Annotated in this window: 53 protein-coding genes and 3 pseudogenes (1 of these 56 running past the window's edge); 36 read left to right on the top strand and 20 right to left on the bottom strand. The window is 46.3% G+C overall.

Going from position 1 to position 57,671, the window contains the following annotated elements:
- Together ABU165_RS19110 and ABU165_RS19105 are read right to left on the bottom strand one after the other, a co-directional pair.
- Nucleotides 1–79, bottom strand: partial view of a coiled-coil domain-containing protein gene (locus ABU165_RS19110; protein ID WP_318060585.1) — the 5' end (the start) only. It extends 773 nt beyond the left edge of the window; the window shows 79 of its 852 coding nt (coding positions 1–79); its start codon is at nt 77–79; its stop codon lies beyond the left edge, outside the window.
- A gap of 97 nt (nt 80–176) precedes the next feature.
- Nucleotides 177–1,391, bottom strand: a complete 1,215-nt coding sequence (locus ABU165_RS19105; RefSeq protein ID WP_318060584.1) for a hypothetical protein — start codon at nt 1,389–1,391, stop codon at nt 177–179.
- Between the two features lie 159 nt (nt 1,392–1,550).
- On the opposite strand from ABU165_RS19105, the gene ABU165_RS19100 reads away from it, so the two are divergent.
- Nucleotides 1,551–2,786, top strand: coding sequence for a BMQ_0737 family morphogenetic spore coat protein (locus ABU165_RS19100; protein WP_224951904.1), 1,236 nt, complete (start codon nt 1,551–1,553; stop codon nt 2,784–2,786).
- A 53-nt stretch (nt 2,787–2,839) separates the two neighbouring features.
- On the opposite strand, the gene ABU165_RS19095 is transcribed toward ABU165_RS19100, so the two are convergent.
- Nucleotides 2,840–3,937 (bottom strand): glycosyltransferase family 4 protein, encoded by a 1,098-nt coding sequence (locus ABU165_RS19095; protein WP_318060583.1) that lies wholly within the window; start codon nt 3,935–3,937, stop codon nt 2,840–2,842.
- A gap of 146 nt (nt 3,938–4,083) precedes the next feature.
- On the opposite strand from ABU165_RS19095, the gene ABU165_RS19090 reads away from it, so the two are divergent.
- A complete protein-coding gene (locus ABU165_RS19090) occupies nt 4,084–4,827 on the top strand; it encodes a glycosyltransferase (RefSeq protein WP_318060582.1) in 744 nt (247 codons plus the stop codon).
- Between the two features lie 162 nt (nt 4,828–4,989).
- Here the strand turns inward: ABU165_RS19090 and ABU165_RS19085 are convergent, their stop codons facing one another.
- From ABU165_RS19085 to ABU165_RS19065, 5 genes and pseudogenes are all read right to left on the bottom strand, one after another.
- The gene (locus ABU165_RS19085; RefSeq protein WP_318060625.1) at nt 4,990–5,745 is read right to left on the bottom strand and encodes a hypothetical protein; all 756 of its coding nucleotides are present in this window, start codon (nt 5,743–5,745) and stop codon (nt 4,990–4,992) included.
- Between the two features lie 129 nt (nt 5,746–5,874).
- Nucleotides 5,875–7,092: pseudogene (locus tag ABU165_RS19080) on the bottom strand (collagen-like triple helix repeat-containing protein); the annotation flags it as partial.
- A gap of 286 nt (nt 7,093–7,378) precedes the next feature.
- Nucleotides 7,379–8,017 (bottom strand): annotated as a pseudogene (locus ABU165_RS19075) (collagen-like domain-containing protein); the annotation flags it as partial.
- A gap of 556 nt (nt 8,018–8,573) precedes the next feature.
- Nucleotides 8,574–9,467: a glycosyltransferase gene (locus ABU165_RS19070; protein ID WP_148949529.1), complete on the bottom strand. Its 894-nt coding sequence runs from the start codon at nt 9,465–9,467 to the stop codon at nt 8,574–8,576.
- A gap of 37 nt (nt 9,468–9,504) precedes the next feature.
- On the bottom strand, nt 9,505–10,122 hold the full coding sequence (locus tag ABU165_RS19065; RefSeq protein WP_148949528.1) for a hypothetical protein: 618 nt from the start codon (nt 10,120–10,122) through the stop codon (nt 9,505–9,507).
- 119 nt (nt 10,123–10,241) lie between these two features.
- Between ABU165_RS19065 and ABU165_RS19060 the strand changes: the two genes are divergently transcribed.
- The 17 genes from ABU165_RS19060 to ABU165_RS18980 all read left to right on the top strand — a co-directional run bounded on the left by ABU165_RS19060 (nt 10,242) and on the right by ABU165_RS18980 (nt 27,957).
- Entirely contained in the window at nt 10,242–11,735 is a 1,494-nt protein-coding gene (locus ABU165_RS19060) for a hypothetical protein (protein WP_318060581.1), read from the top strand.
- A 36-nt stretch (nt 11,736–11,771) separates the two neighbouring features.
- Nucleotides 11,772–11,969 carry a hypothetical protein gene (locus tag ABU165_RS19055; RefSeq protein WP_094769206.1) on the top strand — a complete coding sequence of 66 codons (198 nt, stop codon included), beginning with the start codon at nt 11,772–11,774 and terminating at the stop codon, nt 11,967–11,969.
- Between the two features lie 493 nt (nt 11,970–12,462).
- A complete protein-coding gene (locus ABU165_RS19050) occupies nt 12,463–13,431 on the top strand; it encodes an NAD(P)H-dependent flavin oxidoreductase (protein WP_318060580.1) in 969 nt (322 codons plus the stop codon).
- 193 nt (nt 13,432–13,624) lie between these two features.
- Entirely contained in the window at nt 13,625–14,632 is a 1,008-nt protein-coding gene (locus tag ABU165_RS19045; protein ID WP_148949525.1) for an ABC transporter substrate-binding protein, read from the top strand.
- A gap of 19 nt (nt 14,633–14,651) precedes the next feature.
- Complete coding sequence (locus ABU165_RS19040; protein ID WP_009790874.1) at nt 14,652–15,674, top strand: ABC transporter permease; 1,023 nt, start codon at nt 14,652–14,654, stop codon at nt 15,672–15,674.
- Nucleotides 15,658–16,452 (top strand): ABC transporter ATP-binding protein, encoded by a 795-nt coding sequence (locus ABU165_RS19035; RefSeq protein ID WP_318060579.1) that lies wholly within the window; start codon nt 15,658–15,660, stop codon nt 16,450–16,452. The genes ABU165_RS19040 and ABU165_RS19035 overlap by 17 nt, the downstream gene beginning before the upstream one ends.
- A gap of 162 nt (nt 16,453–16,614) precedes the next feature.
- A complete protein-coding gene (locus ABU165_RS19030) occupies nt 16,615–17,013 on the top strand; it encodes a thioesterase family protein (protein ID WP_318060578.1) in 399 nt (132 codons plus the stop codon).
- 56 nt (nt 17,014–17,069) lie between these two features.
- Nucleotides 17,070–18,176 (top strand): Leu/Phe/Val dehydrogenase, encoded by a 1,107-nt coding sequence (locus ABU165_RS19025; RefSeq protein WP_009790877.1) that lies wholly within the window; start codon nt 17,070–17,072, stop codon nt 18,174–18,176.
- A 36-nt stretch (nt 18,177–18,212) separates the two neighbouring features.
- Nucleotides 18,213–19,271: a pyruvate dehydrogenase (acetyl-transferring) E1 component subunit alpha gene (gene pdhA, locus ABU165_RS19020; protein ID WP_022543818.1), complete on the top strand. Its 1,059-nt coding sequence runs from the start codon at nt 18,213–18,215 to the stop codon at nt 19,269–19,271.
- Nucleotides 19,272–20,267 carry an alpha-ketoacid dehydrogenase subunit beta gene (locus ABU165_RS19015; protein ID WP_009790879.1) on the top strand — a complete coding sequence of 332 codons (996 nt, stop codon included), beginning with the start codon at nt 19,272–19,274 and terminating at the stop codon, nt 20,265–20,267.
- A gap of 36 nt (nt 20,268–20,303) precedes the next feature.
- Nucleotides 20,304–21,479 carry a dihydrolipoamide acetyltransferase family protein gene (locus ABU165_RS19010; protein ID WP_148949520.1) on the top strand — a complete coding sequence of 392 codons (1,176 nt, stop codon included), beginning with the start codon at nt 20,304–20,306 and terminating at the stop codon, nt 21,477–21,479.
- Nucleotides 21,479–22,909: a dihydrolipoyl dehydrogenase family protein gene (locus tag ABU165_RS19005; protein ID WP_009790881.1), complete on the top strand. Its 1,431-nt coding sequence runs from the start codon at nt 21,479–21,481 to the stop codon at nt 22,907–22,909. Before ABU165_RS19010 ends, ABU165_RS19005 begins: the two co-directional genes overlap by 1 nt.
- Nucleotides 22,910–23,010: 101 nt before the next feature.
- Nucleotides 23,011–24,126 (top strand): 4-hydroxyphenylpyruvate dioxygenase, encoded by a 1,116-nt coding sequence (hppD, locus tag ABU165_RS19000; protein WP_009790882.1) that lies wholly within the window; start codon nt 23,011–23,013, stop codon nt 24,124–24,126.
- Nucleotides 24,127–24,154: 28 nt separating this feature from the next.
- Nucleotides 24,155–25,246, top strand: coding sequence for a histidinol-phosphate transaminase (hisC, locus tag ABU165_RS18995; protein ID WP_224951922.1), 1,092 nt, complete (start codon nt 24,155–24,157; stop codon nt 25,244–25,246).
- A gap of 2 nt (nt 25,247–25,248) precedes the next feature.
- Nucleotides 25,249–25,869 (top strand): flavin reductase family protein, encoded by a 621-nt coding sequence (locus tag ABU165_RS18990; RefSeq protein WP_318060577.1) that lies wholly within the window; start codon nt 25,249–25,251, stop codon nt 25,867–25,869.
- Between the two features lie 4 nt (nt 25,870–25,873).
- Nucleotides 25,874–26,791: a fumarylacetoacetate hydrolase family protein gene (locus ABU165_RS18985; RefSeq protein WP_318060576.1), complete on the top strand. Its 918-nt coding sequence runs from the start codon at nt 25,874–25,876 to the stop codon at nt 26,789–26,791.
- 29 nt (nt 26,792–26,820) lie between these two features.
- A complete protein-coding gene (locus tag ABU165_RS18980) occupies nt 26,821–27,957 on the top strand; it encodes a homogentisate 1,2-dioxygenase (protein ID WP_306010247.1) in 1,137 nt (378 codons plus the stop codon).
- Between the two features lie 427 nt (nt 27,958–28,384).
- Here ABU165_RS18980 and ABU165_RS18975 read toward each other — a convergent pair whose 3' ends face one another.
- Together ABU165_RS18975 and ABU165_RS18970 are read right to left on the bottom strand one after the other, a co-directional pair.
- On the bottom strand, nt 28,385–29,131 hold the full coding sequence (locus ABU165_RS18975; RefSeq protein WP_318060575.1) for a metallophosphoesterase family protein: 747 nt from the start codon (nt 29,129–29,131) through the stop codon (nt 28,385–28,387).
- 102 nt (nt 29,132–29,233) lie between these two features.
- Nucleotides 29,234–30,085, bottom strand: coding sequence for a DegV family protein (locus tag ABU165_RS18970; RefSeq protein ID WP_318060574.1), 852 nt, complete (start codon nt 30,083–30,085; stop codon nt 29,234–29,236).
- A gap of 209 nt (nt 30,086–30,294) precedes the next feature.
- On the opposite strand from ABU165_RS18970, the gene ABU165_RS18965 reads away from it, so the two are divergent.
- The 4 genes from ABU165_RS18965 to ABU165_RS18950 are packed head-to-tail and all read left to right on the top strand — an operon-like array spanning nt 30,295 to nt 35,036.
- The gene (locus ABU165_RS18965; RefSeq protein ID WP_009790890.1) at nt 30,295–31,062 is read left to right on the top strand and encodes a 3-hydroxyacyl-CoA dehydrogenase; all 768 of its coding nucleotides are present in this window, start codon (nt 30,295–30,297) and stop codon (nt 31,060–31,062) included.
- 42 nt (nt 31,063–31,104) lie between these two features.
- Complete coding sequence (locus tag ABU165_RS18960) at nt 31,105–32,256, top strand: acyl-CoA dehydrogenase family protein (RefSeq protein ID WP_276537406.1); 1,152 nt, start codon at nt 31,105–31,107, stop codon at nt 32,254–32,256.
- Between the two features lie 29 nt (nt 32,257–32,285).
- Nucleotides 32,286–33,434: a thiolase family protein gene (locus tag ABU165_RS18955; RefSeq protein ID WP_318060573.1), complete on the top strand. Its 1,149-nt coding sequence runs from the start codon at nt 32,286–32,288 to the stop codon at nt 33,432–33,434.
- A gap of 42 nt (nt 33,435–33,476) precedes the next feature.
- On the top strand, nt 33,477–35,036 hold the full coding sequence (locus ABU165_RS18950) for a fatty acid--CoA ligase (RefSeq protein ID WP_224951930.1): 1,560 nt from the start codon (nt 33,477–33,479) through the stop codon (nt 35,034–35,036).
- A gap of 30 nt (nt 35,037–35,066) precedes the next feature.
- On the opposite strand, the gene ABU165_RS18945 is transcribed toward ABU165_RS18950, so the two are convergent.
- From ABU165_RS18945 to ABU165_RS18930, 4 genes are all read right to left on the bottom strand, one after another.
- Entirely contained in the window at nt 35,067–35,768 is a 702-nt protein-coding gene (locus ABU165_RS18945; protein ID WP_318060572.1) for a DUF421 domain-containing protein, read from the bottom strand.
- A 68-nt stretch (nt 35,769–35,836) separates the two neighbouring features.
- On the bottom strand, nt 35,837–36,727 hold the full coding sequence (locus ABU165_RS18940; protein WP_009790895.1) for a manganese catalase family protein: 891 nt from the start codon (nt 36,725–36,727) through the stop codon (nt 35,837–35,839).
- A gap of 21 nt (nt 36,728–36,748) precedes the next feature.
- Complete coding sequence (locus ABU165_RS18935; protein WP_094769227.1) at nt 36,749–36,964, bottom strand: YuzF family protein; 216 nt, start codon at nt 36,962–36,964, stop codon at nt 36,749–36,751.
- Between the two features lie 183 nt (nt 36,965–37,147).
- Nucleotides 37,148–38,707, bottom strand: a complete 1,560-nt coding sequence (locus ABU165_RS18930) for an ABC-F family ATP-binding cassette domain-containing protein (protein WP_318060571.1) — start codon at nt 38,705–38,707, stop codon at nt 37,148–37,150.
- Nucleotides 38,708–38,951: 244 nt separating this feature from the next.
- Here ABU165_RS18930 and trhO point away from each other — a divergent pair, with 244 nt between their 5' ends.
- Nucleotides 38,952–39,917 carry an oxygen-dependent tRNA uridine(34) hydroxylase TrhO gene (gene trhO / locus ABU165_RS18925; RefSeq protein WP_224951934.1) on the top strand — a complete coding sequence of 322 codons (966 nt, stop codon included), beginning with the start codon at nt 38,952–38,954 and terminating at the stop codon, nt 39,915–39,917.
- A 61-nt stretch (nt 39,918–39,978) separates the two neighbouring features.
- Here the strand turns inward: trhO and ABU165_RS18920 are convergent, their stop codons facing one another.
- A complete protein-coding gene (locus ABU165_RS18920) occupies nt 39,979–40,527 on the bottom strand; it encodes a pyridoxamine 5'-phosphate oxidase family protein (RefSeq protein WP_306010235.1) in 549 nt (182 codons plus the stop codon).
- 106 nt (nt 40,528–40,633) lie between these two features.
- Between ABU165_RS18920 and pdxR the strand changes: the two genes are divergently transcribed.
- A complete protein-coding gene (gene pdxR / locus ABU165_RS18915; RefSeq protein WP_318060570.1) occupies nt 40,634–42,010 on the top strand; it encodes a MocR-like pyridoxine biosynthesis transcription factor PdxR in 1,377 nt (458 codons plus the stop codon).
- Between the two features lie 31 nt (nt 42,011–42,041).
- On the opposite strand, the gene arcA is transcribed toward pdxR, so the two are convergent.
- Nucleotides 42,042–43,271 (bottom strand): arginine deiminase, encoded by a 1,230-nt coding sequence (arcA, locus tag ABU165_RS18910; RefSeq protein WP_306010233.1) that lies wholly within the window; start codon nt 43,269–43,271, stop codon nt 42,042–42,044.
- 388 nt (nt 43,272–43,659) lie between these two features.
- Here arcA and ABU165_RS18905 point away from each other — a divergent pair, with 388 nt between their 5' ends.
- From ABU165_RS18905 to ABU165_RS18890, 4 genes are all read left to right on the top strand, one after another.
- On the top strand, nt 43,660–44,556 hold the full coding sequence (locus tag ABU165_RS18905; protein ID WP_318060569.1) for an HD-GYP domain-containing protein: 897 nt from the start codon (nt 43,660–43,662) through the stop codon (nt 44,554–44,556).
- A 15-nt stretch (nt 44,557–44,571) separates the two neighbouring features.
- The gene (locus tag ABU165_RS18900) at nt 44,572–44,892 is read left to right on the top strand and encodes an 8-amino-7-oxononanoate synthase (protein ID WP_248138286.1); all 321 of its coding nucleotides are present in this window, start codon (nt 44,572–44,574) and stop codon (nt 44,890–44,892) included.
- A 619-nt stretch (nt 44,893–45,511) separates the two neighbouring features.
- The gene (locus tag ABU165_RS18895) at nt 45,512–46,702 is read left to right on the top strand and encodes a glycine C-acetyltransferase (RefSeq protein ID WP_009790906.1); all 1,191 of its coding nucleotides are present in this window, start codon (nt 45,512–45,514) and stop codon (nt 46,700–46,702) included.
- Between the two features lie 47 nt (nt 46,703–46,749).
- Nucleotides 46,750–47,700: an L-threonine 3-dehydrogenase gene (locus tag ABU165_RS18890; protein WP_009790907.1), complete on the top strand. Its 951-nt coding sequence runs from the start codon at nt 46,750–46,752 to the stop codon at nt 47,698–47,700.
- Between the two features lie 49 nt (nt 47,701–47,749).
- Here ABU165_RS18890 and ABU165_RS18885 read toward each other — a convergent pair whose 3' ends face one another.
- On the bottom strand, nt 47,750–48,490 hold the full coding sequence (locus ABU165_RS18885) for an arylamine N-acetyltransferase family protein (protein WP_318060568.1): 741 nt from the start codon (nt 48,488–48,490) through the stop codon (nt 47,750–47,752).
- 344 nt (nt 48,491–48,834) lie between these two features.
- Between ABU165_RS18885 and ABU165_RS18880 the strand changes: the two are divergent.
- Nucleotides 48,835–49,014: pseudogene (locus tag ABU165_RS18880) on the top strand (Rdx family protein); the annotation flags it as partial.
- A 66-nt stretch (nt 49,015–49,080) separates the two neighbouring features.
- On the opposite strand, the gene ABU165_RS18875 reads toward ABU165_RS18880, so the two are convergent.
- Nucleotides 49,081–49,452 (bottom strand): Hsp20/alpha crystallin family protein, encoded by a 372-nt coding sequence (locus ABU165_RS18875; RefSeq protein WP_318060567.1) that lies wholly within the window; start codon nt 49,450–49,452, stop codon nt 49,081–49,083.
- Between the two features lie 96 nt (nt 49,453–49,548).
- Here ABU165_RS18875 and selA point away from each other — a divergent pair, with 96 nt between their 5' ends.
- Nucleotides 49,549–50,973, top strand: coding sequence for an L-seryl-tRNA(Sec) selenium transferase (selA, locus tag ABU165_RS18870; RefSeq protein WP_318060566.1), 1,425 nt, complete (start codon nt 49,549–49,551; stop codon nt 50,971–50,973).
- A 25-nt stretch (nt 50,974–50,998) separates the two neighbouring features.
- Here selA and ABU165_RS18865 read toward each other — a convergent pair whose 3' ends face one another.
- A complete protein-coding gene (locus ABU165_RS18865; protein ID WP_009790913.1) occupies nt 50,999–51,142 on the bottom strand; it encodes a small acid-soluble spore protein P in 144 nt (47 codons plus the stop codon).
- Between the two features lie 110 nt (nt 51,143–51,252).
- On the opposite strand from ABU165_RS18865, the gene ABU165_RS18860 reads away from it, so the two are divergent.
- Nucleotides 51,253–51,513: a hypothetical protein gene (locus ABU165_RS18860; protein ID WP_009790914.1), complete on the top strand. Its 261-nt coding sequence runs from the start codon at nt 51,253–51,255 to the stop codon at nt 51,511–51,513.
- A gap of 75 nt (nt 51,514–51,588) precedes the next feature.
- Here ABU165_RS18860 and sspO read toward each other — a convergent pair whose 3' ends face one another.
- A complete protein-coding gene (sspO, locus tag ABU165_RS18855) occupies nt 51,589–51,738 on the bottom strand; it encodes a small acid-soluble spore protein O (RefSeq protein WP_035400962.1) in 150 nt (49 codons plus the stop codon).
- A 331-nt stretch (nt 51,739–52,069) separates the two neighbouring features.
- Between sspO and acnA the strand changes: the two genes are divergently transcribed.
- The 4 genes from acnA to ABU165_RS18835 all read left to right on the top strand — a co-directional run bounded on the left by acnA (nt 52,070) and on the right by ABU165_RS18835 (nt 56,995).
- Complete coding sequence (acnA, locus tag ABU165_RS18850) at nt 52,070–54,778, top strand: aconitate hydratase AcnA (protein WP_148949501.1); 2,709 nt, start codon at nt 52,070–52,072, stop codon at nt 54,776–54,778.
- 136 nt (nt 54,779–54,914) lie between these two features.
- A complete protein-coding gene (mtnA, locus tag ABU165_RS18845) occupies nt 54,915–55,964 on the top strand; it encodes an S-methyl-5-thioribose-1-phosphate isomerase (RefSeq protein WP_094769236.1) in 1,050 nt (349 codons plus the stop codon).
- A gap of 83 nt (nt 55,965–56,047) precedes the next feature.
- A complete protein-coding gene (locus ABU165_RS18840; RefSeq protein ID WP_141195056.1) occupies nt 56,048–56,464 on the top strand; it encodes a hypothetical protein in 417 nt (138 codons plus the stop codon).
- Between the two features lie 24 nt (nt 56,465–56,488).
- Nucleotides 56,489–56,995, top strand: coding sequence for a peroxiredoxin family protein (locus tag ABU165_RS18835; protein WP_148949499.1), 507 nt, complete (start codon nt 56,489–56,491; stop codon nt 56,993–56,995).
- Nucleotides 56,996–57,671: the final 676 nt, after the last annotated feature.

Raw genomic sequence — 57,671 nt, 5'->3', positions numbered from 1 at the left:
AAAGTTCGGAGTTGAGGTGAATGATTTTCTGCTGAAGCATTCGGTAATCATCTTCTCTATACACGCTTGATCGAAGCATTGATGCCACCTCTTCTTTCTGGGCTGTGATGGTATTGCCATCTTATGCTGACACACATCAGGTGTGACAAAAAACAAAACCTGGCCGGTGGCAGGTTTTAAAAAGAGAGCGATATGCTGTTGCTTGATGAGAATCTGTATTTTCCTTCATTAAAATAGACAAACGCCTGTATCAGTATTGAAGAGTTCTCTTCGGGCTCTTTAATAGACAAGTTTAGGGCGTTGAAAGCATTTGTTTCCCCAGGCAAAATTTCTAGCTGAGGGATGGAAGTGATCCAATATTCGCCTTTTGCTTTCACTCTATCCCGCCAATCGTCATAAACATATTTCCAGCCTTTATCCCCCCCTGTCCCTTTGACGGCCAACCCTTCGACCATCTTTGGAGGGAGGATCTGGCCTTGTAATGAGATTCCTTTTTGCGGCGGTATTTTAATACATATTACAGGATCAATGAGAGCGGAGTTCCCCGTATTCTTCATAAACAATGCACCGTTTATCATGACTTCACGTACAGTTTCTTCTGTTCGCGGAAGGAGGACGGTGTAATTCATTACTATATCGGCATCGGCCCTGGATTCCTTCTGTTTAAAGATCTGGCCGGATTGCGCTTGCTGCACAGCTGGCTTTTCAGCAGCCGGCCGCTGCACAGATGGCTGCTGCTCGGCTGTCTGAGTGTCCGGCAATAAAAATCCCCTGATCATGTTCTTCATGACAGGGAGCGGCAGGAAGGCCCCTCTTTGTTTTTGGCCTTGCCGGCTGGAGTTGGAATAGCAGACTATCGCACGTACCATTATAGAAGCAAGATCCCTGTTGGAGTTTTCTCCTTTCGGCAGCTTGCATACCATTTTAAAGCGCAGGGGAGAATGTGCTTTTAAATACTTCAATTCTTTAATCTGATAAGGAAGAGATCTTCTATTAAGCTCCGATAAAAGAGCATTCTTCACCCGGTCATCCAGGTGGCTGGGATGCTCAAGACTAAGCTGCGGCAGTGAGAACTGATCCGATTCGGCTATTTCCAGCAGGATATGCGGTTTAAGCTTTGCTTCTTCAATCTGGCTGCCTGTAATAGCAAGGAAGCCTTCCCCCTCCAGGTAACCTTTTAGGGCTTCCAGGAAAGCATTATCCACACCTGATGAAGGAGGTGCTAAAAGAATGGATTCCAGCTTTCTTCCTGAAGCGATGTGAAGCTTTCTCTCAGTCTCCTCCCATTTAGCGGTATACCCATGTTCTTCACAAAAAAGCGTGATGCTCATCAATGAAGACAGCAAAGCATCTCCCATTGGCTTCTCTTCCAAAAAAACAGATAGGTTCATGGCGCATACTCCTTTATATCGGCTTTAGTCCAAAATATGAAAATATGAAATCAACCCAAGATCATCATACTGAAAAAACAGGCTCGTTGATTAGAACCATTTATCCCAAATATCCATATGATGAATTGAATACACAACCTATTAGAAAGGATGATTTAGTTGAAGCGTCATAAGAGACCGCAACTGACCCCTAATAACGTTCAAGAAGAATGTATTCGGGTTTCCAAGGTATATGACTGGGTATTTGATGCTATTACTACTGATACAGGAATTACCTTGCCGCCCGAATGTGCAGCCGCAGTTGCACTGGCAGTAGCAGAAGGGAGAACCCCGCTTGATGTAACATGCTGCGTTCCCGATGTAGGAGGATTTTTCCCGCTTGATCCTCCAGATACAGATGGAAATGCAACCTGTACAGTGTCTTCCAGAATTGAAAGGCGCAAAATTCCGGTAAACGGAGTCATGACAGACCTGGCTATTGTGAAGGTCATCTTCACAATCAGGCCGCTTGTTACAATCTATGATAGCACTGGCGCTGTCATTTGCAGCTTCCGTCCAACTATCAGCGAATCGCGCCGCCTCGTTGTCTGTGCTCCTGAGCCATTTACAAGCGACAACGTATTCTGCCGCCTGATTTCATTGAACTGTGAAACAAACTTCATTGAAACTGGTATTCCTGATCTTGGCCTGCAAATCATGCTTGATATCTGCTTTGAGATTCAGGTTGAGGCTGATGTAAAGCTGGAAGTCCTGGCGAAATTCTGCTTCCCGCGTCCAAACGATATTGTCATTCCTCCTGGTGGGGTTTGCCCGCCGTTTGAATGGCCGGAGCAATGCGACTTCTTCCCTCGCGACAATTGTGACTGCCAGGCGTTTGTGGATACAGACCCTATTACAGGCCCTGTACCAATCGCATTTGACCCGATTATTTTTGCAGAAGCCCTTGCTGCAGGAACTTATACGACAGAATTGAGAGCTGAAATCTGCGACAACTGCCAACTGACAGGAAGCACCCTGCAATGGATTGTCGAAGATTTTGTTGTACCGACTGGTACGGGGACTCTTGCTGTCGACCAAAGCTTTGTCTTCACTGCAGAAGAATTCAATATGCCAACATGCACGACTGTCCTTGGCATTACTACACTGACAGTTACTGGGGCGGGCACAATTGTATTTGCTGACCCGAGCGTGCCTGACCGCACCGTATTGTTTACATTGACACTGGTTGAAAATATCGGTACGGATCTGGATGGATATTCCATTGTTCTTACTGATGTAGCGGGACTTCCGTTAGTGACCTTTGCTGGCGCAGGAGCTGCGTTCGTGCCGGATGAAGACCTCATTATTCAGGATTGCGTAACATTCCCGAATCTATTGAATGGTCAGCCGCTATAAAAAGCATTGTTTAAAAGAAGGGGAAACCCTTCTTTTTTTCTTTTCCAGGCAGCTTATTTCTTTATTTGCTTTAATTCAGTAATCATATTAATGAAGTTGGCAGCATAATCTCCGGGAGAAAAATTCTGCTGTATATGCTGAGCTGCCCTTTGCCTGATTGCTTCCCGTAAAGGAGCATTTGTCAAAAGATCCTGCCCCTCCTTGACGGCATGCTGGATATTGCCTAAAGTAAAAAACTTGCCAGTAGTATTATGGATGATAAAATGCCGCACCCCATCTGAATCTGTTGAAAGGACGGGGCATTTGCAGACCATTGCCTCCAGGACGGCATAGCCGAAGCCTTCTACCTTAGAGGTAGAACAGAGAAACCCGCCTGAATCCCCGATCATGGAATAGTGGTCTGCCATCCGGTCATGTGGAAGATTGGCAAATACAGTCAGGTGGGATTGGAGATTAAGCTGTTTAATAACTGTTTCAAACGCTGTCCTTTGATCCGCCGGAGCAAGGGTACTGTCCTCAAACATCCATAATTTGATCGAAGGGTTCTGCCTGATCAGTTTGGCTCCGATCATGAGGAAGTCTTTCCAATTCTTATTTTCTTCAAGCCTTCCGACCCAGCCTATAATTGGATGTGGCCTTTTCGGCAAATGCCGGTAATGGAAATCTTTTGTGTTAAAGCAATTGTGAAAAGAGTATTTTTTCTTAGATGGAAAATAAGTTTCAAACGCTTTAATAAGATGAGGTGCCTTGGGATAGAGAATTGCATCACAATACGGATTGATAATAGGCAGGGCATTGGCTTTCAAGAACTTTTCAGCATAATCTTTATCCTGTCCAAGGCCCTGGCTTTCAAAAATCAGAATTCCCTGATATCCCAGGGACCTGAGACGCTGAAGCATGGCAAGATCGGAGCCGACAACAATCGCTTCATAGCTCCCTTTTTGAAGGATTTCCTTGATGCCTAAATCGGTATTGGTCACATATAATGTGGCATCCGTTTTGTTCTGAAGCCCTGTACCGCTCTGTGTATAAAGGAAATGGCAGTTGATGCCAACCTGGCTGAGTGCCTGTAATCTCTGCCGGTTCAATGTTTCGACACCACCGCTTGGGACATAAAAGGTAAAAAGTATATTCAGATTGCGGTCATTCATTCTTCATTTCACCTCATTCCTTTTATAAAAATCAGTTCAAATCAGGCACCATTGCAGGCTCAGCAATCTATAATATCAGGAGGCCTTACGGACACCTCTTTAAATAAGGGGAAAATTCACTTTAAGTACAGGAAGGGGAATACGTGATGCTGCTCCCGGACTCCATTTCAAATCAACAGGATCTTGTAACAATCATTATCCCATTCTATAACTGCAGCTATGTTGGCAAGAGCATCTCAAGTGCATTGCAGCAAACCTATAAAAATATCGAAATCATTCTAGTGGATGACGGCTCAACACTTCATGATCAGCTTCTTAAGCCTTTCTTAAACCGGATTGTTTATATGAAAAAATCAAATGGAGGGACAGCCTCCGCTTTAAATAAAGGCTTCAAAAGGGCAAAAGGCGAGTATATAGTCTGGCTGAGTTCTGATGACATCATGCTGCCAGAAAAAATTGAAAAGCAGCTCAGTTTTATGAAAAGGGAGAATGCAAAATTCTCTTTTACTGATTACAAGCTTATCAATGACAAGAACGAAATTCTGACAGGATCTGGTGTTCTCTCAAACTACAGCAAGGAATCTCTGCTTGATGGGTTGAAAACAAGCTGCACGATTAATGGATCTACAATCATGATGAAAAGAGAACTGCTTGCCAGTGCAGGGATTTTTGATCTTTCTTATCGGTATGCGCATGATTATGAATACTGGATAAGGGTGTGCTTAAAACATAACCCTGCTTTTCTTCAAGAGCCGCTGACTCTTTATAGAATCCACAATAAAATGGGGACGAAAAAGCATTTAAGAGAAATTAGTGAGGAAACGGATCGTATAAAGAAAAAATATGGTCCGGCCCTTAATAATTTTCAAGGATGGAAAGGGGCGAAATGAACGCCCCTCATTCATTTTATGGCCGGCAGCGCCTGGCCTATTCCTAAAACATGCCTTGATATCTTTCTTCTAAAATAATGGACAAGTAAAAGTAAATACTAGGGACTGTGCCAGACTGCAGCTGCGAGACTGGCTGCAGTGTATTCCTTGGCTTAAATTTAATCAGGATCCATTGAATAGTACAATTTTCGTACCAGTCACCGATGAATCTGAGTTTCCAAAATAGTAATTGGATGCCCCGTCAAGTGTCAGGTTTCCAGTCCAGGTAATTGTGCCAAACTGGGTGCCGAAAATTCCAATTGGCGGTACATCAGTTGCCGGATTTGCAGTAACATTTCCGCCAATAAAAGAGTTTAGGATGTTACTGTACACAGCTATCTGCATTGTGCTGTCTGAGCGGCTGTCCACCATCCGCTGCAGCCTTAGTCCATTGTGGATTACTGTTCCTGCGAACCAGCTGTTGTAAGCATATGTGTTCAGCTGGCCCATGTGGCCAGATTGAACGACATTCCCATTGATTTTTGCATTGTGAAGCTGGAATTCGATTGTAGTAAATTGATCGCCAAGTGATACATTCTGGAATATCACATTGCCGCTGATAATGGCGCCATTCGTATAATTGGTATGGGTACTGACGGATGTACCATTATCAAATGTTCCGATTACCGTTACTGGACGGGCATCAAAGGCAGGGCCTTGGATGAGGTATACATTCTCTGCTGCCTGGCTTGTTTGAATGGTTACATTTCTCGGAGTCGAAGATCCAAAGTTTGCAAGGTCTGCATTTCCAAGAACCCACGGGCCAAGACCCAGCAGCTGGACATGCCTTGCAGGCGGTATGACAATATCCTCATCGAATACTGAATTGGCTGCAATCAGGATTACCAGCCTTGCCCGCATCCCGAATGTAACAGCCAATGGGCTGTTTACAGCAACGGTAACAGCGGCCTGCAGGGAGTTGAACGGGTTGAGAGGAGAGCCGTCACCAGGTCCGGGAGCACTTGAATCTGCCCAGAATATCGTTTCTTGTCCCCATAGGAAATCGCTTGGGCCTTGTTCTCCCTGAGGGCCTTGTTCACCTTGGGGACCCTCTGCACCAGGAGAACCAGTTGCTCCCTGCGGACCCTGGCTTCCAGCAGCCCCAGTTACACCCTGAGGACCTTGAGGGCCCTGAGCTCCAGTAACGCCGGTAGAGCCTTGAGGACCTTGAGTGCCCTGTGCACCGGCAGAACCTGTGGTTCCCTGTGGACCCTGAGGGCCTTGAGCACCTGAAACGCCGGTCGGCCCTTGAGGACCTTGAGCTCCCGCAGAGCCAGTGACTCCTTGAGGACCTTGTCCTCCTTGGGCACCAGTGTTGCCTTGAGGACCCTGAGAGCCTGTGTTGCCTTGAGGACCCTGTGCTCCTGTATTGCCTTGAGGACCCTGAGGGCCTTGAGCACCCGATCCTTGAGGCCCTTGCTCACCTTGCGGACCCTGAACGCCAGTATTGCCTTGAGGACCCTGAGGGCCCTGAGCACCCGATCCTTGAGGACCCTGCTCTCCCTGCGATCCTGTATTGCCTTGAGGACCTTGTGGCCCCTGAACACCGGTACCTTGAGGGCCCTGAGGACCTTGAGCGCCAGTGGCGCCAGTATTGCCTTGAGGGCCTTGAGCACCAGTGGCGCCAGTGCTCCCTTGAGGACCTTGAGAACCAGTGGCGCCGGTACTGCCTTGAGGACCTTGAGCGCCAGTGGCGCCGGTACTGCCTTGAGGACCTTGAGCACCAGTGGCACCGGTACTGCCTTGAGGACCTTGAGCGCCAGTGGCGCCAGTATTGCCTTGAGGACCTTGAACACCAGTGGCACCGGTACTGCCTTGAGGACCTTGAACACCTGTGCTGCCTTGAGGACCCTGCGGACCTTGAGCACCCTGATTAGATCCGAGAAGCTCGTCAGATACTACCCGGTGTGCAGCAACTAGCTGGCCGGAGACATCTCTGCCCCAAACTGATATTTGTGTGCTGGCTTCGGCAGGGCCGCCTGTAGTAAAAACAAATTCAAAAGCATCGAAATTAGCAGTCAGGTTCCTGGTAATAACCTGGTTTGGCCCGACGTTAATGGTTTCAAGGGCAAATAAAATCCTGGAGCCATTCAATCTATATCCCTGCAGCTGTATGGTTGAAGAATTCACTGAATCTCTGTTGTCAATTTTAATATTGACGGTCCTGGTTATCCTGTTTCCTCCTACAGGCGGATTGGAAATAGGTCCAGTAGATAAAACTGCCATAGTTATCCTCCTAACACTTTGGTCTGAAACTAAAGTCTCATAAACTACTCGTTCTCTTATTTATTTTATTTATTGATCTTAAGATTGATTGTGAGTTTGTCCATTTATGGGAGCGGATTTTAAGATTGCAATCTTTATAGAATAGTAGACGGTATGAGGAGGGATGCGGATATTAAACCAATAATTGAATAGCTTTATATATAAAAAGCCTGCAGTCTCAGAAACTGAGTCTGCAGGCAGTTTTTTTAAAGTAGCTGTTAAGCAGCAGGATGAAGGCCTATGGAGCCGCAGGACCCTGTTCGCCCTGAGGACCCTGAGGACCCTGAGCGCCGGCTGCCCCAGTTGAACCTTGAGGACCTTGGGCGCCCTGTGCACCAGTAACCCCTGTAGGACCTTGAGGACCTTGAACACCAAATGGACCTTGAGGGCCTTGAGAACCAGTAGCCCCTTGAGCACCGGTAGAACCTTGAGGACCTTGAACGCCTTGAGAACCAGTAACCCCTTGAGGTCCTTGTGCGCCTTGGGAACCAGTAGCACCTTGAGGGCCTTGAGCTCCTTGCTCACCTGTAGCTCCTTGGGAACCAGTAACCCCTTGAGGACCCTGGGCGCCTTGAGCGCCAGTTACTCCGGTAGGACCTTGAGGCCCCTGAGCACCGGTACCGCCAGTAACTCCTTGAGGTCCTTGAATTCCTTGAGGACCTTGTTCTCCAGTACCCTGAGGACCTTGTGCGCCTTGAGAACCAGTAGCCCCCTGAGCCCCGGTAGGACCCTGAGGACCTTGTGCACCAGTGCCCTGTGGCCCCTGAGCCCCAGTATTGCCCTGAGGACCTTCGCTGCCTTGAGGACCCTGAGCTCCAGTACCTTGGGGACCTTGGGACCCTTGAGCCCCAGTATTGCCTTGAGGACCTTGCTGGCCTTGAGGGCCACGATCTGAACCCAGCAGTTCATCCGAAACGATGCGGTGTGCTGCTACCAATCCTCCGGCTGCATCACGGCCCCAAACAGAAACCTGGATATCCGCTTCAGCAGCTCCGCCAGTTGTAAAGTCAAATTCGAAGCTATCGAAATTCGCAAAGTAGTTTCTTGTAAGGACAGCGTTTGCCGGAACGTTCACCAGCTCAGACACATATATAGTGCGCGAACCATTCAGCTGATAACCTTGAATCACTACTGTTCCTGGGCTTGCTCCATTTCTATTGTCCACTTTAATTGTGACCGTTCTCGTTGGTCTTGAACCGCCTACCGCAGGATTCAGGATCGGGCCGGTTGACAATAGTGCCATATAATTACCTCCTTCCAGCATATAGTTAAATCAATACGGTTAAAGTGAAGCTGCCGTATTTCAATATATAGTATTTCAGAGTAGTATGTTTGCCAGTAAGTTTGTCCCGGCACAGCAGGAAATTTAAAAAAATAGATAAACTGCCTTCTTACAATGAAAAGGCCGCTCCCGGAACTCAATCCGGAAAGCGGCTGGCAGATTAAAAGAAAATATTAAACTTGGTGAAAAACCAATCATCATCATATTTGCGCCTTGCAAGATAACTTTTCTTTTTTTCCAATGCCCCGTTTGCAAGCACTCTATTTTCGATTTCCTTCTGGTTTCCATTTATAAGCATTTTCCGGACTTTATAAATCCTCGCAGAATTGAAATGGAGGTAAGACAGCCTGAGCAGATTATAGAAATAATCGTCAAGTTCAACTCTATAAGGCTGTACCTTCCTGAATAAGTGAAGCACTTTAGCTTTTGGCTGGACATGGCATTTATATCCGAACAGCCAAAGCTTGATTGAAATCTCCACATCCTCATATCCCCAAACTGGAAACCCAGTCTCAAAACCTCCCGCATCCTCAAAGACCGATCGATTGATGGCAAAGCAGCCTCCCGGCAGAATGGCAGTCTCAAAAAGATCGTCCTGTTTGACATTCCAGTGTGTCCGGATCTTTGAAGATCTCTCATTTACCCATAATGTCTGGCCATAGCCGGTGAAATGGGGGTTGCCGATGGCCCCGATGGCAGGTGTGACGGCATCGGTCAGGCCTTTTAGAAGAGGCTCGATCAGAAGGTCCAGCCAATAGTCTTCAAACTCCAGATGGGCATCACAGAAGACAAGCACTTCTCCTCTTGCTAGCTTGGCTCCTTCATTCCTCGCGTTGGCGGCTCCCACACCGTCTGTAGTGACGAGAATAATGTTTTTATCCAAGTACTCAGTTTTTAAAAATTCACAGCATTGATCATTTGATTGATCATCAACAATAATCAATTCATAGGGCTGGCCAATTGATGCCGAGAAGAATGATTCCAGAGTTTTTTTAACATTTTCGCCTTCGTTTTTCACTGGGAAGATAATAGAAGCGATTGCGGATTCTGCCATTTTACTCACTCTCCTTAAAGCCTGATTGCGTAATTATTCAAAAGACCGGGAAGATCCTTTTTTCAGCTTCTTCAAGCGTTATCTGTCCAGCCAAATAGCTGCAAATGAGCGAATAATTGAAGTGAATGCAGAATAAGTTCCTGTCACGCGAATCGGCAGCAGCTTTAAGATGGATATAAGGCGGGAGGATATAGGCGGTGATTGTCTTCGTGTCTTCAGCCAATTTCTTCATATCGCCCTGGGCGATGATGAATTTCCTTGAAATAGGGGGATAGGATAGCAGAATGATATCTTTGTTTTCAGCATCTGCGGGGAATTTTTCTATATCTGATTTCCGGCTGAGCTTTTCTGCCAGATCCTCAGGCAAGGCGGTCTTCTGTATCTGCTCTCTTTCTATCAAGTACAGGAGTTTCGGGATATTCCATTTGATCTGATAATATTCCGCATTATTTAACGGAATTTCTGCCATTACTATTTCATCCTCATTTACTATATAAGGGGCTTCATTCCCGGAATCGAGTTTATTCTTATAATACAGCAGTGTTTTTTTTAGATCTTTCGGAGGCTTGTTGACAAGGCTGAACCCGTTTCTTACTACAAGCTGTTCCATATAATCCACAGTCAGAAAGCGGTCAAGCAGAAAGCTTTTTTTCAATTAGATCACCCCTGCATATACATATTGCCGATCCATCTTTTCGTGCCTGTATAGTGTAACGGAGAAGTAAAATTCACATATAGATAAATAAGATAAATGCCTCAGAAGGAGGGGATGCAATGAAAAAGGATGCACATCATTCAACACCGGAGGAACTTGAAGGATTAGAGTCATGGGAGCCGGGAAGCATTATCAATTTTTTGGATACCTCCAGGCATAATTTAAACAGCATAAAGAAAACGCTGCTTTTATACAATGGGCAAACAAAAGAGCTTCTGTCAGATATCGCATTGATAGAGCAGGAGACACCAGCGGTCCCGGCCCCGGCAATTGACCGGCCAGAACAAGAAGAAAAGGAAGCAGTTTCCGGCCATGAGAATGACTTCAGGGCAGATGAGCTGCTAAAGGACATTTTAACAAAAATTAATCAGATCCAGGCGGAAGATCAAGAACTCAGGCGGGATATACAAAAGAAAGATCAAACCATTAATGAATATGCCCGGCAGAGAATGAATATGTACAATCAAATTACCAATCTTGAGTTTTTATTGACTTCCTCCGCAAAGAGAAGCCAAGAGCTGGAGAAAGAGCTAAGCCGAAGGAAAATGGAGTACAAAAGGAAGCTGAAGGATAACCGAAAACTCGCTGAAGAAATGGCCATTAAGCTGGATGAAGAAAGCCAAAAACTTTCCAGCCTTGTCTCGAAGGCGGGTGAACTCAGCAGCAATAAATATCATGATGACAGAAGAATTATCCTCGTGCATCTCCAGTCCAGCCTGGCAGGGATGATGACTATAAGGGAAGAACAAACCAAATGGTTCGGAGAAATGAAAGGCACCTTTCAAAATATTACAGAAAAATGGGTGACTGATGGATTCACATTGCCTACTCCAGAAGAGCAAGACGTGAATACTATAAAAAGAGGGAGCTGGATACATTTGCTAAGGTCTTGGTGGAATAATGAAAGTCAGACGCAAAGTTTAGCAAAGCTTGAGGAGCTTCAGGATAAAATCAAGGAACTGCATTCTCTTTTAAGCTCATATGAAAATCTGCTAAGCGATATGAACGGGCATTTTGAGCGTTATGAAGAAAATGAACTGCAATATACAAGCGAAATGAAAGAGCTGAAAGAACAGATCCGCAATTTCATCAAAAGGGATGAGGAATACCTCCAGAAAACGAAAGAACTGGAGGCTGAACTTGCCGATTATAAAGAACAGAATTTGAAGCTTGGCGGCAAAGTGAAAGAAATGGAGCAGCGTGATAAAGAACTCAAGACCAAAGTGGAAACCATGAAAAAGAGATCTGCAGGCAAAATCCAGCAGGCAAAAAATGCCGCTTCCCACAGGCAGGACCAGGATAAAATGCAACCGCGGCAAAACCAGGATTTAATGGGAAATTCCCAGAGAAGCGCAGCAATGATGATGCCGCCAAGAAAGCCCGAATCCGCAAGAGATCAGACAGCAGAAATGGCTGAGGCACTTATCAGAAGGGCCAGGGACAAAGCAAGGAATGATAAAAACCAGAACCAGGACAACAAGATGGAGCTGATTCAGAAATATTATCCCCAAGCAAAATCCCAATCAAGTGTTTTCAATCCATTTAAGAATTGATCGCCAACCGGGTAAAATAATCAGGGAGTGAGAGAAATGGAACAGGCCAGAAAATTCTATGAAAGCTTCAAAAAAGGAAAGAAGTTTCCTGCCGGAAAGATTACCGGCGAAGCCAAAAAGAAAAATTTGCTGGAAAATAAAAACCAGCTGCTTCCCAGCGGGGACAGCACAACATATGTCTCAGGCGCTGCCGGCGGTACACGCCCCCGCCGCAGAACCTGCTGCGGCCGTTAAACAGAATAATCATTTGTCCTTCCTGCTTCACGCATTAACATCAAAGCCACAGGAATAGTAAGCCGGCTGCACAGCAGATGATGCAGCATTATCGGATAGACTGCAGACAAAGCGTACCCGCTTCTGGTCTTTCTATCTGCCATAAGCATATAAGCATACATCCCTGTTGGCTCAAACTTTGCGCTGACCAGCACACTAGTACAGTTATAGCCAAAAATAAAGTTTCACATAATATAGAGTTAGTGACAGATCCTTTCTAATATAAGAATAAGTTGTGTAAAAGAGCGTATAAGAAAGGCTCCTGGATACGGGAAATCCAGGAGTCTTTTTCGTGTCTTGATTCAGGAGACAGTACCGATATGCTTTACCTTTCAAAACAGAGCCCCTTAAGCGTACAGATTATATGAGTTTATGGAACGTACCTTGCGGTTTTGTTTATATTATGTTAATTTTCAAAATAGTGTAACACTATTTTTACGGAAGGGGTAATCTATTGAATAGGTTGACGGAGATTTTACAAATCAAGTATCCGATCATACAAGGAGGCATGGGAAATATCAGCAGCAGCCGGCTTGCAGCCGCGGTTTCCAATGCCGGAGGGCTTGGCACCATAGGGATAGGGACTATGCTCCCTAAAGAAATTGAAGCTAAGCTGCTTGCGCTGAGGAACCTGACAAGCAGGCCATTCGCTGTCAATATTCCCATCACCGTGTCCCCTTTTGCGGAAGAGGCAATGGAGCTTGCTGAAAAATACGGCGCAGCAGCTGTATCGCTTTCAGCTGGAAATCCCGCACCATATATAAGCCGGCTGAAGTCTAAAGGAATCAAAACCATTGCTGTCACTGCATCGGTCAGACAGGCTGAAAAGGTGGAAGCTTCAGGAGCGGACATTATTTCTGCTGAAGGCTATGAAGCAGCAGGCATCAATTCCAGGCTGGAAACGACAACGCTTTCTCTTATCCCCCAGATCTGCAGCAGGGTCAACATTCCGGTGGCGGCAGCAGGCGGGATCAGCGATGGAAGAGGAATGGCTTCTGTATTCATGCTAGGTGCAAGCGGCGTGCAGATCGGCACGCGCCTCATCGCAGTCAAAGAGGCACCTTTCCACGAAAATTACAAAAATGCTCTGCTTGATGCCAGCGATGCAAGCACGATCATAGTCGGCAGAAGTGCAGGGCAGATCCGAAGAATACTGCATACAGAGTATGCTGATTTTCTGCTTCAGAAAGAAACAGAAAATCCTTCTGAATACAGCTTATTTACTAATGAAGATTATCATAAAAAAGGAGCTCTTGAAGGAGATGGGGTGAGAGGGTTCATGAATGCCGGGCAGACCGCCGGGCTTATTGCAGATATTCCGGCGGTTGCCGATCTGTTCAAGCGGATGATGGAAGAGGCGGAAGAAGCTATCGAAAAAACAGCAGGCCAGTTTAGAGTTTTCAGTAAAGCCCGGCAGCAATAAGCAAGTTGAAGATTAATAGTTTTAATTAACTAAATCTTTAGAATATTATTGACATATTTTAAAACCAGGTGATAATATAACGGTGTAAAAACGCTGATGAGATAATTTATCATATTTTATGTAAGCGATTACATAAATGCAGCAGAAGAGAGAGTCAGTGTGAGATGCCAATAATTTTGCAAGGGGGATTGTCATGAAAAAATCGATCAAAGCTGCTTCTTTACTGTTGGCAGGAAGCCTGCTCCTGTCTGGCTGCGGGAGCGATGAGGCTACAGGCGGTAATAGCAAAAATGGGGACAAGAAGATTTATCAGATCGGATTGACTCAATTTGCCGAGCATCCTTCACTGGATGCAGCAACTGAAGGCTTCAAAAAGGCGCTAGAGGAAGCAGGCTTCAAAGAAGGCGATAATGTTGAATATGACTTCCAGAATGCCCAGGCAGATATGAATAACACACAGACCATTGCCAATAATTTCGCGGGTGACCAGGTGGACCTCATTTTTGCCAATGCCACGCCAAGTGCGGTCAGTGCATTGAATGCGACAAAGGATATTCCCATCGTATTTACCTCAGTAACAGATCCTGTCGGTGCCGGGCTTGTGAAGTCATTTGATGAACCGGGCGATAATATCACCGGCACGACAGATAATCATCCTGATGCTACAGGCAAAACGATTGATTTCATGACAAAGGAAGCAGGTGCCAGGAAGATTGGCGTCATCTTTAACGCCGGAGAGCAGAACTCTGAAGTACAGGTCGAGAAAGTCAAAGAACTGGCAGAAAAAAATGGGGCCGAGGTGGTAGAGGCGTCCGTCTCCACTTCCGCAGAAGTCAAGCAGGCTGCAGAGTCTTTAGTAGGAAGGGCAGATGCCATCTATGTCCCGACAGACAATACGGTCGTTTCCGCACTTGAATCGGTCATAGCTGTAGCACAAAGCAAAAAAATCCCTCTTTTTGTGGGTGAGCTCGATTCCCTTAAGCGGGGCGGGGTAGCGGCAAGCGGGTTTGATTATTTCGAGATTGGCTATCAGACTGGCAAAATGGCCGCAGACATCCTCAAGGGAGATAAGAAGCCAAGTGAAATCCCGGTAGGACTGCCTGAAAATATCAAACTCGTGTTCAATCCAAAAGCTGCGGAAGAACAAGGACTTGAGATCAAGGAAGAATGGAAGGATCTAGCCGAGTTTTATGAAGAATAGCGAAGGGCGTGGTCTTTAGATGTTTACAGCAATCTTCGGAGCATTTGAGTCAGGCATCATCTATAGTATCATGGCGCTCGGTGTCTATCTTTCTTTCAGGGTGCTGGATTTTCCGGATCTTACAGTGGACGGCAGCTTTGTGACGGGTGCTGCCGTTGCAGCAACCCTGATCGTAAGCGGCGTCAATCCTTTTATCGCTACAGCTGCTGCCCTTATAGCAGGGTTTGCCGCCGGCTGCCTTACCGGAATCCTGCACGCTTATGGAAAAATAAACAGCCTGCTGTCCGGCATCCTGATGATGATCGCTTTGTATTCCATTAATTTAAGGATCATGGGAAAGTCCAATGTACCTCTTCTCAATACAGAGACAGCCATGACTGGCATCAGGGATGCATGGGATAAAACAGGGATCGATCCCATGCTGAATGGCATTCTTGCAGCCGTAGGGCTGGGGGACAGCCTTCCAAGGACATGGGGGATCCTCATAATGATGCTGTTAACTGCATTTGCCATTAAGCTTCTGGCGGATCAGTTCCTGAAAACGGAGATAGGCCTTGCTTTAAGGGCAACCGGCGACAATAAAAGGATGATCAGAAGCCTCTCAGCAGATACAAATCTGATGGTCATACTCGGCCTGGGGCTGTCTAACAGCCTTGTCGCTTTCTCTGGCGCATTGATTGCCCAGCAGGGTGGATTTGCTGATGTCGGGATGGGCATCGGGATGATCATAATCGGATTGGCATCGGTCATCATCGGGGAAGCTATATTTGGCACAAAAACCATAGCAAGGACAACTCTTGCCGTAATTGGCGGAGCAATCATCTACAGGATCGTCGTCACACTTGCCCTGCGTGTAGATTTCCTTGAACCGGGGGACATGAAGCTCATTACAGCGGTCATTGTCATCATTGCTCTGATCATGCCTAAAACACTTGATCGGATAAGGGAAGGAAGAAGAAAGGCCAAGAGGCTTCGCACTCAGCCCGGTGAAGGCTATCTTTCCGGAGAAAGGGAGGAGGATCAGCGTGCTGCAGCTAAATAATATCAGCAAAATCTTCAATGAAGGGACGCCTGATGAGAAAAATGCTCTTGACAGTGTGAGCCTTTCTTTAACTGCGGGCGATTTTGTCACTGTCATCGGTTCAAATGGGGCGGGGAAGTCGACACTGATGAATATCATTTCAGGCGTCATGATTCCAGATGCAGGAAGCGTGCTGATTAATGGTAAAAATGTGGCGATGATGCCTGAGCATAAAAGGTCATTTCTGATCGGGAGGGTTTTTCAGGATCCAATGGCAGGAACGGCCCCAAGCATGACGATAGAAGAAAATCTGGCTATGGCCTATTCCCGCAATAAAGGCAGGACTTTTAAAAGGGGCGTCACTAAAAAGCGGAGGGAAAATTTCAGGGAAGTCCTTGAGGCCCTTCATCTCGGTCTTGAAAATAGGCTGAATGCCAAGGTTGGACTGTTATCCGGAGGTGAAAGGCAGGCTTTATCCCTGCTTATGGCCACCTTCACAGAGCCTTCCATCCTCCTGCTTGATGAACACACTGCGGCCCTTGATCCTGCCAGGGCCGAGCTGATCACCCGCCTCACAAAGGAAATTGTCAGCAATTACAAACTGACCACCATCATGGTCACCCATAACATGCAGCAGGCCCTGGATCTCGGGAACCGGCTTATCATGATGGACAAAGGACAGATCATCCTGGAAGTTGAAGAAGATAAAAAGAATAAATTAGGGATTGAAGATTTGCTCAACGAGTTCCAGCGGATCCGCGGCCGGCAGCTGGCAAGCGACAGGGCTCTTCTCTCGTAGCTGAATGAAGGAAAAGGATTAAGTAGGCGGGATTTTGCCTTATGTTAATCCTTTTTCTTTTGCTGGATGATTTAAGAAAATTTGCAATTGATTGACTATTCGTTTGTCATAATGTTATTATAACGTTAAAAATACGTCATACATATTTGAGGGTGTTCTTCAGTGAAGCCGGGTTTAAAAGAAGGGGCGGCTGCAACCATCCAGCTGAAAGTTTGCCGGGAGATGTTCGCGCAGTTTGGCGGTGAGATTGTACACCCGCTCTTTTCCACAGCCAGCATGGTCTATTATATGGAATGGGCATCAAGAAAAGTAATCCTCCCATTTTTAGAAGAGAGCGAAGAAGGGATGGGGTACGCAGTCACAGTCAAGCATCTTGCTCCTGCTGCTGAGGGGAGCATATTGAATGTCACTGCGGAAGTCGTCAGGCTTGAACGAAATCTGATTTTTACATCAGTCAAGGCTTTCCATGGGGATACAGTGATCGGCAAAGGGGAAGTCACCCAGGCGATCCTTCCGCGGAGCAAGATTAAAAGATTTACAGAGAAGATCCGGTTGGACTAAAGCTTTTATGCATCATTAAATGAAAGCGCTAACATATAGAGGGGGATTGAGAGACGATGGATATGTTTGATACGATCCGTGAGCATGAACAGGTGGTGTTCTGCAACGACGAAGCAACAGGCCTTAAGGCGATCATTGCGATCCACAGCACAAGGCTTGGCCCGGCGCTGGGCGGCTGCAGGATGTTTCCCTATCCTTCTGCAGACGCAGCACTTGAAGATGTCCTGCGTCTGTCCAAGGGGATGACTTATAAGTGCGCTGCAGCAGATGTAGATTTTGGCGGAGGGAAAGCGGTGATCATCGGCGATCCTTCAAAGGATAAGACACCCGAGCTTTTCAGGGCATTCGGCCAATTCGTTGAATCGTTGAATGGAAGGTTCTACACAGGCACAGATATGGGAACCACTCCTGAAGACTTTGTCCACGCCATGAAGGAAACCAATTGCATTGTAGGTGCTGACGAAGAATATGGGGGAAGCGGGGACTCTTCTGTTCCGACTGCCCAAGGGGTGATTTATGGGCTTAAAGCCACAAACCAGGTTCTTTATGGGACATCGGACCTTGGCGGACGGTCCTACAGCATCCAGGGGCTCGGCAAGGTAGGGTTCAAAGTGGCTGAAAAGCTGCTGGAGGAAGGCGCTGATCTTTATGTTGCTGATATCAATGAAGAAGCCATCAATGAGCTGATGGCAAAGGCGGGAAAAATGGGAGCGGGCCTCAAAGCGGTCAGCAGTGAAGAAATTTACCGTGCAGATGCGGATGTCTTTGTCCCCTGTGCTCTGGGAGGCATCCTCAACGATGAAAGTATAGAACAGCTCCGGGTCAGGGCGGTTGCCGGGTCGGCGAATAATCAGCTGCTTGAATTCAGGCATGGCGGCATGCTCCAGCAAAAAGGAATTCTTTATGCACCGGACTATATTGTGAATGCCGGCGGACTTATCCAGGTGGCAGATGAACTGTATTCCCCTAATAAAGAAAGGGTCCTCCGGAAAACGAAGGCGATATATAGTGCGCTGCTTAATGTGTACGACTATTCGGCAGCTGAAGGGATCACAACCATTGAGGCTGCCAACCAGTTCTGCGAGCAGAGGATTGAAGCGAGAACCAGGAGGAACAGCTTTTTTTCCCATATGAAACGGCCGAAATGGGCAGTCCGGACATAACTGTATGCCAATGACTTTACTGAAAAGGGTGATAGGATGGAGAGCCAATTTCCAGTCAATAGGATGATTGATGAAAACGGAAACGAGGTATCGGGTACCTCAGGGTTTGACACAGAGCTGGCTCTGGAGTTCTACAGGCAGCTTGTCCGGATCAGGGTCTTTGACCGGAAAGCGGTCAGCCTGCAGCGCCAGGGAAGGATAGGGACGTATGCTCCGTTTGAAGGCCAGGAAGCTGCCCAGATAGGGAGCGCGATGGCGCTCGAAGAATCGGATTGGATGTTCCCTACCTATCGGGACCATGGAGCAGCTTTGGCTTTCGGGCATTCAATGAGAAACGTGCTGCTATTCTGGAACGGACGAAATGAAGGATGCATTCCCCCTGAAGGAAAGAATATCTTTCCTCCTGGAATTCCGATCGCCACCCAGATCCCACATGCAGCCGGGGCGGCATATGCGGAAAAACGCAAAGGAACGAAAAAAGCTGCCATTGTCTATTTTGGAGACGGGGCCACTTCTGAAGGGGATTTTCATGAGGGCCTCAATTTTGCCAGCATCGTTAAGGCACCTGTGGTGTTTTTCAATCAAAACAACCAATATGCGATTTCCGTCCCGCTGTCAAAGCAAATGAATACCAAAACTATTGCGCAAAAAAGCCTTGCCTATGACATTCCTGGTGTCCGGGTTGATGGGAACGATGTATTTGCTGTATATCGTGAGACCAAAAAGGCGCTGGAGAGGGCAAGGGAAGGCGGCGGTCCGACCTTAATCGAGGCGGTGACATGGAGATATGGTGCCCATACGACCGCCGATGATCCCGCCAAATACAGGGATCAGCAGGAAAGCAGCGTTCTAAGAGGAAAAATCGATCCGATTCTTAGAATGGAACGCTGGCTGAAGAATAAAGATCTGTACGATGAGAACTGGGCAAAGAGAGCAGAATCGGAAGCAGCTGCAGAAATTGATTTGGCTATTGCAGAGATGGAAGCATACCCGCCTGCCGATCCGGCTGATATTTTTGATCATGTGTTTGCAGAGCTGATATGGCCGCTAAAAGAGCAAAAGGAAAAATACCTTAGCCAGCTTGGGGGTGCTTAGATGGAAACAGCAGTCAAGACCAGCACCATGACGCTTGTACAGTCAGTAAATGAAGCATTGGACATCATGCTGGCGGAAAATGATGAAGTTCTGGTGCTCGGGGAGGATATCGGGAAAAATGGAGGGGTGTTCCGCGCGACCGAAGGCCTGCAGGAAAAATACGGTGAAGAGCGGGTCATGGATACCCCGCTGAGTGAAGCGGGATTCATCGGTGCAAGCATCGGGATGGCCGTCAATGGATTCAGGCCTGTGGCGGAAATCCAGTTTCTTGGCTTTATTTATCCTGCCTTTGAGCAGATCATGACACATGCCTCCCGGCTCCGAATGAGGACGATGGGACATTATACCGTCCCGCTTGTGATAAGGGCCCCATATGGTGCAGGAGTAAGAGCACCGGAAATCCATTGTGACAGTACTGAAGCCCTTTTTACCCATATGCCGGGCATTAAGGTAGTCTGCCCGTCCAATCCGGCTGATGCAAAAGGGCTCTTGATTGCCGCCATTGAGGATCCTGACCCTGTCCTGTTTCTAGAACCGATGAAAAGCTATCGGTCACTGCGGGCAGAGGTGCCGGAGGGAAAGTATGCCGTAGAGATAGGCAAAGGGAGTAAATTAATGGATGGAGATGATGTGACGGTCATCGCCTGGGGCGCTATGGTGCCGATTGCCATGAAGGCTGCTGAGGAAATGAAGAGAAAAGGTATTTCATGTGATGTTCTAGACCTCCGCACCTTGTATCCTCTGGATAAGGATATCATCTCTGCCTCGGTGCAGAAAACGGGGCGCACCGTCATTGTCCAGGAGGCTCATGCATCAACCTCTGTTGGCAATGATGTTCTGGCCATTATCAATGATACCTCCTTCTTATATCAGAAAGCACCGGCTGAACTGGTTGCAGGCTTTGATGCACCTGTTCCCTATTTCGGTTTTGAAGACCATTATCTGCCGACGGCTGAACGAGTCTGCCGTGCGATTGAAAAGGTCTGGACGTTCTAAGCAATCAACTGAGCTTTTATCAGGAGGTGTTTTAATATGGAAGTAAAGCTCCATGATATCGGGGAAGGGATGTCAGAAGCAGAAATCAATTGTTTCCTTGTCAAACAAGGTGATTTTGTGCGGGCGGATGAGCCCCTGGTCGAGGTTCAGACCGATAAAATGACAGCAGAAATACCTGCGCCAAGAGCGGGCATAGTCCGTGAGTTTGCGGTAAAGCCAGGGGAGACGGTAGAAGTTGGGGCAGTACTGCTTCTGCTGGAGCCGGAAAACAGCCGCCAAGCAGCAATTGAAGAGGGATCACATGCTGGCAAACAAGCGAAGAGAATCCTCGCATCACCTTACACAAGGAAGCTTGCAAGAGAAAATGATATAAACATAGATGATATTGAAGGATCAGGTCCTGGCGGAAGAGTGGTGGACACCGATATTTTCAGGATGGCCGGACAAGGTGATGTGTCTGCAAGGGAAAAAGAGTCCGGGAAGATAAAAAAAGATGCAGAGAGACCGGTAGCCGCTCATGATTCTGCCATCTCTTACTCCGGACGGCGGAAAATGACTGCCGAGAAGATGGTTCAGTCGCTTTCCCTTATTCCTCATTGCACCCATTTTGAGGATGTGGATGTCACAGAGCTTTCCGTATTCCGGGAAGAGCTCAAAAAGCAGGAAAAGCAAGTGACGATGACAGCTTTTTATATAAAAGCTTTATCAATGGCTCTCAAACGCTTCCCTGTGTTTAACAGCAGGCTTGATGAGAAGGCTGGACTGATCCATTTGCTGCCGGAGCACCATATTGGGGTGGCCGTCAATGCGGAGGATGGCCTTATCGTGCCGGTCATCCGGAATGCGGAGGAAAAGACGATTGCCGAAATCGCAGAGGATCTGCAGAATTTGACCAGGAAGGCGCTGGATGGCAGGCTGTTGGCAAAGGAAACGGCCGGAGGCACTTTCACGGTAAGCAATGTGGGGCCATTGAACGGCAGCACCGGCGCCACCCCGATCATCCTGCACCCGCAGACAAGCATTATTTCCTTGCATAAGACGAAAAAAATGCCGGTGGTCGATAAGGACGATCAGATTGTCATCCGCTCCATCATGAAGCTTTCCATGTCATTTGACCACAGGATAGCAGATGGCGCTGCTGCTGTCGGTTTTACTAACCGTTTTGCGGAACTGATCGAGAATCCCAAACTGATGCTATTGGAGCTGGTGTGATGGTAGTAGGGGAACTGGCTTATGAAAAGGATGTTGTGATCATTGGAGGGGGACCCGGCGGCTACCAGGCAGCCATCAGGGCGGCACAGCTAGGCAGAAAGGTCACGCTGATTGAAAAAGCGGATCTTGGCGGTGTGTGCCTCCATAAGGGGTGCATTCCTTCTAAGCTTTTTGCCGAAGCTGCAGACCGGATCAGGAAGATAAAGGCTGCGGGTGAATACGGCATTGAACTGTCTTTTTCCGCTTTCCAGCTGGAAAAGCTCATGAATGAAAAAGACCGGAAAACAGCACAGCTGAAAAAAGGAGTTGAAGAGCTGTGCAAAAGCAATGAGATTGAGCTGGTGAAAGGCAATGCCTTTTTTCTCTCAGCTGACCGGATGGGCATTGAAAATGGCGAAGCATATCAGGTATTCCGCTTCAAACACTGCCTCATAGCAACCGGAAGCACACCAATTTGGCCACACGATAATTCCCCGCGTTCCGAAAAGCTTTTGGACTGCTGGTCTGTATTTTCCCTGAAAAAGCTTCCTGATGAGCTCATTATTTACGGGAGCGGCTATATCGCCCTGGAAATGGCCATGAGCTTTCAGGCTTTCGGGGCCAGGACATCAATTATGCTGGATCAGGAAAAAGATGATTTTGGATTTGATGCGGCTGTGAATAGGGAGATCGGCAGAATCTTGAAGAAAAATAGAATCAAAGTTTATCGCGGGGCAAAGCTCCTGTCTGTAGAAGAAAGCGGTTCGGGTGTCGAGATTAATTATGAACTGGGCGGAGAAAATAAGCAGCTGAAAGGAAGCTGTTTCTTAACTGCAGCCGGCTTCCGGCCCAATACTGCCAATCTGGGGCTTGATAGAGCGGGAGTGGAAATAGACACAGCGGGATTTATTAAGATAGACCAGCAAGGGAAAACCTCTGTCAGCCATATTTTTGCAGCTGGGGACGTGGCAGACGGACCGCCGCTCGCATCAAAGGCAATCAGACAGGGAAAGGCTGCAGCCGAAACGATTGCCGGTTTGAAAACGGAGGCTGACTTGCGTTTTGCCCCTGTTGTCATCCATACCCAGCCGCCTATTGCTTATGCAGGTCTGACGGAGCAAGAGGCACTGGAAGCGGGTTATAAAATAGACACGGGAATCTTTCCTTTTTCTTCCTTGGGCTATGCAAGTGTGAAGGGGAGCAGGGAAGGAATGGCCAAAGTGATTTTTGAAAAGGAAACAGGCTTTCTTTTAGGCGTTCATATGATAGGAGATGGCGCACAGGAACTGATTTGTGCTGGTGTCTCTTTGCTTGAAATGGCTGCCAGGGAAGAAGATATGCTGTTTCCTGTGTATGCTCATCCAAGTTCAGCAGAAGCCCTGCTGGAAGCGGTAGAATCTCTTAAAGCGAGAAGCATCCATCTGCCTGCTAGGGAAAAAGTGAAAACATAAGAAATGCTTTACAGCAGCAGAGCTTCACACTGCGCTCTTGCCTGAAGGAAAAGAAATATTTTAAGATAAATCTGAAAATTAAAACAGTTGGAGGGATTAGGATGGAACAAAGAACGGTTTCGCCATTACAAAAGGCAGAAGAAATTTTTCCGGTCAAGGAAGTCGACTATCTTGAAATTTATACAGGCAATGCCAAACAGGCCAGCCATTACCTCTGCACATGCTTTGGCTTCAAGCCTGTCGCTTATTCAGGGCTTGAGACAGGAAACAGGGAGACAGTGTCATATGTACTGCAGCAGCGAAAAATCAGGCTGGTAGTGACAGGCTCGCTCACAGAGGAAACAAAGGTGGCTGCTTTTGTGAAGAAGCACGGTGACGGGGTCAAAGATATCGCCCTTGCTGTTGATGATGTTGAAAGTGCTTACAAAGGTGCGGTAGAGCGCGGCGCAATTGAACTGGTTCCGCCATTTGAGCTGGAGGATGACCATGGCAAGCTCAAAAAGGCGGTGATCGGTACATATGGAGATACCATACACACTTTGGTGGAACGGAATCATTATAAGGGTGCCTTTATGCCGGGTTATGAGCCATATGAAACGAAGGCCCCATTCGAGGATGCCGGCTTCATCGGCATCGATCATGTGGTCGGAAATGTGGAAGAAATGGAAGAATGGGTGAACTATTACGCCAATGTCATGGGATTCAAGGAAATGAAGCATTTCACCGATTCTGACATCAGCACAGAATATTCCGCACTCATGTCCAAAGTGATGCATAACGGCGGAAGAATCAAGTTCCCGATTAATGAACCGGCAGAAGGGAAAAGGAAATCGCAAATCCAGGAGTTCCTGGAATTCTATAATGGGGCAGGCGTACAGCATTTGGCCATCCTAACAGAGGATATTGTCCAGACGGTATCTGTCCTCAGAAAAAATGGGGTTGAATTCCTTGATACTCCTTCTTCCTATTATGAGATGCTGTCTGAGAGGGTCGGCCAAATAGACGAAGAGATTGATAAGCTGAAAGAGCTCAGCATTCTGGTAGACAGGGATGATGAAGGCTACCTCTTGCAGATCTTTACAAAGCCGGTCGTCGACAGGCCTACTTTATTCATCGAAATCATCCAGCGCAAAGGAGCAAGAGGGTTTGGCGAAGGCAATTTCAAGGCGCTGTTCGAGTCGATTGAAAGAGAGCAGGAAAGACGCGGAAACCTGTAATTCTTATAAACAGAAAGGGGGTTCTCCTATGGATCGGATTTTAACGAAGGAAAGCATCAGGGGAATCACCCCTTATCCTTTAGGGATAGCTGCAGAAGAATTAAAAGAAAAATACAAGCTTTCCCGCATCAGAAGCCTTGCAGACAATGAAAATGCATACGGCTGCTCAAAGCTAGTCAGTTTAGCCATGAGCAAACAGGCCGGAAACCTCTCCCGCTACCCTGATGGGGCATGTTCAGCGCTCAAACGGACATTGGGCAATTTCCTCAATCTGCCTTCTGAGTATATTTCAATCGGCAACGGTTCCGAGGAACTCATCAGGCTCCTGGCAAGAGCCTATATCAGTGAAGGTGATGAAGCAATCATGGCAGACCTTACCTTTCCCAGGTACAAGGCAAATGTCGTGATTGAAGGCGGAAAGGCTGTCGAAGTCCCGCTTAAAGATGGCTTACACGATCTAGTAGAGATGGGCAGCCGCATTAGCTCCAGAACAAAGATGATCTTTATCTGCAATCCAAACAACCCGACAGGTACAGCTTTATGTAAAGAGGCTATTCAGCAATTCATCGCTGCTGTACCGGCACATATACTTATCGTTCTGGATGAAGCCTATTATGAATATATGAACCATGAAAAAAGGACTGAGGCAGAAAAACTGCTTACCTTCCACGATAATGTTGCAGTATTGCGGACATTTTCAAAAGCATACGGGCTTGCAGGGCTCCGGGCAGGATATGGAATGATGCATCCATCCATCATAGCAGAGCTGGATAAGGTAAGGGAGGTATTCAATGTGAATGCCCTCTCACAGGCCGCAGCCATAGCAGCGCTGGAGGATCAGTATTTTGTCAGGATGAGTGGAGAAAAGAACAGAACGGAAAGAGAAAGAATGCGCGGCCGTATTCAAGAGCTTGGATTCATGTGTTATGCCTCAGAAGCTAACTTTCTTTTCATTCAAGGGGCACTTGCTGAAAAGCTCATGGAATCAGGCATCATCGTCAGGAAATTTACTCATGCAAGCTTTCAGGGAGAGGCTGTCAGATTAACAATCGGTACAGAGGAAGATAATGATGCAGTTCTTGAAGCTATTGGCCAGGCCGTGAGGGGGAGGAGAGTGTAAAAGTGGAAATCCCGGTGTCTTCCCTATCCTGGCAGGAGGGGTACAAAATCCTGTCAGGATCCATTCTTCCCCGTCCCATCGCCTTTGTGACGACCATGGACAACAGCGGCAACGTCAATGCAGCACCATTCAGCTTTTTTACAGCCGTCTGTGCGAACCCCCTGCTTGTATGCTTTTCCCCTATGCGAAAGGGAACAGACGGAAAGAAAAAAGATACACTTCTTAATATTGAAGAAACCGGGGAGTTTGTCATCAATATCGTCAGCAGAAGTATGGCAGAGAAAATGAATATATGTTCAGCGGATTATGCACGTGAAGTAAATGAACTGGAAATGGCGGGGCTGGAGCAGGAAAGAAGCGCTAGTGTGAAGCCGCCGAGAATTAAGCGTTCCCAAGTCCAGCTTGAATGCACTCTCCATCAGCTCCTGCACTTTGGAGACGGTCCAGGGTCTGGAAGCCTGGTGATTGGCATGGTTAGGCATGTGCAGGTGAATGATGACCTGTATCATAATGGGAAAATCGACACTGAAAAGCTGGATCCGGTTGGAAGGCTGGCGGGACATATGTATACTGGCCCGCTTGCAGATGTTTTCGAGATTATCAGAAAATCAGATCCGGGGTGATGGAATGAAGTTCATAACCTTTCAAAAACAGGATGGATCGGTCAGGTCCGGCTGGCTGGAGGGCACTGCTGCTGTTGATATGCATGAAGCTTCGAAGGGAATCCTCCCAAAAACATTATTGGCCTTTTTAGAAAATCATCCATTTTTCATGGAGCAGATTGAGTCACATCCTGAATGGAAAGAATCGGGCAGCGGTGCTTACCCTTTGGAGGAAGTAACACTGAAGGCTCCGCTTCCATGCCCAAAAAGCTTCCGTGACTTTTATGCTTTTGAGGAGCATGTCAAAACAGCCCGGGAAAACAGGGGCCTGGAAATGGTTAAAGAATGGTATGAGCTGCCGGTATTTTATTTTTCCAACCATCTATCCATAAAAGGGACAGGTGAGCCTATTACTCTGCCTGCCGGCTGCAGCAAGCTGGACTATGAATTGGAAATTGCCTGCATCATCGGCAAAGAAGGCCAAAATATCTCTGCCAAAGAGGCGGACGGATATATTTTTGGATACTGCATCTTAAATGACTGGAGTGCCAGGGATATTCAAAGAAAAGAAATGAAGGTCGGTCTTGGACCGGCAAAAGGAAAGGATTTTGCCACTTCGATCGGCCCTTATATTGTGACAAAAGATGAGCTGGAGAGCTATCGGATGGACAATGGGTATGATTTGGATATGACAGCGAAAGTGAACGGGATCCTGCTGTCAGAAGGAAATCTTAAGGATATCTATTATTCATTCAGTGAAATGATAGAGAGGGCTTCAGAGAATACCACACTTTACCCTGGGGAGCTGATTGGTTCTGGTACAGTAGGGACCGGCTGCATCCTTGAGCTCGGGGAAGATGTTCACCGCTGGCTTAAGCCCGGCGATACGGTAGAGCTGGAAATCACGGGTCTTGGCAAGCTGTTCAATACGATTTCAGACTGAAAGGGGGAGAAGGCTTGTACTACAGGCAAATGGGGAGGATCCCGCACAAACGCCACACGATGTTTAAAAAAGAAGATGGGTCCCTTTTCAGGGAGCAGGTCATGGGAACAAAGGGCTTTTCGGGGACTCAGTCAATTTTGTATCATCATTTTATGCCGACAGAAACAGAAGAGGTATCCCTCTCAGGCAGCTATCTTCCAGAATATGAGGAAATGGCGGCACTTAAACACCGGCATCTGCTGACGGAGAACATCAAGCATGGAGGAAATGCCCTTCAAGCAAGGGAATATCTGCTTGGAAACGATGATCTGCTGATCGCTTCGGCTAATATCTCAGAAAATATGCAGGATTATTACCGGAACAGCGATGGAGATGAGATGTACTATATCCATTATGGAAACGGCATGTTTGAAACGATGTTCGGGACAATCAGCTATGGGCCGGGGGACTATATTGTCATTCCGATCGGCACGATTTTCAGGATCATTCCGGAAAAAGACACAAAGGCACTTATTGTTGAATCATTCAGCCAGATTACGACTCCAAAAAGGTACAGAAATGAGTACGGACAGCTGCTTGAGCACAGCCCATTCTGCGAGCGTGATATCCGCGGCCCTGAAAAACTGGAGACCCATACAGAAAGAGGGCCTCATAAGGTAGTCACAAAAACGAGGGGCCATCTTCATGAACATATTCTTGCCCATCATCCTCTTGATGTCGAGGGGTGGGACGGGTATCTATATCCATGGGCCTTCAATATTTCCGATTTTGAGCCGATTACAGGCCGTGTCCACCAGCCGCCGCCAGTCCACCAGACATTTGAAGGGCATAATTTTGTTGTCTGCTCATTCGTCCCGCGATTATATGATTATCATCCGGAAAGCATCCCGGCACCCTATTACCACAGCAATGTGAACAGTGATGAGCTTTTATATTATGTCGAAGGGAATTTCATGAGCCGAAAAGGGATCAAGGAAGGCTCCATCACCCTTCATCCCGGAGGAATCCCGCACGGCCCTCACCCGGGAAAGACAGAGGCAAGCATTGGCAAAAAGGAAACACTGGAGCTGGCTGTTATGATAGATACTTTTAAGCCTTTAAAGGTTGTGAAGAAGGCAAGGAAATATGAAGATGAAAATTATATGTATTCCTGGCTGGAGAAGTGAGGGAAGTGGTGTTTTTTTAAAAAATGTACGGACTGTATGCTATATGTGTACAGTCTGTTTTGTTTGAGGATGGGGCTGTTGCTTTGCGTTCCAGGCACTTCGCTTTCCGCGGGGCGGCAAAGCTGAGCTTCCTCGCCGCTGCCGCTTCTGCGGGATCTCAGCTTTGCCGCTGCAATCCCGCAGGAGTCTACGTGCCTTCCTCTCCAAGCAACAGGGTTTTTAAAATTTATGTGCAATAATACCGTTGCAAGCTAAGAGTTTCTATTATTTTTCGCAATCCTAACTCTCTTTTTATATCCTTTGGAAACATTATTAAGTTCAACATCCGTACCTTGATAGTTTTCCCGACTGTTGCCAAGAAGTTCTATATCTAGATAGCAACAACACTAAACTTCCCTTAGCTCCAGCAGACATTTCTTTATCCAGCCTAAGCCTTCTGCCTGCCTCTATAAATAGCCTCCCTCAGTTCCAGAGCATAGGGTTCAAGGTTTGGCATGCCCATCTCGCGGGCCATGCTGATTTCTTTTTCAATATCATAAGGAAGGCGGACCATTTCGATTGAAAAAGGGGCCGGCTCTTCCGAAAGATATGTACCATGCAGGATAACAAAAGAGGCTTCCGGCACATCAAGCGGATTGCCGACGCTTCCAGTGTTGAACAGGACCTTTTTGGGATCAATCGGCTCCAGCATAGCAGCATGGATATCTCCATACCCGACTACGTCAGGAATGATTTCCCTTTTATCTTCGTCAATGAAATCGCTTGCCCCGAACATAGCCTCCCGTTCCTCAATCGGGTGGCGCATCGGCACTACCCGGTGGTAAATGCTTTTAGCGGAAGCATGAAAAAGTCTGATATATTTTCCGCTCATCATAAAGTCATGATGAAAAGGAAGGGTACCTAAATAGTCCATTCCTTCCTTGCCGATTTGTTCCTGATGCCATTGAAGATCAGGAAAATCGGCCGGCTTCTGGATAAAGTCATCCCAATTTCCGCGCACAACTACTTCACATTTTTCTTGAACCCGCGCTATCGCTTTCTTTGAATGCGGCCCTTTCCCGACGAGGTCGCCTAGACAAAAGATCCGGTCGATCTTCCGCTCCTCTAAATAACCCAGCACCCGATCGAGTGCAGTGATATTTCCGTGTATATCTGAAATTACTGCAATGCTCATTCGTTCATCTCCCTTTGCTGCATCTCATTCTAATAGTTTCGCTTTTTCCATAAAAAAAACCTCCCAAAACAAGAAGATTCCTGTTCGGAAGGTGCAGTATATTTATTCAAAATGCCAGACGACAGCAACGGTGCCTTCCCCGGCATGCACAGCAATTGTTGAACTGATTTCCCCGATGAAGGTACCCATTTCAGGAAACCTGGTTAAAATCTCTTTTTCAATTTCCTGTGCTTTTTCAAGGACATTGCCATGCATGATCTGTACTTGTTTTATTCTGTGTTTCTCTGCAGATTCTTCAAGAAGCTCTATCATGCGCCGTACGGCTTTTTTCTCCGAACGCACCTTATCAAAAAGCTGGAATTCTCCATTCCGGTCAACGTGGATAATCGGCTTTACTTTTAGTATGCTTCCCAGGAGATACTGAGTCCCGGACATTCTTCCGCCCTTGTAGAATTGGTCAAGATTGCCCAGCAGAATATAATTCTCAAACTGATTGGCTTCAAGCCTTAGTGTTTGGGCAATTTCTTTCCAGTCCGTATCTTGGGATTGAAGCTCGATCCCCTTATTCAGCAGGCCGGTAATGATATAAGACATCATCTTTGAGTCTACTGTTTCAACTGGAAAGCCTGCTATCTCTGCGCCCTGCATGCAGCTGTTCAGGGTGCCGCTCAATTTGGAAGAGATGTGGACAGCGATTGCACAGTCATAATCAGCTTTTAATTTTTCAAACAGCTCGGCGAATTTGCCGACAGAAGGCTGTGATGTTTTCGGAACTTCTTTTTCAGCTTTTAGTTTCATATATAAATCATCAGAGGATAAATCGATCCCATCCTCAGAGGTGCCCGATGAAAATGCAATGGTAAGAGGCATTACATAAACATCCTGATGCTGCTCAAGCTCCTTGGTGATAAATGCTGTGCTGTCTGTAATCCAAGCAATTCGTTTATTTGTCATTTAACATATCCTTTACAGAAAGATTGTAGTGCTGTTGTAAGCCATTTCATTATACACGAACTTCTCTATGAATGTTTCAAAAGTTTTGTGAACGCCAATGGTAACTTTAAACAAAGGAAATAGCAATATTCTATAGGAAGAAAAAGGAGAATTCAGCAGGTAGCTAGAATTATATATTCAGAATATTCTTTAAAAGGAGGATTGCCCGAATGCATATGAAAAACATATCAGCTGTTGTAACTGGCGGTGCATCAGGACTGGGCGAGGCTGCAGCAAGAAGGATCATAGAGAAGGGAGGCAGGGTTTGCATTGTTGATATGTCCGGTGACAAGGGCAGCAGCATTCAAAAAGAGCTTGGCAGCAGCTGCCTGTTTGTCAAAGCAGATGTTACAGATGCCCATCAAGCGTCCGAAGCTTTCAACTCAGCCATTGAGAGGTTTGGTAGCATAAACGTATGCATTAACTGCGCAGGCATTGCAGCGGGTCAAAAGGTAATAAGCAAAAGGGGGGTACATGATCTCGAATTATTCTCAAAAGTAATATCAGTCAATTTGATTGGCACCTTCAATATGATCCGGCTGGTTGCAGAAAAGATGAAGAATAATGAACCAGATGAAGGAGGGGAAAGAGGAGTCATTATCAGCACCTCTTCTGTTGCTGCCTTTGAAGGGCAGGTCGGGCAGGCAGCCTACAGTGCTTCCAAAGGAGGCGTGGCAAGCATGACCCTTCCGATTGCCAGGGAACTGGCTGAATACGGCATTAGGGTGATGGCAATTGCCCCTGGCCTGTTTCATACTCCCATGTTTGATTCTTTGCCTGAGGAAGCAAAGTCTGCACTTGGCAAAACGGTCCCGTTTCCCCGCCGTCTTGGCTTTCCAGAGGAATTTGCTTTGCTGGCACAAAGTATAATAGAAAACCCGATGCTCAATGGAGAGACCATCCGGCTTGACGGGGCAATCCGCATGCAGCCGAAGTGAGATATTAATTATTGATGTAAGCGTTTTCCAAGGGGGAGGAGCATGGTTATAAAAACAGGATTTCTTAAAGAGGAACATCAGATTTTTCAAAAGGCCTTAAAGAAATTTCTGGAGAAGGAAGCCTATCCCTTCTACGGTCAATGGGAGCAAGAGCGGCTTATACCAAGGGATTTCTGGAGGAAGATGGGAGAGCAGGGTTTTCTCTGTCCTGATTTAGATGAAGTATACGGAGGCAGCGGAACTGACTGGGGTTTTTCCGTCGTTATTAATGAAGAATTGGAAAGAGTTGGTTCAGGACTGGTTGGTATAGGCCTGCATAATGACATAGCCGTGCCCTATATTTCTGAATTTGGCTCTGAAAAACAGAAGGATAAGTGGCTCCCCAAATGTGCTTCCGGTGACATTATTACAGCGATTGCGATGACAGAACCTGGTGCAGGTTCCGATCTTGCAGGGATCAGTACGACAGCTGTTGACGAAGGTGATTATTACCGTCTCAACGGGCAAAAAACATTCATCACAAATGGGATGCACGCCGATCTGGTTATTGTCGCCTGCAAAACAGATCCTCAAGCGGTCCCCAAATATAAGGGAATCAGCCTGCTTGCGGTAGAGAGGGGATGCAAGGGTTTTTCGAGGGGGAGAAAACTGGATAAAATCGGCCTTCATTCTCAGGATACGGCTGAGCTAATCTTTGAAGACTGTCTTGTTCCTAAAGAAAATCTGATTGGAGAAGAAGGGCAAGGGTTTCAATATATGATGAAAAAGCTGCAGCAGGAAAGGCTTGTAGTTGCCATTGCTGCACAAGCTGCTTCTGAAGTCATGCTGGAGCTTACATTATCTTATGTGAAAAGCAGGGAGGCCTTCGGCAGACCGGTCGGAAATTTCCAGAACACCCAATTTAAAATGGCAGAAATGGCCACTGATATCGAGATGGGAAGAAGCTTCCTCGACACCTTAAATAAGGAGCATATGGAAGGCAAGGATATCACGCAAAAAGTTTCTATGGCTAAATGGAAGCTGACTGATAATGCCAGAAGGATAGCAGCTGAATGCCTTCAGCTTCATGGCGGCTATGGATATATGGAAGAGTATGAGATTGCAAGAAGGTACAGGGATATTCCGGTTGCGAGCATTTATGCCGGTACCAATGAAATCATGAAATCCATCATAGCCAAAGGGCTTGGCCTTTAGGAATATGCTGATAGAAAGGAGATTGGCCGATGAGGGAAGCTGTTATTGCTGAAGCTGTGCGGACGCCGATAGGAAAGAAGAATGGCGTACTGAAGAATATAAGGCCAGATGAGCTTGCAGCTTTCATATTAAAAGAGCTGACTGAGAGGGCGGGCCTCAATCCTTCTTTAGTTCATGATGTCATCATGGGCTGTGTCAGCCAAACCGGTGAGCAGGCAGGTGATATAGCGAGGATTGCCTCTTTGATTGCCGGATTTCCTGTTGAGGTACCTGGTGTATCCATTGACAGGCAATGCGGTTCAAGCCAGCAGGCAGTCCATTTTGCAGCGCAGGCAATACTCGCGGGGGATATGGATATCTTCATAGCCGGCGGAGTGGAGAGCATGTCCCGTGTTCCGATTGGCAGCAGCTTTCAGGGAGCCAAATTAAGTGAAAATCTTAAAAGGAAGCATGAGATGATCCACCAGGGCCTTTCAGCAGAGAGAATGGCAGAAAAATACGGATTCTCCAGACAGCAGCTTGATGAATATTCTCTTGAAAGCCACGAGAAAGCGCTGAAAGCACAGGCAGAGGGCAAATTCCAAAGTGAGATTGCCCCAATTAAGGCGCTGCAGGATGATGGGACAATGTTTATTGCATCAGAGGATTCCGGACCGCGGAAGGACACATCACTTGAGCTGCTGGGAACCTTGAAGCCGGCATTCATGGAGAATGGCAGGATCCATGCAGGCAATTCCAGCCAGATAAGCGACGGGGCAGCTGCCCTTTTGATCATGTCAAGGGAGAAGGCAGAGAGTCTTGGGTTTCGTCCGAGATTCCGTATCCTTACAAGAACGGTGGTAGGATCAGATCCGACCCTAATGCTGACAGGGCCGATTCCGGCAACGGAAAAGGCGCTGCAAAAAGCAGGGCTCTCAATCGGGGATATTGATATATTTGAAGTGAATGAAGCCTTTGCTTCAGTGCCTCTTGCGTGGCTGAAGGAGACTGGAGCCGATCCGGCTAAGCTGAATCCAAACGGCGGAGCCATTGCACTCGGCCACCCGCTCGGCGCAAGTGGCGCAAGGATCATGACAGGGCTGATCTATGAACTGGAAAGGACAGGAGGGAGGTACGGGCTGCAGACAATGTGCGAAGGCTATGGAATGGCAAATGCGACCATCATAGAACGCTTGTGACAGACTGGTAAGGTGCTGATAAATATATTCAGGAGGTACGCCATGACAGTGACGATAGGAAGGATTTTAGATCTTGCTGTAATGAAATTTCCGGCAAAAGAGGCAGTGTACGATGTCAGGAAGAACAGGCGATACACTTATAGTGAATGGAATCTGCGCATCAACCGGGTCGCACATGCGCTCGCTGCTGAAGGTGTCAGCAAGGGGGACAGGGTTTCTGTTTTTTTATATAACACAGAGGAATTGGCGGCAGTCTTTTTCGCCTGTGCTAAAATCGGGGCCGTTTTCAATCCAATCAATTTCCGCCTTCAGGCTGAAGAAGCAGCATATATCCTTAGAGATGCCAGCCCGAAGGTTCTAATTTACGAAGAGGCACTTGAACCAGTGGTTTCCGCTCTTGAAGGACAATTTCCTGCAACAGCTTTCTGGTATATTGATGAGGAGCCGCCTTCCTATGCGGCCTCATTTGATGAAAAAGTCTCGCAAGCCTCTGACAGCCCGGTTTTTGCTGATGTCAGTGAAGATGATGATTATGCGATCATGTATACAAGCGGAACGACCGGCCGGCCTAAAGGAGTCATTCATACACACAGGCATATGGCTGAACAGAGCTTGACGGTTATTGCAGCGACAAAGCTTGAACCCTCTGACAAAGGGCTGGTCACTGCACCGATGTTTCATTGTGCAGAGCTGCATTGCGCCTTTCTTCCCCGCGTCCATGTAGGGGCTGGAAATATCATCCTCCATCAATTCAATCCGAAAAAGGTGCTGCAGCTGATAGAGGAGGAGGGAATCACTAAGTTTTTCGCTGCTCCGACTATGTGGAATATGATATTGCAGGAAGATCTTATGGCTTACTGCCTGGACAGCCTGAAACTTGGCTTGTACGGGGCTGCGCCGATGGCCCCGGCACTTGTTAAGCTGTGCAGGGAGAAGCTTGGTATCTTATTGGTCCAGGCTTACGGAATGACAGAGATGGGACCGGCCATCACATTCCTTTCTGAGCATGATCAGCTTTCAAAAGCAGGCTCTGCCGGCCAGGCATGCCTGAATCATGAGATCAGGATTGTCAGGCCGAACGATAACGGGCCATCAGATCCCGAAGATATCCTTCCTGCAGGGGAAGCAGGAGAAATCATTGTCAAAGGTCCCAGCATGATGAAGGGATATTACAATATGAAAGAAACAACAGAAAAAGCATTATATAAAGGATGGTACCATTCAGGGGACATCGGTGCTTTAGATGAAGATGGCTACCTATGGGTAAGGGACAGGGTGGATGACATGATCATCAGCGGCGGAGAGAATATCTACCCGAGGGAAATTGAGGATGTCCTGTTTGAACATAGCGGAGTCCTGGACGCAGCAGTCATCGGCCAGCCGGATGACAGGTGGGGAGAGACTGTGACGGCATTCGTTGTTAAAAAAGACCCTTCTGTATCAGAGGAAGAATTGGACAGCTGGTGCAAGGAAAGCAGCAGGCTTGCCAATTATAAGCGGCCGAGAAAATACATTTTCTGTGAAAGCCTGCCGCGGAACGCGAGCGGAAAACTGCAGAAATTTGTGTTGAGGAGTGAACTGTCCCAATCAGCACAATCGTGAAAATAGGAGCTGCCTGTAAAAAGGCAGCTCCTATTTTGCCTGTCCGCGGTAATCCTTGATCGTTAGTTTGCCTTTTCCTCTTTTGTTTACAATCAGGGTCTTTGTCTTTTCATTTACAAAAGCATAGAGGATGTCTTTAGCTGAAAGGCTGTTCTCATCCAGTTTTTTTGTCAGCCAATCTTTTGAAAGATGCAGAAGCTTTAAATTTCTGAGCTGAATCTTTCCGTCGACTATGACAGAAACAGGCAGGCCTTCATCTTCAATATTAATGTTGAGATGCTCGACAGTAACAGGGGTATTTTCCGTCTTGGGAATTACGCTGATTTCCCCGATTGGTTCCAGTACAGCATACTCAACATCAGAAACTTTGGGAAATCCTTTGCTCCGCAGGATCGATAAAACCTGTGAGACTGACAAATGCGCTTTTTCCAGCTGATCTTCAATGATTTCACCATCCTTAATCAGGATAGATGGCTCTCCCAGAAAGAATTTGTTCCCAATCTGGTTTAAGGTTAAGTAAGAAAAACAGATATGAAGCACAACCAGGATGGCCAGGGAGCCAATGGTAGGCCAAAATTCTGTGCTGATCAAGGGTTCGGATGCGACAGTGCCGACAATGATAATGGCGACAAGGTCATAGGGTGTCATCTGTACAATGGAAGACTTCCCCATCAGCCGCATGATTGCAATAGTTACAAGGTATAATACCAGAATTTTTATAAACAGAAACAATCTGACCTCTCCCAACGCTAAAAAAGGATAGTGTCAGTTTTCCCGGTTATAATCCATTTAAGTCTTTTTTAAAGTCCCTCCAGCAGCCGTTTGGCGATCCTTTCATAATCATCTTTTGTAATGCCAGGTGCAAATTCTTCCGGGAGCTCATCAAGATCAGGTACCGGGCCGCCTTCAGGCGTACCGTAAATGACTTTCAGCGGCTCGCCGTTTTCCGGATTTGTCCCTTTCCAAATCTGGCCTATTCCCTTAAAATCCGTGTCACTCCATGTATAAAGAACATTGCTGAGCCCTTTTTCTTCAAACTTCCGCGCTGCATCAAATCGGGAGTTGCTTAAGTCGGGAATGGGCAGCATCTTTGTTAAGTCGACGCCAGTCGCGATATCGAGCGCTTTTGCGTAGGCTAATATGTGTGTACCTCCCCTGACCAGAAGATAGCCGATCATTTCCCTTGCAACAGGATGATCTGTCATCTCATAAACGCGCATTTTATGTGTCCTGGCACCGACTTCCAGGAAAAAATTATGAAGAAGATCCAGCACCAGATTGCCGCTGCTGAACACATTGTCCCCGGTCCATGCCCTTCCCATTGAGTCGCCGGGAAGGCCAGTCTGGGCAGAGGCTATAAAATGATAAGTGTTTCGTGCATCCTTCCCGTTCTGAAGCGGTGCAATATCCGGATCACCAGGAAAGGTATTTCCTTTCGAGAGCAGATTGATTGCATTTGTCACCAGTTCCACATGGCCAAACTCTTCTGCGGTTATGCTGGCGACCAGATCGTAGAATGGCTTCAGCTTCTTTTTACTCCTGAAGTTGAAGGATTGGAACATATAGTTATTGAGAGTAGACATTTCGCCAAACTTGCCTCCAAGCAGTTCCTGGACGGCAGCTGCAGCATTCATGTCACCGTGAGAAGGCTCAGGGAGTTCAATTGCCAGCCTGTTTATTCTCTTGAACATATTTTTCCCTCCACTGGGTTGTTAGCCTGGAAAAATCCAGACAATCTGCTGAATGCGGATATAGAATGGTGTACTGGCAGACTCGACTACCAGGTGGTCCGGCAGGGCATTAATCAAGACGCCCCTTACAGATCCATGAGTGGTCTGCACTGTTACAGAATCACCTATTAAAGTAAGGGCGGCCTGGTATACATAAGGATCGAAGCTTGAATTAAAAGAAACTGCTGTTCCGTCCATCTTTTCAGCTCCTTTTCGCCAAAATCTATCATAAGCCTATGAGCGTGAAGGAAGTTTCAGAATATGTCCATGAAAGAAGGACAGGCGGATGGAGTTACCTTTGGCAGCCGCCGTGTGGGAAAATAAAAGGGAGTGGAAGGAGTTAATAAAAAACCCCCATGCATCACAGCAGGGGGGGAATGTTTATGCCTGATTCATTTTTTGGGACCATTCTTCAACGTCCCAGGTCTTAGTTACCCAGTCTTTATAAAAGTCTGGCTCATGGCATACAAGCACAACAGTGCCTTTATAAGCTTTCAGCGCACGCTTCAGCTCTTCTTTTGCTGCAAAATCCAGGTGGTTTGTCGGCTCATCGAATAAGAGCCAATTGCTTTCATTCATCAGGAGCTTGCAAAGGCGGACCTTCGCCTGCTCGCCTCCGCTCAATTGTTTCAGCGGGCGGGAAATATGTTCATTTTTCAATCCGCATCTTGCCAATGCGGCGCGGACCTGGTGCTGGTCGAGGCTTGGGAACTCGCTCCATACATCATCGATCGGAGTGATGTTGCCGGCTTTTACTTCTTGTTCAAAATAAGAAGGGAATAAGAAGTCTCCGCGCTCGATTTTTCCGCTGAGAGGGGAAATCTTGCCAAGCATTGTTTTCAGCAGCGTCGACTTCCCGACTCCATTGCAGCCAACGATCGCAATTTTTTCTCCCCGTTCAACTGTCATATTCAGTTTTGGAAGGAGCGGCTCGGAATAACCGATCTCAAAATCCTTCCCTTCGAACACGTACCTGCTGCTGCTTCTGGACTCTTTGAACTCGAATGTTGGCTTAACAGCAGTTTCAGGACGATCAATCCGTTCCATCCGGTCAAGCTGCTTTTGGCGGCTTTTTGCACGGCCAGTTGTTGAATAGCGGGCTTTATTTTTAGAAATGAAATCTTCCTGCTTTTTAATGAATTCCTGCTGTTTTTCATAGGCATTGATATGCTGGTTTTTATTGATCTCAGCAAGCTCAAGGAATTTATCATAACTCGCGGTATATCTGCTGAGCTTTGAAAATTCCAGGTGGAAAATGACATTTGATACAGAATTCATAAATTCTGTATCATGGGAAATCAGCATGAATGCATAAGGATATTCCTTCAGGTAGCCGGTGAGCCAGCGGATGTGTTCTACATCCAGATAGTTGGTCGGCTCATCAAGCAAAAGGACCTGAGGCTGCTCCAGGAGAAGCTTGGCCAGAAGAACCTTTGTACGCTGTCCGCCGCTCAGTGCAGCAACGTCACGCTCAAGTCCGATTGCATCCAGGCCAAGGCCGCGTGCTGCTTCCTCAATCTTGATATCAAGGGAATAGAACCCGCCGGCATCGAGACGGTCCTGGATTTCACCCATTTGCTCAAGGAGCTCTTCAAGCTCTTCAGGAGTGGCATCAGCCATTTTTGCTGTCACTTCATTCAGGGCTTTTTCCTGCTCGAATAGTGGAAGGAAAGCATCCTTCAGCACATCGCGCATTGTTCTGCCCGGAGTAAGAATTGTATGCTGGTCCAAATAGCCGTAATGCACATTGGGAGTCCACTCCACTTTACCGCTGTCGTGGATCAGCTGATTGGTTATAATGTTCATAAGAGTCGATTTCCCGACTCCGTTTGCGCCTACAAGGCCAACATGGTCTTCCTGGAGAAGACGGAAGGACACATCTTTGAATAAAGTTCTATCAGCAAAAGTATGGCTTAAATGATCTACAGTTAATAAACTCATCGTTTATATTCCTCGCTTTGCATGTCTAATCCATTATTTCATCATACTAAAAAACAATAGCGAGGACCAGGTGTTTTGGATTCCAATTACCATTAGAAGCAGCCCATTTATTACGGGTTACGGGAAACAATGTTTTTGACACCCTTTATTTGGCTGTTATAATGGAATAGGTTTAAAAAATCCGGTAAGGGGCTGCCTGCCCGAACAGAATCTTGCATACGGTCTGGAAAGGAAAGAAAAAATCATGGATACACAATCATATAGAATTTTGCTTTATTACAAATATGTTCATATAGAAGATCCTGCGGCACAAAGAGAAGAACACTTGAATTTCTGCAACGGCATCGGCCTTAAGGGACGTGTGCTGATCTCTGAAGAGGGCATCAACGGCACCGTGTCAGGCACGGTTGAGCAGACACAGGCCTATATCGACATGATGGACAATCATCCATTATTCAAAGGTACAGTGTTCAAGATTGATGAGGCAGAAGGGCATGCATTCAGAAAAATGCGCGTCAGAGTCAGAAAAGAACTTGTGAACCTGAGCCTTGAAGATGATGTCGATCCATTAAAGCTGACAGGGACACATTTAGAACCAAAAGAGTTTTTTGAAAAGATGCAGGACCCGGATACTGTTGTCCTCGATGCGAGAAATGACTATGAATACGACCTTGGACATTTCAAGGGGGCAATTAAGCCGGATATCCAAAATTTCCGTGAGCTTCCTGAATGGATCAAGGAAAACAAAGATAAGTTTGAGGGCAAGAAGATCCTTACGTATTGTACTGGAGGCGTCCGCTGCGAAAAGTTCTCCGGGTGGCTTCTTAAAGAAGGATTTGAGGATGTCGGCCAGCTGCATGGGGGCATCGTAACGTACGGTAAAGATCCTGAGGTGCGCGGCAAGCTGTGGGATGGCCAATGCTATGTGTTCGATGACCGGATCAGTGTTCCTGTCAACCAGGAGGAGCATGTCATCGTCGGCCGTGACTATTACACAGGCGAGCCTTGCGAAAGATATGTAAGGTGCGCAAACCCCGAATGCAATAAGCAAATCCTGAGCTCTGAAGAAAATGAGCATAAATATCTGCGGAGCTGCAGCCATGATTGCCGGGTGCACCCTCGCAACCGCTATATCAGCGAACATGACCTTTCAGAAGAAGAAGTGGCTGAGAGAATGAAGAAACTTGAAGAAGAAGCTGTTCAATCTTGATAAAATGACGTGCAGGAGGCTGCACGTCATTTTTATATTAAAAATTGGGCCAAACTGTTCTTCACTTAAGATCGGCAGCTGCTGTTTTGCCTGGATAGTACTTCCTTTCTTCTTCGGCAAAATTACCTTTTGCTGTTATAGCATCAGGACAGATTTTTATAACTGCTGTCCTGCTTCCTAGCGAAGAACGGTATTTATCTACATGGGCTTTTGGCAGCGGTGCCTGGAAGTAGCCGGGTACATACTTGTCGAGCATGTTCTGCATAACCATAGTTGCTTCATCTATATCGGATAGCACAAATGCTTTTCCAAATATCATGACACTCATATAAGCTGTATCTGTTTTTGCGGGGACGGGGTCGGTAAGTGTGCCGAAATCTTCGCTTACCGTAAAGCAGACATGTGGATTGTTTTGCAGCAGCTCCATTTTCCTTCCTTCAGAAGCTCCATGAAAATAGATACAATCATCCTGCCAAATAAAATTAAGAGGCACCACATAAGGGTAAGAACTGTCATTGAGTCCAAGATATCCTGTTCTGGCCCCCTTAAGGAAGGTGCTGATTTTCTCCGGACCTTTGACTTCAAGCATTGATTGGCGCATTGGAAACATTTACTCCACTCCTTAGGAATTTGTGATATATTCAGATTAATGTAAATGTGACCGCCTTAAAAGTGACAGATTTATAATATCTTAAGGGGACAGATGGGAGTGCCGCATGACGCCGTTTTTAGACAGGGAAAGCCAGATGCCTTTATATGTTCAGCTATATCAGTATATCAAGTCGGAAATCGAGTCAGGAAAAATAAAGCCAGGGGAAAAGCTTCCTTCCATCCGCAGGTTTTCCCGATTTCTGGACGTAAGCAAAAATACAGTGGAAGAGGCGTATCAGCAGCTGTTGGCAGAAGGCTATGCCGAAAGCAGGCCGAAGAGCGGGATCATTGTAAACAAATTAGATGAATTTCCATTGAAGCAGGAGAAAGAACAATTGCCTGTTATATTAAAAGCAGAGCTGGAAAAACCCAAGATAGATTTCCAATATGGCCATATTGATGCAGTAGCTTTTCCAGCCAGAAGATGGAAAAACGCCCTGTCTGAAGCAGCCTTTGATCTCTCTCTTTTGCAATATGGAGACAAGCAAGGCCAATTTTCCCTAAGGAGAGAGCTGACAGGGTATTTGTACAGATCCAGGGGTATAGAGTGCACTCCAGAACAAATCATCATCACCTCAGGAACCCAAAACAGCATTTCAGTGATTATGAGCATACTCGAGCTTCGCGGAGAAGTGATAGCGATGGAAAATCCAGGCTATGACGGGGTGGGGAAAGTGCTGCTGCATCAAGGGGGAATAGTAGAGCCAGTCACTGTGGAGGAAGATGGAATCAGTGTTGAAGAGCTTGCAGAAAAGAGGGCGAAGGCGGTTTATGTGACACCTTCCCATCAATTTCCGCTGGGTATGGTCCTTTCAATCAATAAACGGCTGAAACTGCTGAAGTGGGCTGCGGAAACTGGCGGTTATATTGTGGAGGATGATTATGACAGCGAGTTCAGATATCAGGGACAGCCGATTCCGCCGCTTAAAAGTCTGGATCCTAATGATCGCGTCATTTACCTTGGAACTCTTTCCAAATCCTTTCTTCCTGCTGCCCGTCTGAGCTATATTGTTTTGCCGCCGGCCCTTATGGCTGGCTATAAAAGGGACTTCAGCCTGTACAGCCAGCCAGTCGCTCCCATTATCCAAGAAGCTGCAGCACGTTTTATGAAGGAAGGGGACTTTGACCAGCATATCCGGAAAATGCGAGTCCTTTATCAGGCAAAGCATAAAGTACTGCTGGAGTCGGTAAGTTCTATGATGGAACATAAAGCCGCTGTGATTGGGCAAAAGGCAGGGCTTCATATCCTCATAAAGCTGGAAGGGAGGAAGAGTGAAGAGCTGGCTGCCAAGGCTGCCAAAAAAGGCGTAAAAGTGTATCCCGCGAACCAGTATTGGGCAGGTGGAGAAGGTGATGACTTGATAATGCTGGGGTTTGGAGGACTTTCTCCCGAAGAAATAGCTGAAGGAATTAAGCTTCTTAGCGAGGCTTGGATTGATTAAACAGCAAAAGAAAAGGGCCATCCAGGCCCTTTTATAGTTCTTCTCTGACAATCGGCATGCTCATACAGCGAGGGCCGCCTCTGCCGCGCGAAAGTTCAGAGCTCATGATTTCGAGGACCTCGATGCCATTTTGCCTCATCATATCATTGGAAACATAATTACGGTCATAGGTAACCACTACTCCAGGGGCAATTGCCAGGGTATTGGAGCCGTCATTCCATTGCTCCCTGGCTGCTGCAATAACATCTCCGCCTCCGCAAGGCAAGAGGACCAGCTCAGGAAGGTTCAGGACTTCTTTAAGTGTTTCTACAAGGCTGTCCTTTTCGGTAATTTTCAGATCACCAGAGTTCCCCTGCTCCAGAATATATATCTTCATTTTCCCGTCGCTGGATTCAATTGCAGGATGGTAGGTGAATTTATCATGGTCAATCATGGTGAACACTGTATCCAGATGCATGAATGCCCGTGATTTAGGGATTTCGACAGCTACTACCTTCTTTATATCCTCCTGGCGGGCAAATAATTCCCTTGCCAGCTTTTCAATTCCCTGGGCAGATGTCCTGGCACTGACACCAATGGCAGCGACTTCCCTGCTCAGCACCAGCTCGTCTCCGCCTTCTAGTGTATAATGTTCATCCCGATTAAAGAAAACAGGGATATCATGCTCTTTGAAGCGGGGGTGATGCTTGATGATATAATCCATGAAAATGGATTCCCGTCTTCTGGCCGGTTCATTCATATTGTTAATGGTTATACCTTTGCCAATGACTGCTGCAGGATCTCTTGTGAAATATAAATTTGGCATCGGATCAAGGAAGAATGGGTAAGAATCCGCCATGATTTCATGAAGGTGCACTTTTTCTTTTAAATCAATTTCATTCTTCCGTACCCCGGCCATTACTTTCCTCACTAGTTCATCTGCCGGCAGTGAATTCAAATATTCAGAGACTGCCTCAAAAGAGCCATTCACATTGGACTGGCTTTCCATCAGGATCTGTTCTGTGAACCGGCCGCGGATTTCAGGCTGTGCAAGCGTTTCTGTCATCAGCTTATCAAGATAAAGCACTTCAATGCCCCGATTGCTCAGAACTCCTGCAAAATAATCATGTTCCTTTTGAATCGCCGGCAAATAGGGGATATCATCAAATAACAGCCTTTTTAAGTATTGAGGGGTAAGGTTTTCTACCTCCTTGCCGGGCCTGTGCAGAAGGACCGACTTCAACTCTCCTATTTCCGAAGTAACATGTAACGGATGCTTCATTTATATAACCTCCAAATATGTATACGAGCCAGTTTGGCTGATTTCATGTGTACTGTTCATTTTCCTTTAAAGTAATGTGAGTAAACTAATCAATTTTTTGTATGATTATTCAGAGGGTGATGAGCGATTGGCCAATGAAACCACGAAACCACGGCGCCTTTTGGTACCCGCAGCAGCAAAGATTGATAGTTAAGAGAGCGCCGCTGCGCTATTTATAGGACTTTCTCAGTATTTACCAAAAAAAATATGTAAATTCTTGTTTATTTTTCTAATTCTCTATATTACTATTTAACTTTATGTATTATAATGTTGGAGAATAGAAGAAGATTTGACATTCTTTTCTTCTTGTTTCGACAGCAATCTTAGAAATAGAAATGAGGGTAACACAGTGGGCATTATAAATGAAGATCGTTTCATTGAAACAGTCCACATGAAAGGCTTGCAGATCTCCCTCCTCGCATCTGGCGATGGTACAGAAGTTATTTATCATAAGCTGCATGCCGATACGAGATGGGGCCTTGAACCACAGGAAGACTGGAATGCTATGGAATTTATACATATTCTTTCAGGGGAGCTGATTCTCCAATCAGACAATCCCAAGAAATCGTATAAAGCTGGAGATTCCTTTTATAAAATTCCTGTCAAGGAGCATTATTACTTTCAGGCTGAAGAAACGACAGAATTCTTATACGTTACATCACAGCCGGTTTTCCACCATTACAGCATGATAACAAAAAACCTAATGGATTTGGCTGTATCTATAGAAGAAAAAGATGGATACACCGTTGACCACTGCAGCAGGATTAATAAGCTGTCCATGTTGTTTGGCGAATATTTGGGCTTTAACTCCAAACAGCTGATGAGTTTAAATATAGCTTCCTTTCTGCATGATGTTGGCAAGTTGAAAATTCCTCTTGAGATTCTGAGAAAGCCAGGGAAGTTGACAAACGAGGAATGGGAAATCATGAAAAAGCATTCCGAGTTCGGGCGGGAAATCCTTGAGCAGACTGGTCTGCCAATCTTAGTTCAGGCAGGGAAAATAGTGGAGCAGCATCATGAAAGATATGACGGAAAAGGTTATCCGAATGGACTTAAAGGCGACGATATTTCCATTGAAGCTTCTATTATAGCTGTAGTAGATTCCTATGATGCCATTATAAGCGACAGGGTTTACCGCAAAGGAAAAACGAAAGAAGACGCATTTGAAGAAATTTGTAGATGCAAAGGAACTATGTACAATCCGTACATTGTAGATATATTCCTTAAAATGAAAGACAAGATTTAAAAAGGGGGAAAAGTAATGAAAAAAATCAGTGTTTTGGTCATGGCACTCTTAATTGGTGCAGTTTTCAGCATTAAGCCTGCTGAAGCAGCTTATCTGCCTGAGTACGACAAGTATGTAGAGGTATCTTACGATGAAGCAAGAGCTATTGCTGACATGCTTGGATTAGAAGGCATTGAGCTTGGAGAAGAAACAGCTCAGATTACTTTTGAAGCACAAGAGAGAATTATCAAAAAGCTTGAAAAACTCCTTAAAACTGAAATCGACCATTATTATGTATGGCTGACTGTTGACGGTGAAAAAGTTTTAGGATTTGATCCTCCAGTACCACAATATTAAGAAGAGACTTGCCTGAATTTAGGCAAGTTTTTTTAATTGAAAGATAATTTTCAAGAAATCCTAAAACTAACAGTTGGTAAACAAATATAATAAAAAAAACTATCCTATGTTAGAGTAAGAATTTTTTTCAATGGCTGTTCCCTCATTATAACTGCATAACTGCTTTGATTTTACATAAGAAAAACATTTGTAAACCCTGTTGATTGTAGTGGAAGGCACGCAGACTCCTGCGGGAAATAGCGGCAAAGCTTAGACCCTGCATGAGAATAGCGAAGAGGAGGCTCAGCGCCGCCCCGCGGAAAGCGAAGGCCAGGAACGGAAATCAGCAGCAAAGTTGATAAGCTAAGCCACCGACATTAATTAAAAATGATTCTCCAATTTTTAGGAAGCTTAAAGGCTTCCTTCTTTTATTTTTAAACTAAAATACACTCCTCCCGGGAAAAATAAAGTACCTGCTGTTTTGTCCTTTTCAAGTGTACAATTTCATCAAATATGTTAAAGTAACTAGTAAGGAACTCCTTGATACATAAGTCTTTTTCAGACATCGAAATGTCCACCCAAGGAGTACAGTTGTTTGTTTGCAGATGACATTCTATTCTATATAAAGAGAGGGATCTATATGTCCAGCAAAACTTTGGATAGCTTTTTAAATGAAAATCTCGAGGATCTTAAAAGCAGGGGCCTTTACAATGTAATTGACCCGCTGGAAAGCCCTAACGGACCCATGATTAAAATAAATGGCAGAGAATTGATCAACTTATCCTCTAATAATTACCTGGGCCTTGCTACCAGCGACAGGCTTAAAAGTGCTGCCAAAAAAGCAATTGATACATACGGTGTAGGAGCAGGTGCTGTCAGGACAATCAACGGCACAATGGATATCCATATCAAATTGGAAGAAAAACTGGCAGAATTCAAGCATACAGAAGCAGCCATCGCTTACCAGTCAGGCTTTAACTGTAATATGGCTGCCATCTCTGCAGTCATGGACAAAAATGATGCTATTCTTTCCGATGAACTGAACCATGCTTCCATCATTGACGGCTGCAGGCTGTCCCGCGCAAAGATCATCCGCTTCAATCACTCAGATATGGAAGATTTGCGTGCAAAAGCAAAGGAAGCGACAGAGTCAGGACAATATAATAAAGTCATGGTAATCACAGACGGAGTATTCTCCATGGATGGAGATATTGCGAAGCTCCCTGAAATCGTGGAAATTGCCGAAGAGTTCGACCTGATCACTTATGTTGATGATGCACATGGATCTGGTGTGCTCGGCAAAGGTGCAGGTACAGTTAAGCATTTTGGCTTATCCGATAAAGTGGACTTCCAAATTGGTACGCTCTCCAAGGCCATCGGTGTTGTCGGCGGATATGTGGCCGGCAAGAAACAGCTGATTGACTGGCTGAAAGTGAGAAGCCGTCCATTCCTATTTTCGACTTCACTTACACCTGCTGATGTAGCTGCATGCATCGAATCCATCAGCATCCTAATGGAAAGCACTGAGCTGAATGAGAAGCTTTGGGAAAATGCCGATTATCTGAAAAAAGGGCTGAAGGAGCTCGGCTTCAATATTGGAGACAGTGAAACGCCTATCACTCCTTGCATCATCGGGGATGAAGTGGCTACCCAGGAATTCAGCAAAAAATTGAATGATGAAGGTGTCTATGCTAAATCAATCGTGTTCCCGACTGTTCCGCGGGGCACTGGGCGTGTCCGCAACATGCCGACAGCCGCGCATACAAAGGATATGCTGGATCAGGCACTTTCGATCTATAAGAAGGTCGGCAAGGAAATGGGTATTATCTAAGATTCAAAATATAGATATGAAACGACGGATTCAGGTGGAGGAAAACGATGAAAAAGATCTTTATTACAGGTGCTCTTGGCCAGATCGGTTCAGAGCTGACTATCAAGCTTAGAAACATATATGGTACCGATAATGTCATTGCAACAGATATCCGAAGGAATGATTCTGAGGCGGCCCAGTCTGGCCCTTTTGAAATCGTGGATGTTACGGATGCTAAATCTATGTTTGATACAGCAAAGAAGCATAATGCAGATACAGTCATCCATATGGCAGCCTTGCTGTCTGCGACGGCTGAGGCAAATCCGGTTTTTGCATGGAACCTAAATATGGGCGGGCTTATGAATGCACTGGAAGCTGCACGGGAACTGAACAGCCAGTTCTTTACGCCAAGCTCAATTGGCGCTTTCGGCCCGTCTACACCTAAGGATTCCACTCCGCAGGACACCATTCAGCGTCCAACGACCATGTACGGGGTCAATAAAGTTGCCGGCGAACTCCTTTGCGATTATTATTTTCATAAATTCGGCCTGGATACGAGAGGCTTGCGCTTCCCCGGCCTGATTTCATATGTGACTCCTCCAGGCGGCGGAACTACCGACTATGCTGTAGAAATCTATTATAAAGCGATCGAAGAAGGCAAGTACACTTCCTATATCGACAAAGGGACTTATATGGATATGATGTATATGCCGGATGCCCTTGATGCGATTATCAGTTTGATGGAAGCTGATGCAGGCCGGCTCAAGCACCGCAACTCATTCAATGTTGCGGCAATGAGCTTTGCGCCTGAAGAGATTGCTGAAGCTATCCGTCAGCATATTCCTTCATTTGAGCTCAGCTATGAAGTGGATCCTGTCCGCCAGGCGATTGCTGACAGCTGGCCCAACTCTATTGATTGTACGGCAGCAAAAGATGAATGGGGTTTTAAGGCTGAATACGATCTTGCTAAAATGACGGCAGATATGCTGGAAAAGCTGAAAGTTACAACAGTAAAATAAAGTGAAAAAGCTGGCAGGAGACCATCTCGCCAGCTTTTTTAATAAACGTCTATGTCTCTGTGATGCCAAAGAACACTTTCAGCGCCTCCCGTTTTGCACCTTTGTCTAAATCTGTTTTAATCTTTTCTCCGTTTTCTGTTCTTACAAGCGTGTTCCCTGAAAGCGTGATTCGCCCGTTCTCTGATGCGATAGTAATGATATCATTTTTGGTGAATGGCGATTCTGCTGATGTTTGATTAAATTCGCAGGAATCCTGGAAGAAATCCAGGCTTCTTTTTTTATCAGAAAACCGGTACTTAATCTGCCATTCCCCGCCGTCATTATGCATCAAATCATAGCGGCCGTCTCCCAGATCCCTGACTTTATAATTCCCGCTCGCATCCTCCTTTTCAGTGCCGTCAAGCGGGATGGGCTGCCTTGCTGAGTCCCCGAAGCCTACATCAGTCAAATAGGGCTGGTCAAGATAGACCAGTATGGCAGCATGGCTGTTTTCCCTGGCCCATCCGGCAGGTGTTTTGACAGTACAGGAGATGAGGGAAGAGCTATAGCCCATCTCTGAGAGAAGGGTTTGGAAGAGGCCGTTCAGCTCATAGCAGAAACCGCCCCTGCTGTTTTCCACCACTTTTTTGTAAAACTGATCTGTATCCAATCTGATCGGGACCTTCCTGATGACATCGAGATTTTCAAAAGGTACCCTTTGCATATGGCTTTTTTGCAGCTGTGCCAGAGCATCAAGCCCCGTCTCCTTTTTATCGGCCTGTATCCTGGCCAGGTAGCGGTCTATATTCATATCGTTTTCACCTACTATGCTATAGTTAATACACTTAAATTTATACGCATCGGGCTGGCCCTTATAATTATTTTAACATGTTGTCCGATATAAGGATCTTTTACTGCCTGCTGTGTGTTTGGTCCATATTAGCCTTGTTGAATTGAATCTGGAGGGCGCGGGTTCCAAAAAGTACGCTGATTACTGCTTAAAGCCAGAATTTCTTTAAGGAGAAGGACAGCAAGGTTGCAGGCTCCTGCATGCTTGTACTACAATAACAGCAAACAGAATCAGGAGAGGAGGCAGCACTGATGGCAAATTATGAAGTAAAGGTTGAATTCTGCATGATGTGAAACTACGCACCAAAAGCCGCGAGTTTCGCGGAGGATCTTTTTAATCATTTCCGGTCTGAAATAGGTAAAATGGAGCTGGTCCCCAGTTCAGGCGGCGCCTTTGAAGTGACGGTGAATGGAAGCAAAATCTATTCAAAGCTTGAAACAGGCGTCTTTCCTAAAAGCCAGGAAATCATTGATAAAATGAAATGACGATAGAAACAGCCCCGCCTTCTTTTAAAGCGGGGCTTCCGTTATGGTTAACTTCTAGATGGACGGTTATTGTATAGGCACCCTGCGATCTTTGCCGGAACCTTTACTGGTCTTTGAAATGAAAATTTCCAGTATGCCGCAGGAAAATCGGGAGGTGACCTGTTTGTCTGTTAAAAGAAATGGAAAATCGACTTCCCGGCTGACTGTTTCCTTATCTTTCTCAGCCCTGATGATCAGCTCATGGCCGTTTAATATAACAGAAAGCATCACCGCTGTATAATCTGTCAGCAGAGCTTCCACAATATATTCCGCATCTGTCTCAAAAATGTCGATCCGGAATGCCGACTGATCAAGATAAGATGTCAGCGGATCAAGAAAGAAGTGCTCCAGCCATTTTTCCATTTCCTTGAATGGATTATCTTCGCTGTTTCTTCCCATAATAATGCCCCCTTGTTGCGACCAGTATATTCATTAGAACCGCACAGGGTGAAAATGGTATAATACTTCTAATTAATATGCTGGAGGATTACAAAAGTGAACAATATTCTCAGACAAATTCCCCCTGTACACGAGCTGCAGAGGGATGAAAGGGCGCTCAGCCTGCAGGAAAGGCTGGGGCTTGAGCCTGCACGATTTGCCGAACTGATCAAGATGGCGCTTGACTCAGTAAGACAGGCGATTATCTCAGAGAGGTACAGCGGCCCTGAACCGGGAAGCCCGGAATTTCTGGCCCGTTTATTTAATGATATAGAAGCTGCCGCTGAGCAAAAATACAGCTTTGCCTTACAAAAAGTAATCAATGCAACAGGCACCATTCTTCACACCAATTTAGGAAGAGCAAGGCTGTCAGAGACTGCTGTTGAACATATGGCCAGCATTGCCAGGAATTATTCCAATCTAGAATACAATTTGGAAAAAGGCAGCAGGGGATCCCGCCATGACCTCGTGGAAGGTTTGATAAAGGATATTACGGGTGCAGAAGCGGCGATGATCGTCAATAATAATGCGGCTGCCGTATTCCTCGTTCTGAGGGCATTGGCTTCTGACAGCGAGGTCATTGTTTCCCGGGGAGAGCTTGTTGAAATTGGGGGTTCTTTTCGAATTTCATCCATCATGGAGGAATCCGGGGCCAGGCTGGTAGAAGTGGGAACAACGAATAAAACCCATCTCCGGGATTATCAGGAAGCAGTGACTGGGGCAACCGCAATGCTGATGAAGGTGCATACGAGCAACTTCAAGATCATGGGCTTTACTAAAAGTGTCTCTGCCAGTGAACTGGCAGAAGAAGCTTCAAAGAGCGGGCTGATTTATTACGAAGATCTCGGAAGCGGGGTTCTGTATGATTACAGCAAGCATGGAATCGGGGAAGAGCCCGTGGTAAGCGAGGTGCTGAAAGCCGGCGCAAGCATCGTGTCTTTCAGCGGTGATAAGCTCCTGGGTGGGCCCCAGGCAGGCATCATCGCCGGCCGTAAAGAACTGATCGATAAGCTCAAGAAGCATCAGCTGGCAAGAGTTCTAAGAGTCGATAAGATGACACTGGCGGCTTTGGAAGCCACGCTTTCGGCTTATATAAAAGACGAAAAAGCTTTATTGGAAATTCCTGTCATTAGGGATATGCTTGCTGACAAGGCAGAAATCAAGGGGAGAACAGAAACATTTGCCGAAGCTGTACGTCTGCTGTGCCCCGGCTCTGAAGTGAAGGTGATGGAAAGCACCAGCATGGTCGGCGGGGGCACAATGCCGGATGTGGAGCTGCCGACCTATGCGGCAGCAATCAGAATGCCCGGCATTTCAGCTGATGATCTGGCTGTCAGGCTAAGGGAGCACCAGGGAACACCGATCATTGCAAGAATTCGCCAGGAAGAAACGATATTCGATCTTCGGACCGTTTCCGAAGAAGAAGCAGAAATCATTTCTGCCTGTCTGGGCAGGATTGCAAAAGGCCTGTCTCCCGAGTAGGGACAGGCCTTCATCTGCAGGACCTTTACATGTCGTGCCCTGAATTATGCTTTTGTCTGGTATGGTTGCGGTTTTTTACTTTCTTGGAGCCGCTTAACGGTTCAGGCTGACCCGGGTTATTTCCTTTTGGGGCATTTTTGTGCATATCTTTGCTGTCGTTTTTGTTCATTTGCCATCCCTCCTAACATTAGGATGTTTTTTGCAGTTGTTTTTATACCGAATATTTTCCCTGCTGACTGCACAATTTAACACTACATCTTGATTAACAGGAGTGAAAACATGCCATACCATAAAGACAAACAGCAGGCTTTCCAGGCGGCAGAGCAAGGGTTCGCCGAAGCCAGCGGCTTATATAATGAAATCGTTAACGACAGTGCAAGCTACGGGCATCAGCTGAAGCATCTGGAAAATGAGGTCAATGAAGCATTCGCGCAAATCGAAAATGCCCTTGAAACAGCAAGTGAACATCAGCGCGGCCAGCTGGAGCAATTTCAGCGAGATTTGTCGAGAATCATCCAGGAAGTTAATGCGGCTGAATGACAAAATGTAAAAACCCCTGTTTCAGGGGTTTTTTTATGTCTGCTATTCAAAGGGGCCAAGCCCCAATACAAGCTATTACTGGTTTTTCTTGCGTTTTTTATTGTTTTGTTTCTGCGCTTCTGTCAATGGCTCATTTGAAAATTCCTCATTAAACCCGGCGCCCTGACCCTGGCTTTTAGCTGCGTTCATGCCTGGACGTACATGATTTGCTTTTCGTTTCGCCAAAATTCTCACCTCCGCATTCATATCTTTTGCCTGCAAACCAGCCCTCATTCGGTAAAAAATTGCTTTATTGCAATAATATTTGTTTTAAAAATCTCCAAAAAGGTATATAGAAATTGACTCTGTTAGCTGTCCAATCATGCCAAAATGAATTGCGATCAAAAATATAATAAGTAAAACTTATCAAAAACAATAACTTTCTTGTTATTTACTTATATAAAAGGTTGTATTAAGATAAGAATTGTGAGAAAAGTGGCGATGAAAATGACAATTCAAACTTTTCGACAAATATTATAATTTTGGTATATGATTATCATTAGAGGGGGTAATACATATGTCTAAAAATGATGTTTTTAATTCAAGGAAATCATTTGAACTAGACGGTAAACGCTATCATTACTATCAATTAGCAGCTCTGGAAGAAGCAGGAATCGGCAGCGTATCAAGGTTGCCTTATTCCATTAAGGTATTGCTTGAGTCTGTCCTGCGCCAGTTTGACGGACGGGTTATTACACAAGAGCATGTAGAGAACCTGGCAAAATGGGGATCTGACCAAGTGAAGGAAGTAGACGTTCCTTTCAAGCCTTCACGCGTCATCCTTCAGGATTTCACAGGCGTTCCTGCGGTTGTTGACCTTGCTTCATTAAGGAAAGCAATGGCTGACATGGGCGGAGATCCTGACAAAATTAATCCGGAGAAGCCGGTCGACCTGGTTATCGACCACTCAGTGCAGGTTGATAAGTACGGTACACCTGATTCCCTGGAAGCAAATATGGTTCTTGAATTTGAACGTAATGCCGAGCGTTATCAGTTCCTTAGCTGGGCACAGAAAGCATTTGACAACTACCGTGCTGTTCCGCCGGCAACCGGGATCGTTCACCAGGTTAACCTGGAATTCCTTGCAAACGTGGTTCATGCAGTTGAAACGCCGGATGGCGATTTTGAAGCTTTCCCTGATTCACTCGTAGGTACGGATTCCCATACAACCATGATCAACGGTATCGGCGTACTTGGCTGGGGTGTAGGCGGAATTGAAGCTGAAGCAGGAATGCTAGGCCAGCCTTCTTATTTCCCTGTGCCTGAAGTAGTAGGGGTTAAGCTGACTGGTGAGCTTCCAAACGGAGCTACAGCAACAGACCTTGCGCTTAAGGTGACACAGGTTCTTCGCCAGCAGGGAGTTGTCGGCAAATTCGTCGAGTTCTTCGGATCAGGTGTAACGGCACTGCCGCTTGCTGACCGTGCGACAATTGCCAACATGGCCCCTGAATATGGTGCAACTTGCGGATTCTTCCCGGTTGATTCAGAATCACTCAACTACATGCGTCTGACAGGCAGATCAGAAGAGCAGATCAAGCTTGTTGAAAAGTACTGCAGAGAGAATGGATTGTTCTTCGATCCTTCACTTGAACCGGTATACACTGAAGTAGTTGAGATCAATCTCGCTGAAATTGAAGCAAACCTTTCCGGTCCTAAACGCCCGCAGGATTTGATTCCTCTTTCTGCCATGAAAGAAGAGTTCAATCAGGCGCTTACGGCTCCTCAAGGGAACCAGGGCTTCGGTTTAAGCAAGAAAGAGATCAATAAAGAAGTAACCGTTGATTTCCAAAATGGGGATTCAACAAAAATGAAAACAGGTGCTATCGCCATTGCTGCGATTACCAGCTGTACAAATACTTCAAATCCATATGTGCTTGTCGGCGCCGGCCTTGTAGCTAAGAAAGCGGTCGAGCTTGGCCTTGAAGTGCCTAAATATGTAAAAACTTCTCTTGCACCTGGATCTAAGGTAGTTACAGGCTATCTGCGTGATTCCGGATTGCTTCCATACCTTGAGCAGATCGGCTTCAACCTGGTCGGTTACGGCTGCACAACCTGTATCGGAAACTCCGGGCCGCTGAGAGAGGAAATCGAGAAGGCAGTAGCTGACAGCGATCTTCTTGTCACTTCCGTCCTTTCAGGGAACAGAAACTTTGAAGGCCGTATCCACCCGCTTGTTAAAGGAAACTACCTGGCTTCACCGCCGCTGGTAGTGGCTTATGCATTGGCTGGAACTGTTGACATTGACCTTCAGAATGAATCACTCGGAAAAGACAAAGATGGAAACGACGTATTCTTCAAGGATATCTGGCCATCTACTGCTGAAGTTAACGAGGTTGTCAGCAGGACTGTAACACCTGAGCTTTTCAAGAAAGAATATGAGCATGTATTCAGCGACAACGAGCGCTGGAATGAAATCCAGACCAGCAATGAACCGCTGTATTCTTTCGATGAGAACTCAACTTACATCCAAAACCCGCCGTTCTTTGAAGGGCTTACGCCAAATGCGGATGAAGTCAAGCCGCTAAACGGACTGCGTGTAGTCGGCAAATTCGGCGACTCTGTTACAACTGACCATATCTCACCTGCAGGCGCAATCGGCAAGGATACTCCAGCAGGAAGATATCTGCGCGAAAACGGCGTTGAGCCGCGTGATTTCAACTCTTATGGCTCACGCCGCGGTAACCATGAAGTGATGATGCGCGGAACATTCGCGAACATCCGCATCCGCAACCAGGTTGCCCCTGGCACTGAAGGCGGCTTCACGACATACTGGCCGACTGGCGAAGTGACAAGCATCTATGATGCTTGCATGAAATACAAGGAAGATGGAACCGGCCTTGCCGTTCTTGCAGGCAAAGACTATGGAATGGGCTCTTCCCGTGACTGGGCTGCCAAAGGTACAAATCTTCTCGGCATCAAGACAGTCATTGCTGAGAGCTATGAGCGTATCCACCGTTCCAACCTTGTTCTTATGGGTGTCCTTCCGCTTCAATTCAAAGCAGGAGAAAATGCAGAGGTTCTTGGCCTGACTGGCAAGGAAACATTCGATGTACAGATCGATGAAAATGTAAGGCCGCGCGATTTCGTAAAGGTTACAGCGACAGACGAAGATGGAAACAGACTTACTTTTGAAGTGCTTGTCCGTTTTGATTCTGAAGTTGAAATCGACTACTACCGCCATGGCGGAATCCTGCAGATGGTTCTGCGCGAAAGACTGAAAAACTAATAAATGTATGGGCGCCGCGGCATTGCTGCGGCGCTTTTTCCTTTTGTAAAAATAAAATATAGGCGTTTAACATAATTCTTGCTACAATAGCTCTAGCATCAGAAATATTTGAAAAGCTTCGAGAGGGGAACAAAAAGTGGAACAGACATTCCTTCAATCCGTTACATATGATAACGGCACATTATATATATTGGATCAGACCCTGCTGCCAGCGGTCACAGAATTTCTTGAAATCACCAAGGTGGAGGATGCGTGGGACGCAATCAAGCAGCTGAAAGTCAGAGGTGCTCCGGCCATAGGGATTGCCGCTGCCTACGGACTTGTTCTGGCTGCCAATAAGGCTCCTGAGGTGGATTTCTCATCGTTTTACAAAAATTTTAAAGAAAATCTCGAGTACCTGGCGAGTTCCCGTCCTACTGCCGTTAACCTATTCTGGGCCTTGCAGAGGATGGATGAGCGTGCCTTGGCGGAAAAAGACCAGCCAGTTGCCTTGATAAAGAAAAAGCTTGAGGAAGAGGCACACCAGATCAGGAAAGAGGATGAGGAGGTATGCCGCATGATCGGCATCCACGGGCTTGCCCTCTTGAAGGATGGGATGGGGGTCCTGACACATTGCAATGCAGGCGGCATTGCAACTGCGAGATACGGTACAGCACTGGCGCCTTTCTATCTTGCCAAGGAAAAGGGCTGGGAACTAAAAGTGTATGCAGATGAAACGCGGCCGCTTCTTCAAGGCGCAAGGCTGACGGCATGGGAGCTCCAGCAGGCAGGCATTGATGTGACTCTTATCACAGACAGCATGGCTGCCATGGTCATGCAAAAGGGAATGGCAGAAGCTGTCTTTGTCGGCTGTGACAGGGTGGCCGCCAATGGGGACACTGCCAATAAAATTGGGACATACGGGCTTGCCCTGCTGGCCAAAGCACATAATATCCCTTTTTACGTAGCTGCGCCTACATCAACCATTGACATGAAGACAGAATCAGGAGATGCTATCCCGATTGAAATGAGAGGCTCCGAAGAAATTACGCATGGTTTCGGCAAAAACACGGCACCGGACGGAGTCAAGGTTTTTAATCCGGCATTTGATGTGACGCCTGCTGAGCTGATTACAGCCATCATCACTGAAAAAGGGATCATTCAAGGGAATTATTCTGAAGAGCTGAAGAAGCTATTTCATTCATAATATCCAGGAAGCAAGCAGCAATGCTTGCTTTTTTCTGCGGGCTCTTTCCGCTCATATATTTTTCTAACGGGGGCAACGTAATAATGGAGACAATTGAAATTGGGTCCTTTAACCTTAAGGTTGACCTGCTGGTATCCCTTCTTTCCCTGCTGATCGTCCATCTGTTTTTCTTCTTTCATTTGAAAAACAGACAAGAGTTTCGAAAAACTTTCGAGGACAAGCTTTTTACAGCAGTGCTGATTTGGTTTCTTTTATATAAGTTTGGCAGGCTGCTTTTTCAGCCGTCCCTTTTATGGACCAACCCCCTTGGTTTGCTTTATTTCAATGGAGGGATAAAAGAAGCTATTCTCGGCCTGCTCGGTGCTGCTCTTTATTTTACCGGACAGTGCAGAAAGCAAGGCTGGGCTGCCAGGGAAATGGTCTATTTGGTTATTTATGCGCTATTCACTTTTTTATGCGGATTTTGGCTGTTAAGCATTCTTTATATCTTCATCAAATAAGCTTTTTAAGGAGGAAATATAGCAATGGTCAGAAAACTAATAAATCTGATGGCCTTCTTACTGCTTGTGCATATATCAGGCCTATTGCCGCTGAATGCTGCTAAAGCGGACTTGCCCGGTCTTGCAGTTGGTACAGAGGCACCTGATTTTCAGCTGAAGGATCTTCAGGGGCAGTCTGTTAAGCTCTCTGATTTCCGCGGAAAAAAGGTCATGCTCAATTTTTGGGCTCCATGGTGCCCTCCCTGCAAACAGGAGATGCCTGAGATGCAAAAATTCCATGAAGCAGCAGGGAATGAGATCAGCATCCTGGCCGTCAATATCGATCCGCAATACAATTCAGCAAAATTTATTGAGAAAATGGGAATTACCTTTCCGATCCTTCTGGATGGAAAAGACGAGGTGAATACCAAGTATAAAGTCATGACGGTTCCTACAACTTATTTTATTGACGAAAAAGGTATAATCCGGGATAAATATTTATCGGCGATGGAAGCAGAAACCATGTGGGAAATGACTGAAAAAATGAAATGAAGTGTAAGCATCCTGTTGGGTGCTTATTTTTTAATTTTTAGCAGAGGTCATGCAGCTGCGATAAGGGAGGAAATGTATCCTTTCAGGCCACCGGGATACATGGTATGACTGCTAGAAGGCTAGTCATGTATGCCAAGAGGTTTCCGGGATACATGATATGGCTGCAAGAAGGCTAGTCATGTATCCCAACAGGTTTCCGGGATACATGATATGACTGTAAGAAGGCTAGTCATGTATCCCAACAGGTTTCCGGGATACATGATATGACTGCAAGAAGGCTAGTCATGTATCCCAACAGGTTTCCGGGATACATGATATGACTGTAAGAAGGCTGGTCATGTATCCCAACAGGTCTCCGAGATACATGATATGGCTGCAAGAAGGCAAGTCATGTATCCCAACAGGTTTCCGGGATACATATATGACTGCAAGAAGGCTAGTCATGTATCCCAAGAGGTTTCCGGGATACATGATATGGCTGCAAGAAGGCTAGTCATGTATGCCAACAGGTTTCCGGGATACATGGTATAACTGCAAGAAGGCTAGTCGTGTATGCCAACAGGTTTCCGGGATACATGGTATAACTGCAAGAAGGCTAGTCGTGTAAGCCAAGAGGTTTGCGGGATACATGGTATGACTGCCAGAAGGCTGGTCATGTATGCCAAGAGGTTTCCGG

Origin of the sequence: Cytobacillus sp. T106, assembly GCF_040492155.1 — a bacterium.
Taxonomy (GTDB): Bacteria; Bacillota; Bacilli; order Bacillales; family Cytobacillaceae; genus Bacillus_AB; species Bacillus_AB infantis.
This window is presented reverse-complemented; position numbering and strand designations above follow the sequence as displayed.

Excerpts from the sequence above, each read along its gene's own strand:
- ABU165_RS19105 (WP_318060584.1), bottom strand. The coding sequence starts at position 1,391 with ATGAACCTATCTGTTTTTTTGGAAGAGAAGCCAATGGGAGATGCTTTG.
- ABU165_RS19095 (WP_318060583.1), bottom strand. The coding sequence starts at position 3,937 with ATGAATGACCGCAATCTGAATATACTTTTTACCTTTTATGTCCCAAGC.
- ABU165_RS19090 (WP_318060582.1), top strand. The coding sequence starts at position 4,084 with ATGCTGCTCCCGGACTCCATTTCAAATCAACAGGATCTTGTAACAATC.
- ABU165_RS19070 (WP_148949529.1), bottom strand. The coding sequence starts at position 9,467 with ATGGCAGAATCCGCAATCGCTTCTATTATCTTCCCAGTGAAAAACGAA.
- ABU165_RS19060 (WP_318060581.1), top strand. The coding sequence starts at position 10,242 with ATGAAAAAGGATGCACATCATTCAACACCGGAGGAACTTGAAGGATTA.
- ABU165_RS19055 (WP_094769206.1), top strand. The coding sequence starts at position 11,772 with ATGGAACAGGCCAGAAAATTCTATGAAAGCTTCAAAAAAGGAAAGAAG.
- ABU165_RS19045 (WP_148949525.1), top strand. The coding sequence starts at position 13,625 with ATGAAAAAATCGATCAAAGCTGCTTCTTTACTGTTGGCAGGAAGCCTG.
- ABU165_RS19040 (WP_009790874.1), top strand. The coding sequence starts at position 14,652 with ATGTTTACAGCAATCTTCGGAGCATTTGAGTCAGGCATCATCTATAGT.
- ABU165_RS19025 (WP_009790877.1), top strand. The coding sequence starts at position 17,070 with ATGGATATGTTTGATACGATCCGTGAGCATGAACAGGTGGTGTTCTGC.
- pdhA (WP_022543818.1), top strand. The coding sequence starts at position 18,213 with ATGGAGAGCCAATTTCCAGTCAATAGGATGATTGATGAAAACGGAAAC.
- ABU165_RS19015 (WP_009790879.1), top strand. The coding sequence starts at position 19,272 with ATGGAAACAGCAGTCAAGACCAGCACCATGACGCTTGTACAGTCAGTA.
- ABU165_RS19010 (WP_148949520.1), top strand. The coding sequence starts at position 20,304 with ATGGAAGTAAAGCTCCATGATATCGGGGAAGGGATGTCAGAAGCAGAA.
- ABU165_RS19005 (WP_009790881.1), top strand. The coding sequence starts at position 21,479 with ATGGTAGTAGGGGAACTGGCTTATGAAAAGGATGTTGTGATCATTGGA.
- hppD (WP_009790882.1), top strand. The coding sequence starts at position 23,011 with ATGGAACAAAGAACGGTTTCGCCATTACAAAAGGCAGAAGAAATTTTT.
- hisC (WP_224951922.1), top strand. The coding sequence starts at position 24,155 with ATGGATCGGATTTTAACGAAGGAAAGCATCAGGGGAATCACCCCTTAT.
- ABU165_RS18985 (WP_318060576.1), top strand. The coding sequence starts at position 25,874 with ATGAAGTTCATAACCTTTCAAAAACAGGATGGATCGGTCAGGTCCGGC.
- ABU165_RS18980 (WP_306010247.1), top strand. The coding sequence starts at position 26,821 with ATGGGGAGGATCCCGCACAAACGCCACACGATGTTTAAAAAAGAAGAT.
- ABU165_RS18975 (WP_318060575.1), bottom strand. The coding sequence starts at position 29,131 with ATGAGCATTGCAGTAATTTCAGATATACACGGAAATATCACTGCACTC.
- ABU165_RS18970 (WP_318060574.1), bottom strand. The coding sequence starts at position 30,085 with ATGACAAATAAACGAATTGCTTGGATTACAGACAGCACAGCATTTATC.
- ABU165_RS18965 (WP_009790890.1), top strand. The coding sequence starts at position 30,295 with ATGCATATGAAAAACATATCAGCTGTTGTAACTGGCGGTGCATCAGGA.
- ABU165_RS18960 (WP_276537406.1), top strand. The coding sequence starts at position 31,105 with ATGGTTATAAAAACAGGATTTCTTAAAGAGGAACATCAGATTTTTCAA.
- ABU165_RS18955 (WP_318060573.1), top strand. The coding sequence starts at position 32,286 with ATGAGGGAAGCTGTTATTGCTGAAGCTGTGCGGACGCCGATAGGAAAG.
- ABU165_RS18950 (WP_224951930.1), top strand. The coding sequence starts at position 33,477 with ATGACAGTGACGATAGGAAGGATTTTAGATCTTGCTGTAATGAAATTT.
- ABU165_RS18940 (WP_009790895.1), bottom strand. The coding sequence starts at position 36,727 with ATGTTCAAGAGAATAAACAGGCTGGCAATTGAACTCCCTGAGCCTTCT.
- ABU165_RS18935 (WP_094769227.1), bottom strand. The coding sequence starts at position 36,964 with ATGGACGGAACAGCAGTTTCTTTTAATTCAAGCTTCGATCCTTATGTA.
- ABU165_RS18930 (WP_318060571.1), bottom strand. The coding sequence starts at position 38,707 with ATGAGTTTATTAACTGTAGATCATTTAAGCCATACTTTTGCTGATAGA.
- trhO (WP_224951934.1), top strand. The coding sequence starts at position 38,952 with ATGGATACACAATCATATAGAATTTTGCTTTATTACAAATATGTTCAT.
- ABU165_RS18920 (WP_306010235.1), bottom strand. The coding sequence starts at position 40,527 with ATGTTTCCAATGCGCCAATCAATGCTTGAAGTCAAAGGTCCGGAGAAA.
- pdxR (WP_318060570.1), top strand. The coding sequence starts at position 40,634 with ATGACGCCGTTTTTAGACAGGGAAAGCCAGATGCCTTTATATGTTCAG.
- arcA (WP_306010233.1), bottom strand. The coding sequence starts at position 43,271 with ATGAAGCATCCGTTACATGTTACTTCGGAAATAGGAGAGTTGAAGTCG.
- ABU165_RS18900 (WP_248138286.1), top strand. The coding sequence starts at position 44,572 with ATGAAAAAAATCAGTGTTTTGGTCATGGCACTCTTAATTGGTGCAGTT.
- ABU165_RS18895 (WP_009790906.1), top strand. The coding sequence starts at position 45,512 with ATGTCCAGCAAAACTTTGGATAGCTTTTTAAATGAAAATCTCGAGGAT.
- ABU165_RS18890 (WP_009790907.1), top strand. The coding sequence starts at position 46,750 with ATGAAAAAGATCTTTATTACAGGTGCTCTTGGCCAGATCGGTTCAGAG.
- ABU165_RS18885 (WP_318060568.1), bottom strand. The coding sequence starts at position 48,490 with ATGAATATAGACCGCTACCTGGCCAGGATACAGGCCGATAAAAAGGAG.
- ABU165_RS18875 (WP_318060567.1), bottom strand. The coding sequence starts at position 49,452 with ATGGGAAGAAACAGCGAAGATAATCCATTCAAGGAAATGGAAAAATGG.
- ABU165_RS18865 (WP_009790913.1), bottom strand. The coding sequence starts at position 51,142 with ATGAACAAAAACGACAGCAAAGATATGCACAAAAATGCCCCAAAAGGA.
- ABU165_RS18860 (WP_009790914.1), top strand. The coding sequence starts at position 51,253 with ATGCCATACCATAAAGACAAACAGCAGGCTTTCCAGGCGGCAGAGCAA.
- acnA (WP_148949501.1), top strand. The coding sequence starts at position 52,070 with ATGTCTAAAAATGATGTTTTTAATTCAAGGAAATCATTTGAACTAGAC.
- ABU165_RS18840 (WP_141195056.1), top strand. The coding sequence starts at position 56,048 with ATGGAGACAATTGAAATTGGGTCCTTTAACCTTAAGGTTGACCTGCTG.
- ABU165_RS18835 (WP_148949499.1), top strand. The coding sequence starts at position 56,489 with ATGGTCAGAAAACTAATAAATCTGATGGCCTTCTTACTGCTTGTGCAT.